The organism is Tsukamurella sp. 8F (genome assembly GCF_029167375.1).
Taxonomy (GTDB): Bacteria; Actinomycetota; Actinomycetes; order Mycobacteriales; family Mycobacteriaceae; genus Tsukamurella.
Genome location: NZ_JARFTP010000034.1, coordinates 1 through 43176, shown reverse-complemented (window position 1 = coordinate 43176; position 43176 = coordinate 1). Strand labels below are relative to the sequence as shown.

Sequence of the window (43176 nt, the reverse complement as noted above, 5' to 3'; positions counted from 1 at the left end):
CACGTTGGGCTGCAATGGCATTCACGCTGCGATGAGCGTACGTGGACATGATGACACACGTAGCACCGTAGTTGCTACGCGTGTCTACGTTGGCGCACCACCTGGACTCCCTGCGTCGTGATGGTCCTCGCGCCACGTCGATCCGTCACCGCTGGCGGGCTGTGCCACTCCCGTTCCGGAAGCCCGGGACCCCGACCGCTATTCGTCACTGTGACGGTAATGTCGGTTCTTACTTGATGTGGCACCGACTTGCCTCGGGTTTGCTACTCACCAACCGCCGTACGGGATCTGGGATGTGCGGACCACGCTGGGACCATGATCGTTAGCGAGAGGCAGCTGTTGCGACATGTACGAGTTGCGCCTGATCTGGCGCGGGACCTACGACAATCAGCCTTCGCCGCGCCTGGAACCGGCTGCCCATGCGGAGCCGACCGCGTACGTCCACACCGGATTGCCGCCGAGATGCACGTACGGCTGCGGAATACCGATGCCGCCGCGAGCGCGGTTCGCCGAGAAGTTATTGATCGTTCGGCCAGCCATCGCCGCCATCCGCGTCGAGTCGATCAGCTCGGCGGGATTCAGCTCGGGAGCGGTGAATCCGACGACACAGTCTGCGAGCGAGCAAAGATCCTCGCCGGCGGCCGCGCGCTTGTCGCGCTCGACCAGCCACAGCGAGAACTCGTTGTTCCACGGCTCGGTGTCTGGCACGTCCAGCACCAGACCGCCGGAACTGATGGAGAGCGACGAGCTGAACCTCCCTGTCCCGCCGAGACTCCACGGAATCCAGTTCACGTCCTCTTCCGGCGTGACGCTGTTGAGGCTCAGGTACTCCATCGCGGACACGGTCCGCGCCGCCGGGACCGGGACGGTCCACTCCGGCTCCCAGGCAGGACGGTCGCCGTGGTCGACGAAGCGGACGCGGCCGGAGTAGGCCGTGTGCCGCGGCCGCCGCCAGGTCTTCTCGCGGTCCAGGTGGTAGCCGCCACGGTTCATCAGGTACAGCTCCGGACTCCCGTCGAAGCTACTGAACGCAGAGGCGCCGGCGGATGTACCGCAGTACAGCAGGACGCTGACAGTTTCGTCCTCGTGCCTACGGACGACCCAGGAGAAGCGCGGATCGATGCCGCTGGTCGTGAAAGCGCACCAGCCGACAGGCAGGCTCGGCTCCTCCTCGGGTTGGTCGAGGTAGATGCGGTCCTCACGCCCCCAGGCGCCGAGGTCGTTACCCTGTACGCGGCCGATCGCTTCGATCGCGTGTCGGTCGGCGAGGTCGAGCTCGCCATCGTCGACCAGCGGCAGGCCGACGATCGGATGGTCCGTGCGCAGGCCGCATGCGATCGGTGACGGTGCGGTCCACGCGGAGTTGAATGCCGGAGCGAGGTCTTCCATTCGTTGTGCCTTCCGCTTGCCAGTGTGTTGGATGAGTCAACACTAGCATGTTGAGTCATCCAACACGCATGAGATCGGCTGGGGGCCGAACCGCGCGCCCGCAACGTAGAAGTAGACCGCACCCCGCGGCTCCGGCTCGTCGCGTAGCATTCGGCGAGGACGTTGCACCCTCCCGTGAGGCGGCTAGCGAGCACCTGAACCAACGCGCTCTTGCCGCGCCGCACACGCCGACATCAACATCGCCCCTGCTGCGTGGCAGCTACCCGCCCCTCGGCGAGTGCCCGTGCGAGCTCCCCACTTCCGGGCGCCGCGGCGTCGCGGCGACCTTTTCGGCGATGACTTCGGGCAGGCCACCTAGGCTTTGACGACGCTCGCGCCGCTAGTCGAAGTACGCCTCATTCGCAGCGATCGACGACTGCCATTCGGTTGGCACTTCGCCATCGAAGTAGATGGCCTCGACCGGACACGCTGGTTCGCACGCCCCGCAGTCGATACACACCGTCGGGTCGATGTAGACCTGTTCGCTTGAATCGAACTCGGCCTCATCGGGCGAAGGGTGAATCGCGTCTACCGGGCAGGCACTGTGGCACGATGCGTCTTTGGTTCCTATGCACGGCGCGGTTACTACGTAGGGCAACGGGTGCTCCTTTCAATATCGACGTGCTGCCGGATCAACTGGACGATGGAGGATCGGCACCCCTCGTCATTTTGCGCGCCAGCACAGTTCATGAACCGCTTCCCGGTGCGGCTCCAAGCGCACCGCCTTCGACCTCTTTGAGAAGCTGTTCGATTTCAGACGGATCCGCGGAAGCGAGGAGTTGCTCTAGTTCATCCAGCTCAGCGTCGATCTGGTGATCCTCCGCGGTGGACGCGGTTGTCTGGTCCGCGGGCGGTGCGTCCGTGGGCATCAGCAGGTCAGACATCAGAGCCTGGGCCAGGCTCGTGATCGTTATTCCCTGAAGGAGCTCGAGGACCGACACGTCTGCTTGCAGTCCGATTTCGACGCGGCGCTTCAGTTCGAGAGCCATCATCGAGTCGAAGCCGAGGCTGTTGAGATTCTCATCAATCGGTACTTGCTCGACCTCGAGGCCCAGGACTGCAGACACCATCGCCCCCAGGTGACGAACCAAGATCGGGAACCGCTCGCCGGGCTCCGCGCTTTGCAGCTCTCTAAGGGGGGCGTCGCTCGCTCCGACGAGGTCGCCCTGGCCATTTTGTCCGCTTGGTCCGAGCAGGGAGAACATGGGTGGTGGGTTCCCAGCGAAGGACGATTCCTGAGCAACCTCCCAGTCCACAGTGATTGCCACGGTGTGCGGGACAGCCTGGTTCAGCAGTCGGCCGAGGATGTGCATGCCAGATTCCGGGGTGATAAGGCCGATGCCGCGGCGCGCGTACACCTGTTCTAGATCTAGATCTTTGACCATTCCGATCGACCATGGACCCCAGCCGATGCTAAGAGCACGAAGCCCACGGCTTCGCCGGTGGTGCGCTAGAGCGTCCAGGTATGCATTGCCGGCGGCGTAGTTTGCTTGTCCTGGCGATGCGATCACCGACCCCACGGAAGAGAACAGGACGAAGAAATCGAGGTCGGCGTCGCCGAACAGCCTGTCGAGCACCTGGCCGCCACCAATCTTCGGGCGCAGGACACGATGGAAGTCGGCGGTGTTCATTCGGATAAGCAGCTCGTCCGACACAACTCCGGCAGTGTGAACGACGCCATGTACAGGAGGCATTCCGCTCCTGTAGTAGTCGTCGAGCCAGGCGCGCATCTGGGCGTCGTCAGCGACGTCCACGGCTGCTACGTGTATCCGGGCTCCCTTCGATTCAAGTTCGACGACGGCGTCGATGAGGTGACGTTGAGGATGTGACGTTTCGACCGTGCTCCAGCAGTTTCGCGGCGGAAGACCGCTGCGACTCGTCAGGGCGATGTCGCGTGCGCCGTTTTCGACCAGGAACCGCGCCACGAGCAACCCTAGGGCCCCGAGGCCACCGGTGACGAGGTAGGTTCCATTCTCTCGCATGCTTGCGGGGAAAGGTCGCTTGAGGCCGCTGACCTCCGACAGTCGCAGGATGTACCTCTCGTCCTGCCGGAATGCGATTTGATCCTCCCCGTCGGAGTGGATCACCTCTTCGAGCAGCGCGCGTCCCTGGGTCGCCGCGGTCGAGTCCGGGTCGAGGTCGCATATGCCACCCCAGAGGCTCGTGAACTCCTGGTGTCCAACGACTCTCGCTAGCCCCCACATTGCCGCCTGATCGATGTGGGGCGGTGCTTCACCAGTCCCTACTGCTTGTGCACCTCGGGTTGCCAACCAAACCTTAGGTAGCTGGCCCAGTTCGGCCGAGATTGCCTGGATCAGAAGCATGACCGATTGCGAGCCGAAATCCTGGGATGCCAGTGCGGAACCGTCGACCGAGCCGTCATCCGCCGGAGCATCGAGGCTCCACAGGTGAATGACGTTGGCTATCGGGGTGTTGTTCAGGGCGCGGACCACGGATTTGTACTGCTCGGGGTCGGCAGGGTCGATGGAGAACGAGTCCTGAACCGTTCCAAGATCGCGAGGTCCACTGTTGTTTCGTGCGACCGTGAAGACTCGGACCCCATCGCTCTGCAGCATCTGCGCTATTTCAGCGGCGACGCCGGTTCGATCGGCGAAGATGAGCCATGCCGCAGCGTCCTCCTCGCCGGCGCTCCGATCTACGTCATTACGGGATGCCTTCTGCCACTGCAGTTCCAGTAGGTCTCGGTCGATTCGCTCGGTCGACAACGCAGTCGTGGTCTGGAGAGACTGGGCGTGAAAGCCGCATAGTCTGACCAGGATCCTGCCGTCCGTGTCGCTGAGCGTGATATCGCTGACTATGTGAGCGTCGTCGGCCTCGACCACATGAGCGACGGCCACCATGGTCCTCGTCGGGGGCGCCAGGACGTCGACCCGCCGCAGCCCCACCGGCAGGAACGGTGTGGAGCGGGTTGCATCTGAGTCAGCCGGAGTAGCGGCTGTCAGCAGGACCTGGAATGCCCCGTCCACCAGTGATGGGTGGAATAGGTAGTCCCCGAGTTCGTCGGCGATCGCCGTAGGCACCTCAAGGGTGCCCATCGCGATCCCCTGCCCGTAAGCGATCTCTTGCACCGGCTGGAATGATGGGCCGTATTGAAAACCCATCTCCGACGTCTGATCGTAGAAGTCGGAGCGGCCGATTTGTATCTGGCACTCGCTGCGGACGGCCGCCAACTCGTTGTGACCCGCAGCTGCGGTCCGCAGGTTGAGCTTTGCTGTGGCGTGAATGGTCCATTCCCGCGTCCCGTTGGGGAGGGCGACGAAGCTCGCGATCTCTACGCGAGCATCACTCTCGTAGAGGATTGTCCGCAGCCGCGCGTCTGACGCGTCGCTCAGAATCAGCGCCCTGTGGAACGTAAGATCCTCGATGCTTAGGTCGCCAACGCCGAGGCCGTAGACGTCACGTCCCGCTGCCAACGACATCTCGATAAAGGCTGCGCCAGGCAACAGCGTACTGTTCTGGATCCGGTGATCGGTCAGGAACGCGGGGTGCGATGCGCTGACCTCAAGCTCCCACGTGTGGTGGGACGCGTTCATCCTTTGGCCCAGTAGTGGATGGACCTGAGCGTAGTGGCGATCCTCCCTCGCCTCGGCTGACTCGTTCCAGAACGTCTCGAGTTGCCACGGATACGTCGGCAGCTTCACGTACTTCGCCGACGGGTGATGGAGTGTGCTCCAGTCTGGCCGGTGCCCGTGATTGTGCAATGCACCGAGCGATTGCAGGAGGACTCTGTGGTCGTCTCCATTCCGACGAAGAGAGGGCACGAGCAGCCCCTCGCCGTCGGCGAGCAGCTCCCGCATCGAGCTGGCCAGGACGGGGTGCGGTCCGATCTCGACGATGTGGGTGTACCCGTCGCTGACCATCTGGCTGAATGCGGACGCGAACAACACGGTGGCTCGGACGTTTTGCCACCAGTACTCGGCGTCGGCCGCCCGACCATTGATCCGAGTTCCGGTCACCGTCGAGTACAGCGGGACTGTCGCGGACCGAGGGGTGATGTCTTGCAGTCCGTCTACGAGCTCCGCTCGGAGGGGATCCATGTAATGACTATGGAACGGGACTGCTACGTCGAGGAAGCGGTGGAAGACTCCGAAGGTCTCCAGTTGGTCGGCCATGTTTTCCAGGGCTGCGGATTCACCGGCGATCGTCACTGCGCTCGGGCCGTTGATCGCGGCCACAGAGACGAGTGGTCCAGCGTCAGCGACCGCCTGATTGAGTGTCTCCGGCGTCATACCCACCGCAAGCATCCGGCCCTGGCCTGATGTGCGCTGTTGGAGTCTGCTGCGGTGGTAGACGACTTTGACCGCATCTTCGAAGCTCAGCACGCCGGCGATGTACTGTGCCGCAACCTCTCCCGTGCTGTGGCCGATGACCGCGTCCGGAGTGATTCCGCGTGCCCGCCAGAGGTCGGTCAGGCCCACCTGGACAGCGAAGTTTGCCGGCTGCGAGACCTCGGTCTCGGACATGCGAGACTCGTCCTCCGAGGCAAGCATCTCACTCATCAGGGAGCGACCGGTGTATCTCCGTAGCTCGTCATCACATCTTTGGACTGCATCACGGAACACGGGTTCCGAGTCGAGCAACTGACGGGCCATCGCCCACCACTGGGGGCCCATGCCAGTGAACACGAACGCCAGTTTCGGAGGTGTCGATCCAACTCGGGCCCGTCCAGTGACCACGTCCGGATGCTCCTCTCCCCCAGCGAACTCCGCCAGGCGTTCGCGGACCTCGACCGCGTCGCTCGCGACCACGGACAGGCGGTGCTCATGATGTGTTCGCCGGACGTTGCACGAGAAGGCGATGTCGTCGAGGCTGCCGCCTGGCTCAAGGAGGCGGTCGGACATGGATGCTGCAACATCACGCAGCGCCGGAGCGCTCTTGGCGGACAGCGTCAGCAGCCGAGGGGTGCCCTCCCGCGGGGCGGTTTCGTCGGTAGTCTGCGGTGCGAGTGCCGGTGCGCTCTGCAAGACGGCGTGCGACACGGTACCTCCGAAACCGAACGAGTTGACGCCGGCGAACCGGGGGGCTGCCTCGTCCGGCAGCGTTTCGAGCTCCGCTGGTACACGAATACCCAGCTCGTCGAAATCGATTGCGGGGTTCGGTTCGTTCAGGTGCAGGTGTCCGGGAACCTGTCCGTTCTTCAGAACCAGTGCGGTCTTGATCAGGCCGGCTACGCCTGCGGCAGCTTCGAGATGTCCGATATTGGTCTTGACCGAGCTGACCAGGACAGGGTCACGACAAGGGTCTTGAGCAAAGACACTGCTGATGGCCGTGGCTTCGATGGGATCTCCGAGTGGAGTGCCAGTGCCGTGCGCCTCGACGTAGCTCACTTGGCGCGGCTCTACCCCGCCGCGAGCGCATGCGACGCGCATCGCTTCGGCTTGAGAGTCACCGTTGGGCACGGTGATTCCGTTGGTGCGGCCGTCTTGAGTGACCGCACTTCCGACGAGCAGTGCGTAGATGTCGTCGCAGTCGGCCTGTGCGCGGCTCAACGGTTTCAGCAAGACAACCCCCGCTCCCTCGCCCCGGGCGTAGCCGTCGGCGCTGGCGTCGAACGCCTTGCACCGCCCATCGGCGCTGAGGAAGCCGCCCTTGGACTCGGCGATCGTCATATTCGGTGCGAGGATCACGCTTGCGCCTCCGGCGAGAGCCATCGAGCATTCGCCGTTCCAGATCGACTGTGCTGCAAGGTGTACCGCGACGAGCGATCCTGAGCAGGCCGTGTCAACGGTAAGGCTGGGGCCGCGGAAGTCGAAGGAATACGAGAGTCGATTGGACAGCATCGTCGACATCATTCCCGTCGCGGAGTGCGAGTCGAGTTCGTAGCGGCTTTGCACTCCGTAGTTTTGCAGCAGGTTGTAATCCAGGGTGAACCCCGCCATGAACACCCCGGTGTCGCTACCAGCGAGTTGGTCCGCCGGCTGTCCAGCGTCTTCGAACGCCTCCCACGCCGCCCGTAGCAACAGCCTCTGCTGCGGATCGATCCAGATCGCCTCCCGCGGAGCGATTCCGAAGAAATGAGCGTCGAACTGGTCGACTCGGTCGAGGAAGCCGCCTCGGGTCGTCGACATCTTGCCGAGCTTCCCGCTGTCGGGGTCGTAGAACTTGCGCGACTCCCACCGGTTCTCGGGCACCTCCGAGGTGGCGTCGACGCCAGCGCAGAGCAGATCCCAGAACTTGCTCGGAGTTGTTGCGCCCCCTGGGAAGTGGCAGCCGATTCCTACGATCGCGAGCGGCTCGGGCCGATCCATGCGGCCCTTCTGTTCGATCATCTGGCAGCGTCCTCCCTGGATTCTGTCTTTGTCTTCGGAGCGTTGAGGCCCGCAGCGGCGCAGTGGATCTCGTTGACCGCCTGCTGGGCGACGGCCGTCCGCCGACGTTTCATTCGTGAAGACTCGATATCGCCGTGGCTCTGGGGCGGTCGGCCGGGGGGCCTAGTTTTCGCGCGATACTCGCTACCAACTGCTCCTGGGCACTCTGCAGAAACAGGTGCGGACCGGGCAGCATAGTGAGATCGAACGATGCCGACGTTTCGTCGCCCCAAGCGGCTAGGTCGGCGCGACCCACGCGTACGTCCTGGAGCCCCCCGTACATCGAGATAGGTATGGACAGTGGCGCTTGCGGTGCGTACTTATAGGTGTCGCATACCTCGAGGTCTGCGCGCAAGGCAGGCAGTAGTGCCGCCATGACTTCGTCGCTGTCGAGCAGACCTCTCGGCATCCCTTCCTTGGCGAGAACAGTTTTCAGTACCTCGTCGGGTAAGTGGAAGATCTTGATGTTCGGGTTGGGCAGCTGTGGTGCGCGGAAGGCAGAAAGGAACAGGCGAGACGGCTGGAGGACGTCATGATCCCCCAGCTGTCGCGCGAGTTCGAAGGCTACGAGCGCGCCCATGCTGTGCCCGAAGAAGGCAAAGGGGCGATCCAGCAGGGGGATGATCTCATCGCCCAAGTCGCTGACCAGCGCCCGGAGCTGACGATAGGGATTTTCGGTGAGACGAGTCTCGCGTCCGGGCAGCTGGAGCGCGCACAGCTGCACGTAGTCGGGAAGTAGGGCTGGCCAGGTGTGGAATACGCTGGCGCCGCTTCCCGCATACGGGAAGCAGAACAGACGCACTGGACGTTCGTCGTCGGCATGCTTGACGAACCAAGCGGAGCTACGGCGCTGCGCGTTTTGACGCAGGCGTTCTGCTAGTCCGACCCGCTGGTCAGGTGACAGCTCTCCCAAGCGGGACCGAATGGATGTCGCCATGTGGTTACTCTCGTTACTGGATGCTCGACTCGTCACGTCGGCGCCCACTCTCAGGCCAGTGAAGGGCTCTGCCGGCCCAACGTGATCCACGCATCGTCGATGGGATTCGTCTCGCTCATGCGCAGGTGAAGGGCGCGCAACTCAGACAACATCGAGTCCGCCTCCCAGCTTGCTACCTGGGCGACCGTCGCCGGATCGTCGGATCGACTGAGGCTGGCGACGACGGTGTCCGCCAACTGTCCCGCGATTTGTTCGAGGAGCCGGACGTTCGCGTCGAACTGTCGTTCCAGCTCGGCATCGGGCAGGCCGGCGTCCATACCCTCATGAAGGTCGACGATGAACTTCATAAGCGTGTAAGGATCTGCGAAGACCCGGGCCGCCGGCTCGTTGTCTACGGAGTGCCACTCGCGGTAGAACTTCTGCACGCGCTCATGGATCTTCCACGCCCGCATCAGGTTCACCATGGCCGGAGCGCTATCGCCGAGGCGTGGAATCTTTTCATGGAAGAAGAGCAACCCGGGCACCGCCCAGTACATGATCGTGTCCCAAATCACTTTTGCGACCATCACCTGCGCGTTGCCCATGAGCGGATACTGCTTGTCGTAGGCGACGAGCCAGATCTCACTCAGAACGAGGTACACCTGATTGTGGGCGACCACTTGCTCGGTGATGTCCTCGCCGGCAAAGTCTCGCTGGATCAGGTCGGTGATCAGGCCGTTGCTGATGCCCATGAGGTCGCCGCCGGAGGAGTAGAGCGGATCGATCGACACCCCCGCTTCGCCCGTCAGGCACCAGCGGTGGGGTGAATACACCGCCTTGCTGCTGTAGGCGTAGTCCGTCATGACGCGGAAGTCCTTGATCGCGTCCTGATGCCGGCGGATAGCCGCCGCACACTGAGGTTCGTGTGCGTCGAGCCACGCCAAAGCGCGGTCGCGGGTGTTGAAGCCCCGGGGTGGGTGCATCTGCCCGTCAGCGACGATCCCGATGCTGGTAGCTCCCGACGCGAGCGGGATGAGCCAGACCCAGTAGCCAGGGCCCATCAGGTGGTTGGTGGACAGGTATCGCGGCCCTCCCTTGCGGCCGTAGGGGCCGCGTTCCAGATTGGCCCGAGCCTGCCAGTCAGGGTCGGATGACCAGTCGTCGACAGCTATCTGATGTCCGATTCGGAACCATGCCGAACTGGCTTTATGCCCGACCGGCTTCGCAAGGCCCAGCTGCCGCTTCAGCAAAGCCGCCCGACCGGACGCGTCGATTGCCCAGCGAGCATTGACGACGGCCGCGCTTCCCGTGTGGTCGGTCATCTCGACTCGGTGGGGCTTGTCGGCCTCGCCCAGCTCCACGTGGCGGACCCTGCTGTTGTCATGGAACCGGACACCGAGATCAGCTACGGCCCGAGCGAGGTAGTTCTCCAGTCTGCCGCGATCGAGCTGATAGGTGGCTAGCGGCGCCTCCTCGACCTGACCGAACTCGACGCGCTCGGCAATATCGCTGTTGTCGCCGTGAGGAAAGAAGATCCGCAACCCGAACTTGCGGAGATGATCGTTCTCGAGGTGCGCCTGCAGCCCGAGCACGTCGCGCAGGTAATGGGCCTGCATTTCCACGCTCGATTCGCCCACCTTGTGCGCGGCTTCCGGCACCGGATGGGCCTCGCGCTCGATGACAAGGACGTCGAGGTCGGGCAAGGCGCGTTTGAGCTGTAGAGCGAGCGTCAGACCCGCAATGCCGCCTCCTAGAATCGCTACATCGACGTCGGTGGAGCGTACTTCGCTGTCGCTCACGGCTTCGGCTGCTCTGGCCATTGTGTTTCCCCTATGCGGTTGCAGTTACGGCGTTCTCGACGCTGCACTGGTCGTCGGTCATCGCTGGCGGCTCGGGCTGGCCCACCATCATCCACTTCGTGCTGGTCGGGTTCTGCTTGCGTTCGCGTCGATAGGTTGCGATGAGATCGGCGACCAGAGAATCTCGTTGCCACTCTTGGATGCGGGCAACCACGTCGTCGGCGAGCGTCCGCTCCGCGTACGTTTCGATAACCGTGCTCATCAACTGGCCGGCGAGCTGTCCGAAGAGTCGGGTGTTGTCGGCGAATCTCGCTTCGAACTCCACATCGGTCAGCGCGTCCGCCATGCCCGTGTGCAGCTTCACCATGAAATCCAGTGGCGCATAGAGGTCTACGAATCGATCCGTCAGCTGCGTGTCGTCGATTGACTCCCACTCGCGGAAGAACTGCTGCATCCTATTGCTGATTTGCGTGAGACGCTCGAGGTTGGCTGCGATGGCGGGGGTCGTGGCGGCCACTCGAAACTTATCCTGAAAGAAGAGCAGTCCGAAGACGCCCCAGTAGAACGCTGTGTCCCAGATCACCTTCGACGACATGACTCGGGCGTTACCCATCAGTCGGTACTGGCCCTGATAGATCGCCAGCCAGATCTCGGTGACGCTACGGAACAGTCGATCGTGGATCGCTGCGAGCGCGGTGACGTCCTCGCCGCGCTGCGATCTACTTATCAGGTCGACGACGAGGCCGTTGCCGATCGCGATGAGGTCCAGGCCCGGCGAGTAGAGCGGATCGAGGAAGAGCGCGGATTCGCCAGTCAGACACCACCTCTCGTCGCCGGAGAAGACCTTGTCGCAGCTGTAAGCGTAGTCCCGCATGACGTGGAAGTCCTGGATGGCGTCGCGGTGCTCGTCGATGAGAGCTGCACACTGAGGTTCCTTGACTCGCAACCACTCCAGTGCCTTGTCGAGGCGATTGAAGTCCCGGAACGGATGGGCATCGGACTCGGCGACGATGCCGACGCTGGTCGACCCGGATGCGAGTCGGATCAGCCACACCCAGTAACCCGGTCCCATCAGATGGTTGGTCGACATGGCGCGATCGCCATCGGTGATCCGATTCGACCAGTTGGTTCCCGAGCTCCAGGTGTTGACGTCAATGGGATGAGCGATACGGAACCACGCTGCGTTCGCCGAGTGCGGTACCTTCTTCTGCGCATGGTTGTGTCGCTGTAGAAGTTTGTTCCGTCCCGACGCGTCGACGATCCATCGCGCGGACAGCTCGCGTTCTCCATCGGGTCCAGACAGGCGAACCTGGTGATAGCAGTCTGCGGATGACAGATCGACACCAGTCACCATGTGGCCCGATAGCAGGTCGACGCCGGCGCGGGCGCACCGTTGCGCTAGTTCGTTCTCCAGGCGCCCACGGTCGAGCTGGTAGGTATTGAGCGGCGGGAACTGCGAACTGCCGAGTTCGACACGCCGTCCTATGTCGGTGTTGTCGTCGGTACTGAAGAACATCCGAAGGCCGAACTTTCGGATCTGCCTTGTTTCCAGGTGCTCTCGCAGCCCCATCGTCTCACGCAGGTAGTGTGCGGCGATCTCGACCGTCGATTCGCCTACCTTGTGTGTCGTCTCGGGCACCGGGTGCTCCCGCCGTTCGACGATCGCGACCCGGAGGTCCGGCATGTCTCCGAGCAGTTGCAGCGCCAGGGTCAGGCCTGCCGTGCCACCACCGAGAACGACGACGTCATGGCCCGGTCTGTCGGACTCGTCGCTACGCCGGGCCCGAAGCGCCTCCGTCAGCGCAGCACGCTGGTCATCTGACAGTTCTGTCAGTCGTTCGCTAATAGCCTTCGTCATCCAATCAGCCGCCTTTCTCATCGACACTGTCGGCGGCGGCGATTCCGTTCGGCTTACTTGCGAGGAAAGGAGTGCTCAAGAGGATTCCCGTTTGGTCTGGTCGAGTTAACGGGTCGCATGGCGTGCGCTGATGGACCAGGTCGCCGCGTCCACCGTTTGGTGCCTAAATTGTCGAGATCTGCCAGGGAGGTCTCTGTAGCCGGCGCGGCGCAGATTTCAACGAGGCACGGCCCAACGACGACCGGTGAGACCGCTTTGGGCTGCTGCTGACGCGTGTGGCTCCACGCCAGGCTTGGGGGGTCCGGCACAGAGCGGCCTCGACATCCGTGCCGTGACGTGTGGGCCGGCGGGCGAGGAGAGTGGCGGACATAACGCCGCTCCTCGGCCAGGCAGCTCGTCCCTATCGGGCGCCGACCGGGACCGCAAGCCGATCAGTGCGACTGATCTTGTTACGGCAGGTCAGCGCCCGAACCGACGTCGCCGCCCGCCGCCACTGCACGATCCATGTGTTCACGGCGACGGCGCTGTCACCGCAACCGCCGACTGCGCCGATCGTGCCCCGCTTCCCGATCGATCCGGACCTCATGAACCGTGGACCACTGGTTGACTGGGGTTGTCAAGCGGCTTACGGACGGGGGAAGAGAAGCGCAAGATGCGCGGCGTTTGGTTGATGGAGTTGGGTGCCAGCCGCGCCTGACACCCACGGTTGATCCGCGTAGACCTCGCGGCCCACTTGCCCGCAACGGTGGACTGCAATGGCTTCGGATTCGGGGGGAATCGACGGTGACGCATGTTAGGTCGCACTGACGCCAACAGGCTCAACTCGACTTCGACACTGGGGGTTTCGAGATTTCTCAAGGCAGCGTCCAAACAGAATACACCCTACAACGTTCCGACCGCGCCTGCCCGGCCGATCGTCCACACTACCGCGCCCACCTGTTCGGCCCGTTCCAGGTACTTCGCGACGATTGCGCAATTACTGCGGTTAGAAGGGCCAGCGCTCGGAAGCTCCTGAAGTGGTTTCTTCTGCACCCGAATGTGCGAGTCGATGCGTCAACACTTTCCCATCTACTGTGGCCGGAGAACGGCTCTGACAGCACGAATAGGTTGCATGTCGCCGTGCATCATTTGCGACACGCTCTTGAACCCGAGCTGGGAGTTCGCGAACAGTCGAAATTCATCCGGCTCAACAAGACAGGGCATTATTGGTTCGATACGAACGGTGTCTGGTGGACAGACGTAGCGGAGGTCGAGTCCCTCGCAGCGGCCGCGCGGCGAGCGCGGAAGAGCCGAGACAACGTTACGGCGATCGCGCACTACGAACGCCTGCTCGACTACTACGCGCACGGTTTTCTGCCTGAAGACCTTTTCGACGATCGGTTCGACGACGATCGCGCCGTTCACGAGGTCAATCAGCAGGCCGTTCAACACGAACTCCTGACGCTATACATAACTGAAGGACTCATTCACAAGGCTCTACTGTGTGCGATGCTGATTCAGGAGTATGATCCCTGCTCCGAGGAGGCGATGGCAGCTATTATCGACGTCTGCATGCGTCATGGAAACGGCCTGGCAGCCGGCGACTACTTCGCGACCTATATCGACGCGGTCGGCGGCCCGGCCTCGGCCGCGGATCACAGTAGCACCGCCGAGCGTCTGTGGGACCAGGCGAGACGCGCCGATCCCGATCGGTGACTGTTGCCTGCCAGTCGGAGTCGCCGGGCCATCCGTCAAACACCTCGCATCGAGCGAAACGCAGCAAGCGGCGTCAGATTGGGCCGCCCTTTCAGGCGAGCCTTGCTGGTGTCGCTGCTTGGTGCGTATGAGGCGCGAAGGCCTCGAATATGACGCCTGGGTCACCTTCGAGGACGCCGGCGCCGATGGCGTCGGCCGCTGGAAGCTCACCTGACGCAAGGCCAAGCGCCACGAACGGATCGACGCGCAACACCGTCTGGGGACGCGTTCCGGTGTCGAGTTCGACGTGGCAGCCTGATCGGTCGATGGTCACCGTCACCAGGGCGCCCTCGACGTCCAGTCCGAATGTGACCTTCTTGGCCGACCTGGCGTCCTCCAACAGAGCTTCCAAGGCGACGACAAGCCACTGCGGCCGGAATGTGTCGTCCGCTCGCGGTCCCGAGACCATCAGAGGAACACTCCAACGAACCAGCGGGTCAACGACCGCTCGCAGCTCCTCCCCCCACGGAGTCAGGGAGTAGACGATGCTGTTGGTCGTCGTGTTCAGTGATCGTTCGACAACTCCGCCTGCCTCCAGCTCGCGTAGCCGGTTGGCCAGCAGGTTCGTGGCGATGCCAGGGAGCGACTCCCTCAACTCGCTATAGCGAGCTGGGCGCACAAGGAGTTCTCGGACGATGAGCATCGACCATCGCCCTCCTATTAGGTCCAGGGCGCGAGCTACACCGCAAAACTGACGGTAGCCACCCATCTTCCACTCCTCTAGGCTTGACTTTCTCATGTGTGGTTGAGTATATACGAAGTTCGGTTGCAGAGTGAGGACCTGGCTCGGTTCTTGACGTCGTCGAGACACCAAGGGAGTCGGCAGCATGCAAGGTGACCGACTTCGGCCGCCGGCCATGAATCGCAGCCAGACGCTTCCCATGCCGAGCCGGTGGGCTCGCCGGGCCCACCGTAACGCCCCGCCGTTGCTCGGAGGGGGGGCGACCCTCGTCGATCCGCCAACTATGACAGCTCACACCGAGCCGAGCAGGACGTCGATCGTCGCGTCCCACAGACAGCTGGATCGTCGCCTGCCGGGAAGGACATCGCGATGCGAGCCCCGCCGGCAGGCGAGTGCAGCGGCAGCTGGTCCACTACACCCCCGTGCTTGACTTTCACGTGTACAGTTGAGTATGAACGATGAGCAACTGGGCGAGCGGTCACGCGAGGTGGGCGGGCGGTCGGTGACGGCGAACCCAGCAATCGATCGTCAAAGCAGACGGTGAGGTAGAGACTGTCGCACGGTCGTGGTCAAGCGCACAGGCCAGTCGGTTAGTCGGACAAATCATGGCTTCACGTTCTCGACATCAGATCAACTGGGGGCGAACATTTGATACCGCAAAGTTCCTACGCAGACGCTGCCCTTCGGCCATCAACCAAGCTGTGGCCCCGCACTCCGAGGCGCCGGCAATGAGGGCGCATGGACCGTCCGAGGGGCGCGTCGATCTTGGAGCCCTGCGGCTTCGCGGCCTTCTGTCTGCGAAGAGCGGTGGATCCGGGTCCCAGCTCTCGAACACCCTTCCCGGGGAGGGATCCTCGGACGCGGCGACGAGCGATCACCCGAGAGCACTTGAGCAGGCGTCCCCGTATCGTGCGTATCTTTTCGGATCATTACGTCTCTTTCGCGATGACCAACAGATCGAGGTAGGGCCCCGACGAAAAGGTGTCTCCATTCTTCTGTGGTTCCTACTCAACCCCGGGCGCCCCCGATCGGCAGACGAGTTCGTAGACGCACTGTGGCCTGAATCCGACCGAGAAAAGGCTATTGCCCAGTTTGACGTCAATATCCACAGCCTCAAACGCTCCCTCGAACCCGGCCTGGGCCCGAGGGAGGAGTCGTCCTTCATCCGACACAACGCCAAACGGGTGTACAGCTTCGAATCGGCCGAACTCTGGTGGACAGATGTCGCGGACGTCGAGCTGCTTTACCAGCGCGGATGCGCCGCCGACAGGGCCGGCGCCACCGACCGCGCCCGCTTCTACTACCGGCGCATCGCCGAATATGTCTCGCGCGGAACGCTGCTGCAAGACGAGGGCGACTGGGCTGACGTATATCGGCGGAAGTATCGGCTGATCTGCTGGTACGCCCTGGTCAGGCTCATGGAGTTCGACAGCGCCGGCGGCCTTGAAGAAGAACTCCTGGAGTCGTCCTACCAGATGCTTCGGATAGACAAGTACAATCCTCTTGCGAACCAGGCGGTCATCAACTCCTTGATGCTCAAGGGCGATCTACGATCGGCAACCAAGAGATTGGAAGAGTTTAGAGAAGGGATCCAGCGGGATCATGGAGCATCGCTGCCCGGCGAATTTGTAGAGTTGCAGGATAAGCTCATCGGCTGAGGTTTCCCGTCTACTTACACCCCGTGAAACACGCAGTGAAGTGCGTGTAGTTAGCGTTCGGACTATAGCTGTTCACCGCGCTCGGATAGTTCGAGCACGCACCTAGGAGTTCGATATGACGCTGACGATGGCTGGGTTCTTCGAGGAGTTACCGAGCCGGTTCAAGCCCGAAGAAGCCGCGGACCTCCAGCGGACAATCCAATGGCACATCACCGACGATGAGCAGGGACTTTGGGCCTTCGAGATCAAGGACGGGAAGGGACACGTCATCCCCGGAGGCGTATCCGAGCCCGACACCACATTCACTACCACCAGCGATACGTGGATCGCAATCGCGGAGGGCCGGCAAGACGCCATGAAGGCGTTCCTGACCGGAAAGATCCAGGTCGAGGGCGACATGACCCTCGCGCTGAAGGTGCCCGACCTGTTCGACACCACCGTCGAATCCGCTGAGTAGACGCTGCCCTCACGACACACGCAGTGATCGAGCGCGCCAGGAAGCAAGGCGCGTTGCCGGTCCCTGCCGAATGAGGCACGCGCCACTACCAGCATCTCTGCCCCAGCCACCTCGACGGATCCGGGGTGCCCCGAACGAACGCGCCGGTCGACCACGTTCTGAATCCTCGGTGACGAACGGCATCGGACGCGCACGGAGGAATACAGTGACCGACCCATCGCTCCATCTTCTGCTCGGCGTCGCTACCGCCTGGTTCGTAATAGCCTTTGCCGCACAGCTATTCGGATGGTTGTCCCTGAAGCGTGGCCTTCCCGTCGCCGTCGCAGCGATGGTCACCGGGGTTGCCTCGCTGGCCAGCACCGCATACCCGCCCTACGCACTGTCGGCCGAAGCAGGCCCGCGATGACCGGCCACAGCTTCCACGTGCTGCTGGGGGTGACCGTCGCGCTGTTCGTCATCGTCGCCACCGCGCAGCTCTTCGGACGGATCGCCCCGATGCTGCGGCAACCCGCGGTCGTCGGCGAGATGGCAGCCGGCGTCGTCCTCGGCCCCAGTCTCTTGGGCGCCGTCGCCCCAGACCTGTCCGCCCACCTGTTTCCCACCGACGTCAAGCAGACCCTGTTCGTGATCGCCATGCTCGGCCTGAGCTTCTACATGTTCCTCGTCGGCATCGAGCACGAGCATGAGGCAGGGTCGCGCAAAGAGGCATCCTTCCCGGTCGTCATGGCCATCGCTGGGATGGTCGTGCCGGTCACCATCGGTGCCGCCGCCGCAGCGCTGGTCGCGAACCGGTTCCGCCCCGCTGACATTGCACCCGGCGTGTTCGTCGTGTTCGTGGGCGGCGCACTGTCCGTCACAGCCTTCCCGATGCTCGCCCGCATGCTGCAGGAACGACGCATGATGGGGACGCCCTTCGGCGCAGTCGCCACCCGCGCCGCCGCGCTCGACGACGCCATGGCCTGGTGCTTGCTCGCCGTGCTCAGCGGTTTCGCCAGCGGAGGCACCCTGTCCGGCCTGCTGCACACTATCCTGCCGGCCGCGGCCTTCGCCGCGATCGCGTTCTGGCTACTACCCAAACTCTTCCGCCGACCGATGCAACGCGCCGTCGATGAGGGACACGTCGGCGACGGGTTACTCGGTGCGCTGCTGATGCTCGTCCTCGGAGCGGGCTGGTTCAGCGACTACATCGGCATCTACTCGGTCTTCGGCGGCTTCATCGCCGGTATGGCACTACCGTCCGTCCCTGGATTCTCCGCACTGATCAACGCCCGTCTGCTACAGCTTGTCCGCTGCCTGTTCCTCCCGGTGTTCTTCGCGTACTCGGGCTTGAACACGGACATCACCACCATCTCCGGCAGCGTCCTTCTCATCCTGGGGTTACTGTTGGCCGCCGCGTTCACGTCCAAGACCGCGGCAGCCGTGCTCGTGTCGCGGGCGTACGGATGGGGCTGGGGCAAAGCGACCGCAATGGGGGCGCTGATGAACGCTCGCGGACTGATGATCCTCATCTTCATCAATATCGGCCTCGGGCTCGGCATCATCGAACAGCGCATGTTCTCGATCCTGGTAGTGGTGGCCGTCATCACTACCGCCCTGGCACTGCCGATCTACCGTCGTTACTACACACCCGCACGGGAAGACGCAGAGAGACAGGCGGCGGCAGCGGCCGCCGTGGAGGAGATCGCGGCTCAGCCACCGGACCGCCCCGTGCGGGCGGGCGACATGCCGAACTAGGCGGCACCCAACTGCGGATTCTCGACGGTCACCGCGTCGCTGGGTAGCGGTCCAACAACCTCACGTGGCCCCACGGCCCCGGCAATCAGAGAGGGGAACGCGTCGTCCAGTCGCGGTGCCGCGGGTGCGCATGAAAGCCCCCACCCCCGTATGGGGTCGCGCAGCCCCGGATCGATATTCGAACGCATATACTATAGTGGCGTGGGATTCGAAATAGGGATGCAGAGCTGGTCAGAGATGGAGCGCGTGCTGTCAGGTCGACCACCCACGCGAGGGGAGGGATACGCCGACCTCCCACGGAGCTCTCCCGAAGTTCCCGCTAGCCGGTCCGCCGTCCCCGCGATAGAACACCCCGGGTCGCGCGTCCCATACGCCGAGCTGCACGCTCATTCCGCGTTCAGCTTCCTCGATGGCGCCGCCCTGCCGGAGGACATGGTCGAGCAGGCACATACGCTCGGGCTGAAGGCCTTGGCGATTACCGACCACAACGGCTTCTACGGGGCAGCACGATTCGCGCAGGCCGCGAAGACACTCGGCGTACCCACTGTGTACGGGGCCGAACTGTCACTCGCCCTCGACGAGGAGAGGACAGGCACCCCCGATCCGGCGGGCGAACATCTATTGGTGCTGGCCAAGGGCCCGGAAGGTTACCGTCGCCTCTCGCGTGCCATGGCAGACGCGCACATGGCCGCCGGCGAGAAGGGGCGACTCAGATTCGACCTGGACGTCCTCACGGAGGCGTCCGGCGGGCACTGGCACATCCTCACCGGATGCCGGAAGGGAGCAGTGCGCCGCGCACTCGAGCGCGCCGGAGAGGCAGCCGCCTTGGCGGCCGTCAGCGATCTCGTCGACCGGTTCGGCGCAGACAGCGTCAGCATCGAGCTCACCACTCACGGCGGGCCCGACGACGACGAGCGGAACAATCGACTAGCAGCGCTGGCGGCTCCGGCAGGCTTGGCCGGCGGCGTCGGCGGAGGCATCATCGCCACGACCGGCGCGCACTTCGCCCACCCACAGCAGCGTCGGCTCGCGATGACCCTGGCCGCGATCCGCGCACGACGAACTATGGACGAGATGGACGGCTGGCTTCCGTCGGCGGGTGGCGCGCACCTGCGATCGGGCGACGAGATGGCCGCGCTGCTCCCGGACTTCCCTGCGGCCGTAGGAGGAGCAGTCGAGCTGGCGGGCGAGTGTGCCTTCGACTTGAAGCTCGTCGCGCCGAGGCTACCACCGTTCGACGTGCCGAATGGCCACACCGAGACGTCGTGGTTGCGTGAACTGGTCAGTCGAGGGGCCCACGACAGATATGGCCCGCGAGCGTCGAATCCAAAGGCGTACAAGCAGATCGAGCACGAACTGCGCATGATCGAAGCTCTCGACTTCCCTGGCTATTTCCTGATCGTTCACGAGATCGTCCAGTTCTGTCACGACCGCGACATCCTCTGTCAGGGCCGAGGCAGCGCCGTCACGTCATCGGTCTGCTATGCGCTGTCCGTCACCACCATTGACCCCATCGCCGAAGGCCTGCTGTTCGAACGATTCCTGTCACCGGAACGCGATGGGCCCCCTGACATCGACATCGACATCGAGTCCGATCGACGCGAGGAGGTCATCCAACATGTGTACGAGCGGTACGGACGGCAGTACGCGGCGCAGGTGGCGAATGTGGTCACCTACCGGAGGCGCTCGTCCGTACGCGATGTTGCGCGCGCGCTGGGCTTCTCCCAGGGGCAACAGGATGCGTGGAGCAAACAGGGGAAGACTAGGGACGACGGCAACGGGGTCGACATGCCTCCGGCTGTGCGCGCACTCGCCGAGGAAATCACCGATCTGCCAAGACATCTGGGGATCCACCCGTGCGGCGTGGTGATCTGCGACCGACCGATCGCGGACGTGTGTCCCACAGAGTGGGCGCGTATGGAGAACCGGAGCGTCTTGCAATGGGATAAGGACGACTGCGCCGCGGAGGGGTTGGTCAAGTTCGATCTACTGGGCCTGGGGATGCTGAGCGCTCTGCACTATGCGGTCGATCTGTTGAGAGAGCACAAGGGACTGCACGTCGATCTCGCAAGGCTCAGACTGGACGATCCCGCGGTGTACGAGATGCTCAGCCGCGCAGACTCCGTCGGGGTTTTTCAGGTGGAGTCGCGGGCACAGATGGCGACGCTGCCACGTCTAAGACCGAAGAAATTCTATGACCTCGTGGTCGAAGTGGCTTTGATCCGGCCGGGACCGATCCAGGGCGGCTCAGTGCACCCGTACATCCGACGACGCAACGGGCGTGAGGCACCAGCTGTGGAACACGAGTCGATGAGGGCAGCTCTCGATCGCACCCTCGGTGTGCCCCTGTTCCAGGAGCAGCTGATGCAGCTCGCCGTGGATGTCGCCGGCTTCACGCCGGCGGAGGCTGACCAGTTGCGTCGCGCCATGGGCGCCAAGCGCTCCCCGGAGCGGATGGAACGACTGCGCAGCAGGTTCTACGAAGGAGCCAAACAGAGACACGGCATCGATCTCTGTATTGCCGAGCGCATCTATGAGAAGCTATGTGCCTTCGCCAACTTCGGCTTCCCCGAGAGTCACGCCCAGTCGTTCGCCTCGCTCGTTTACTACTCGTCCTGGCTCAAGCTCTATCACCCGGCCGCATTCTGCGCGGCTCTACTACGGGCACAGCCCATGGGGTTCTACTCTCCGCAGTCGCTGATCGCGGATGCTCGTCGGCACGGAGTGACGGTGCACCGACCCGATATCAACCAGAGCCTGGCATGGGCGACTCTCGAGAGAGACGGGCTGGAGGTGCGCCTCGGCTTGTCAGCCGTACGCGGCATCGGAGACGATCTCGCGGAACGCATCACCAAGGAACGGGACGCCAGCGGCGCTTTCACCGATCTGCTGGATCTCACGGGCAGGGTCGAGCTGACTACCAGGCAGGCGGAAGCACTTGCTACAGCGGGAGCTCTGGCATGTTTCGGCGGAAGCTTGCGGCAGGCGCTCTGGGCGGCCGGAGCTGCGGCGAGAGAGCGGCCCGATCGCCTCGCCGGCATGGCGACGGCCGGCACGCCCCCCACTCTGCCCGGAATGAGCGACGCGGAACTCGCCGCGGCAGACATGTGGGCCACGGGGGTCACTGTCGACGTGTATCCCACGCAGTTCCTCCGGCACAGCCTCAACGCACTCGGGGTCGTACGCGCCGTCCATCTGCCGAACATGCCTGACGGTGACCGCGTTCTCGTGGGCGGCGCCGTTACTCACCGCCAACGCCCCGGCACCGCAGGCGGGGTCACCTTCATCAACTTGGAAGACGAGACCGGCATGGTGAACGTGCTCTGCAGCCCGGGACTGTGGACGCGCTACCGGAAGATCGCACAGACGGCACCTGCTCTGCTCGTCCGGGGCCGACTCCAAAATGCCGACGGTGCCGTCACGATCGTCGCAGATCGTCTCCAACGGATGGTCGTCACCAGTCCTGGTTCACGCGATTGGCGTTGACCTCAACATAACCGGCGGGCAGGGGGCGATTGCGCTGACGATAGTTGCGGTGCTCGACGCGTCAGCCATGGACCGATCAGCGGACACCCTCGTGATGGCTGATCGGGCTGGCGACTGACCGGCCGCTGCCACGGCGGCCAGCACCCCTGATGTGCTCCGTCACGACTGCCGTGTGATCAGAGTCGACGTTCGTCCGTGAAGGCAGCGTGCAGCGCTTCGATGTCGCCCGTGAGTTCTCCCGCGGCGACTGCCTGCTCCACAGTCAGGCCTCCGGCGACCAGTCCGACGACGACATCGGGTCCCGCAGTGAGGACTGTTGTCGGAGGCTGGTCGGGATCGATGGCCGCCGTGGGGCCGGATTCGTCGATGCGAAGGACGATCAGCAGTCCCTCGACATTGAAGCCGACTTCGGTTGTAGCGGTACAGGTTACGTCGTGCAGCAGAGCCGGAAGGGCGAGAACGAGCCAGCGGGGCTGGAAGGAGTCGGCGCCGCGCCCAGACATCAGGAGGGGCGCCGCCCATCGGCCCAGCGCTTCCATCGGCGTGTGCAGTTCGGCCCCCCACGGCGTTAGCGCATATAGGATTCCGCGATCACCGAGACGCCGCTCGACGACCCCGCCCGCCTCCAGGGCGCGGAGTCGTTCCGTTAGGAGATTGGTGGCGATTCCGGCAAGTGAGGTCGTCAGTTCGTTGAATCGCAGAGGCCCCGGCAGCAACTCACGGACGATGAGGAGGTTCCATCGATCCCCTACGAGGTCCCACGCGCGAGCGAGGCCGCAGTATTGACCGTACGACCGTGCCGCAGGTTCCTTGAGGTTAGCCATCGCGATTGATTATACCAACTGCACCGAGGATGTGGCGAGCACTCGGGGGACAGTCACAGCCTTCTGCGGACCGCCGCGCGGAGCCGGGCCGGACCGTGGCGAGATCGCTCGAGCGATTGCTAAGCCGTCAGGGTCAGCACTGCGACGGAGCACTCGGGACGTCGACGGCCGGAGCGACCCACGTTGAGGCAGGATATCGGTCGCTCCACTCACGGGGCCATCTCATGTCACCCGAATCCAAACCGACAAGATTTAGGGTGCACGCGGGAACGCCTCGGATACCCTCGGGGCGTGGCCGGCAACACGAGGACCCCTGGGGCGAGCATCAAACCCGCGCTGGTCCAAGCGGGGTTTGATGTGTTGCGCCGCGAAGGTCCTTCCGGCCTGACCGTCCGAGCCGTCGCGGACCAAGCAGACGTCGCGCCGATGGGCGTGTACAAGCATTTCGGAAGCAAGGACGGATTGCTGCAGTCGATGGTGGACGCGGGATACGCTCGGCTCGACCAGGCCTGGCGCTCCGTCGGGGACGGCGAGCCCGCTGCGCGGCTGCGGGAAACCGCGCGCGCCTACCGGCGGTTCGCGCTCGATAATCCTGCCCTGTACCGGCTGATGTTCACAGGGGTCGTCGCGCCGGAGTCCACCGAGGCCGCCGAGACTTTGCGCGGAGTTATCCGACACGGCCATGCAGCAGGATCGATCAGTCCGAGCGACGCCGGTGAGACCGCCATGCACGTCTGGTGCTGCCTCCACGGCGCGATCAGTCTCGAACTGGACGCGCCGCCACAGCCCCCAACCGAAGCAGATGCCTCGTTCCGCCGCTTGCTCGAACTCATCGAAGCAGGCCTGACTCACCGAGGAACATGAAGGCACCGGGCAGGCAGCTGCGGAGCGCGCTGGCACGCCCAGACAGGATGCTCCACGCATCATCGCCGACGTGAGTTGTGTGTACAGGCGGACCGTATCCCGGGGCGGGCGCCCCGACGTGGGACGGAACTCGGCGCCAGCGCAAACGAGATATCGCCCAACGGGTGCCCAGGCTCCTCCAGGCCGGTGTCAGTCATCTATCGTGCACGGGCAGCCCGAGCCGCATCGCTTGTAGGTGTGAGCCCTATGGGAAGAGCCGGGTCGATCAGGAACGCACTTATCGTGCGTGACCGTCTGACCTTCCGCCGTCGACAACCTGTTCCACTACGCGTGTCGCTCGCCGAAGACCGAGCGAAAGACCTCGATGTCGCCCTCCAGCTGCCCAAGTTCAAGCGCCTGCCCGATCGTAAGTCCACCGGCGGCCAGACCCACGACAGTGTCCTCGTCGGCGACGAACACCGTGGAAGGCCTCTCTTCGGGATCAGTGATCATCGTCGGCCCGTCCTGGTCAACACGGAGTACCATCAGAGCGTCGCCGACCTCGAAACCGCACTCAGCCGGAGGGGTTGCAACGCGCCCTCGAAGCAGCGCGGGAATCGCGAGAGTAAGCCACCGAGGCTCGAATGAATCATCGGCAGCAGGCCCCGGCATCAACAGGGGTGCGCTCCACCTACCCAGGGCCTCCATCGCCTCTCGCAGGCCCATGCCCGCCGGCGTGAGGGCGTAGATGACCTTTCCGCCATCGACGGTTCGGCGCACGATTCCATTAGTTTCCAGTGTCCGCAGACGTTCAGCGAGGAGGTTGGTTGCGATTCCCGTCAACGAGTTCTTGAGTTGGGTATAGCGCCGCGGACCCGGTAGCAATTCGCGGACGATCAGAAGAGTCCACCGTTCGCCCACCAGATCCAATGCAAAGGCCAACGGGCACAATTGTCCGTACGAACGCGAGATCCGGGCACCACGGTTGACGGTTTCCATTACACTTGAGTATATCAAATCTTCAAGTGTTGTTCAACTGCCGACGGTGAATTCGTACTTGCGCGAACCGTGTGGATTCTTTCTAGGCGTGCGCAATCCACCACCAACCCTTAGGGAAGCAGACGATCGCTACCGAGCCGCACTAGTGTCGTCGCGCTACTCGTTCACCGTCCGCGGATTCCAGGGCGATAGGCATACCGTCAACAGGGATGGGCATGCCGCCGTAGTCCCACCGCGCTCTATAGTGTTCCGTGGGAAGGGAGAACTCATACCGGAGCAGCAGCCGGTGCATAACCGTCTTGACTTCCAGATTGGCGAATATCTGTCCGATGCAATTGTGCGCTCCTCCCCCGAACGGCGCGAACGCGTACCTATGTTTTTTGTGTTCAGACCGCGGCTCGGAAAACCGATCCGGGTCGAACTTCGCAGGGTCGGTCCACAACTCCGGGAGGCGATGGTTCATTGCGGGCCAAGTGACAACATTAGTGCCAGCCGGCAAGTGATAACCGAGTAGCTCGGTATCTCGAACCGTCCGACGCATATTGAAGGGCAAGGGCGTCACCAGTCGCAACGACTCTTTCATCACGAGATCGAGGGATTTGAGCCGGTCGATGGCCTCGATGTCCAAGGTCCCGTCACCCACCGCCGCTGATTCTGCGCGGCAACGTCGCTGCCACTCTGGATGTGCGGCGAGGTGATAGACCATCGTGGTTATCGCCGACGTCGAAGTGTCGTGAGCGGCCATCATCAGTTGGATCATGTGGTTGACGATGTCAGTGTCGGTGAAGCTGTCGCCGTTCTCATCCGTCGCCCGCGAAAGGACACTCAGCATGTCAGTACCGTCGATCTTTCGCCGTCCGCCGATCTGGGCATAGAAGTAGTCTTCCAATACCTTGCGAGCACGTAACCCGCGCCACCACCTGAATGGAGGAATGGGACGACGTATCAAGGCGCTTCCAGCTCTAGTTAGAGTCGTGAATGCCCTATTAATCTGGATGAGCTCGGCAGCGTTGTCGCGGGGATCGAGGCCCATGAACACCAGCGACGCGATGTCCAGGGTAAGTTGCTTCGCCGCCGGTTGCAGGAGTAGGCGAACGCCGTTACTGGGATAGCTCGCCACCGTCTCACTGGCAACGCGATCGAAGTGGGCCACGTATCCGGCTAGTCGGTCGGGGGTGAAGGCGGCCTGCATTATCCGCCTGTGGTACCGGTGCTCCTCGAAATCCAGCAGGGTCAGGCCCCGGTTGAAGAACGGCCCCAGCAGCGGATACCATCCCTCTTGGGAGTAATCCTCGTGGCGGTTCGTGAATATGGTTTGGGTTGCATCCGGGCCGACAGCCATGACGGCCGGCAGGATCGGCAGGTCGATGAAGAAGACCGGCCCGCGCTTGCGATAGACGCGGAGCAGAAAGTCCGGGCCTCCTCTGAACAGCTCGATCACATGGCCGAGGATCGGCAGGCCGCGATCACCGATGACGGGTTTGAGATCACTGCCTGCCGGTGGCGGCGCCAGTTCTCTTGCTCGCCAGTCGACGTCGAGTAGAGCTCCTTCAATCGCTCGAACTCCCGGTAGCGTGCTAAGCGTCGGGGTGATCATACGTTTGGTCCGTCCGAGCAGGTAGCTCGCGTTCGTGCTGGTCGTGGCCATCGGTGCTCCTCTACGCCGGCGCAGTCCCGACTCTGGTTTAAGTGACTTCCGGCGAAGTTACATCCGCGGTAAGGCATCTGGGGTCCCACTCGCGATCACAGCGGAGGCGCGCGCACCGGCATTGCTGCATACACGGCCCCACGTCGCCGGGGAACGATGTCGTCTATGACGTACGCCGCCTTATATGGTCCCTCTTTCGATCGAGGTAAGTGTGGGGAAGTCGACCAGCACAGCATGGAGTCGAAGCGAGCAGTACCGGCACCGACTTCTTCAAAGGATGTAGACGATGACAATTACCGCAATCCGAGGGGGATCACCCGAGGCTTCCGAGGATGTCGGGTTCCGCGACTCGGCCACCTCCGTCATGTGGCGGCTCTGGTCGGCAGCTGGTGTCATTCCGTCGGCTCCTGATGAGGGCGACGATATGTCGGCGACCCGGTTGAAGCACATCGTTTATACCGTTCATGAGTGCTGTGAGACGACGATTCTAAACCCTCGGTTCGAGAGTCTTGTTCCCAAGTTGGAGGCATACGACGACGAGCTTCAGGGCTTCGCATACGAGGGGGCGGGGGTGGGGCTCGCCGCGCTCGATTGCATGTTCCCCCGCAGCGATCGCACCCGGGCCTTGGCGACCGGTCCCGGCGCCCATCACGTCTTCGGTATCTATCTCGGCGCCGGAATGTGCTTGGCCCGTATCCGGAAGAACCCCGAGTCCTTCCGTCAGAAACTCGGTGACCCGCTGATGAGCTGGACCGTGCTGGACGGCTACGGCTTCTATCGAGGCTTCTTCCACTACGACCGATTCGTGACCCAGAAGCACGTTCCCCCTCACCTGCAGGGATACGGTCGCCGCGTGTATGACCAGGGTTTGGGACGAGCGATCTGGTTCTCAGCAGATGCCGACGTCGAGCTCGTCGCAACGACGATCGAGGCTTTCCTGCCGCAGCGCCAGGCCGACCTCTGGAGCGGCGTCGGATTCGCGTGCGGCTACTCGGGAGGCATCGAGCGCGAGGCGCTCGAACCCCTGCCCGACCTGGCTGGTGTTCACCGCGCACATCTCGCGGTGGGGGCCGCGATTGCAGCTAAGGCTCGCTACCTTGGGGGCAATCCTGCGCCACACAACGATTTGGCGTGCGATCTGCTGTGCGGATCAACGGCCAAGGAGGCTTCGGACGTCGTGGATGACGCGGTCGTAAATCTGCCCCCCGGGGTGGATGTGCCGGCCCACGCGCTGTGGCGCCAGCGGGTTCTGCAAGAGTTCCTGTAGCCATGCTTAGCGCCATTCTCAAGCCGGTACTGGGTTTGTCGGTGGAAGACTTTCCGCGGGTCGCGAAGGAGCACTTCGGGGCGCTCCCCGAGATGGATCAAGTCTGGCCGTACTTCGAAGAGCCGTCACACGCGATCCTGGACAACTTCTGGTCCACGCTCGACCGACCGAGTTTGGACCACGTCATGCCTATGCTCGAAGCCAACTCGGCGAAAATTCGTGGAGTTGCCTACGAAGGCGCTGCGATGGCGTTGATGTTCTTGGACACCCTTCTTCCATATCGCCGTAGGGTCAAGGCCCTACTGGCAGGGCCGTGCGGCGTCTACAGACCGATGGTGTATGTCGGCGCGGGAATGATTCTTCCGCGGCTGCCGATGGATCCTTTGCGCGTCGTCGACCGCTTCAAAGACGACCCTGAACGATGGTGCATGCTCGACGGATATGGGTTCCTCGACGGGTTCTTCAACGCACGAGCGTGCCTGGACAGGCAATCGCGACCGGACGGCCTGGCCGGCGAAGCCGCCCGCAACTTCGACAGTGGAGTCGGACGCAGTCTGTACTTCACCAGCGCAGCCAATCCGGACAGGATCGCTTCCGTCCTTCGACGTTTCCCCGAGAGCAGGCGGAGAGATCTGTGGGGTGGAGTTGGCTTGGCGTGCGGCTACACCGGGGGGGCCATGAACACGGACGGTTACCGGAGACTGCTGGCTACCTCCGGCGACTACGCGGTCGAAGTCGCAGTGGGTCTCGCCGCGGCTGCTGCCCTGCGCGAGCAGACGAGTCACCCTGCCGACCACACCGATGGAGCGTGCCAGGTGTTCTGGGGAATGGACGCCGGGAGCGTCGCGCACTTCCTCGCCGAAGTCACGCGGATCCAACCCCAGGCGGCCGGGCCCCGCTACGAGGAATGGCGCCGTTGCGCGAAGTCGATCTGGTCCGATCGCCACGAGTTGGCCAATGGCATGGAAGGGGTACACGGATGAGCGTTATCGGTACAGCAAGGCGTCGAGTGTTCGGCATCGCGGAACCGCGGAAGGTGTTCCGCAGGCCAGGGTTCTCTCCGGACGCGTGGAGCCAGTTTGGCCCGGTGATCGAGGCTCTGGCGGCGGGTTACAACGCAAGCCTGGAGGATGCATCGCTGCCCGCGCTGGTGCCCAAGCTGGAGGCCATGGACCCCGTGTTGCACGGATTCGCTTACGAGGGCGCCGCGATGGGGCTGGCGGTCCTGGACATCCTCGCGCCTGGCAAACGGCGAATAGCCGAGTTCGTGAACGGTCCTGGTTCGCATCACCCCGCGACGATCTATGTCGGCGCCGGGATGGCGCTGGCGCGCCTTCGTCGACGCCCCGAGAGATACGTGGGGCGGATCGACCACGTTCTCGGTTGGGCCGTCGTCGACGGCGTCGGCTTCCATGAAGGCTTCTTCTTTCGCCAGAGATCGATAATCCAGCAACAGCTGCCCGGATACCTGTCGCATACCGGCAGAGAGCTGTTCGACCAGGGTCTGGGCCGCTCTCTCTGGTTCTCATCGGCAGCCAACGTCTCGGCGGTGGAAGACACGATCAAGGCTTTCCCGTCCGAGCGGCATCCGGGTCTGTGGCAGGGAGCAGCCATCGCATGCAGCTTTGCCGGAGGAACCAACCGGGCTGGCATGGAACAGATGCGCCGCGCCGCGGAGCCGCACCACGACCGTCTGGCCTGGGCCGGCGCGACGGCCGCCTGGACACGGGACACCGGTCGAAACCCCACCCCGCACACGCAGCAGGCGTGCGAACTCTTCGCCAAGGCCAGCACCGCGGAGGCGTTCGCCATCCTCGAGCGGACGCGACGCGAGCTCAAGGGAGTGCCGTCCGCTGATTACCGCACGTGGCGTGAAGCGTGCGTTTCTGAGATCCAGTCCGGAGCTGCACGCCAAAGCACGTAGCAGTTGGACCATCTTTCGCTCAACGACCCCCTTTGGAGGAGGGAACTTCATATGGCTGCGACTGCTGAAACGGGAAGTTCGGTGCTGTCGACAACGTACGGCAAAGTCGTCGTTGGGTTGCTGTGCGCGATAGCGTTCCTGGACTTTATGGACAACGTGATCGTCAACGTGGCCCTGCCCTCGATGCAAAACGATCTCGGGTTCTCCGAGCAGAGCCTGCAATGGGTTCCGAACGCATACGTCCTGACCTACGGCGGTTTCATGCTGCTGGGCGGTCGCCTCGCCGACCTTACCGGCCGCCGGCGGGTCCTGGTGGTCGGCACGGCCGTCTTCGCGCTCGCCTCGCTCGCGGGAGGTCTGGCGACGGGTGGGGCGATGCTCGTCGCGGCCCGCCTGGTCCAGGGCGCAGGCGCCGCGCTGATGGTGCCGGCAGCGCTGTCAATCGTGACCACGACGTTCAAGGAGGGCGCCGACCGAAACCGTGCGCTGAGCATATGGGGCGCGACGGTGGGGATCGCCGCCGGCGCCGGAGTCCTGCTGGGGGGTGTGCTCACCGACGCGTTCGGGTGGCGTTCGGTCCTACTGGTCAACCCGGCGATCTGCGCGCTGCTTATCGTGGCGATGTTTCGGGTGCTGCCCGATGACCGCCACTTGGCAGGCGGGCGAGGTTTCGACGCACTCGGCGCAGTTCTCGCCACCGCCGGGGTGCTGCTACTTGTTTACGGCATCGTCGAAGCGCCCGAGGCCGGCTGGGGTTCGGCTAGCACAATCCTGAGACTGGTGGGCGGGGCCGCGCTTCTCATCGCCTTCGTGGTGGACGAGCGCATGCATCGAAACCCTCTGATGCCGCTGTCGATCTTCAAGATTCGCGGACTCGCCGTTGCTGACGGCACCCAACTTCTCGCCATGGCGGGACTGACTTCGATGTTCTTCTTCCTCACCCTGTACATGCAGCATGTTCTAGGATACTCGTCATTGAAAACCGGGCTCCTATACCTGCCTCTCACGTTCGGTATAGGGGCAGGAGCCGGTATCGCTACCAAACTCATTCCGATGATTGGCACCCGGCCTCTCATGGTTACCGCTCCTGCTGTCGCGGCGGTGGGTATATTCATCCTGGCTCGGGTGCCCGCCGACGGCACCTTCGTACGCGATCTCTTGCCAGGCATGATGGTGCTGTCAGTCGGCCTGGGGGCCGTCATGGTCGCTGCAACCAATGCAGCCAACGCTGGTGTTCCGGCGGACAAAGCCGGTCTTGCTGCGTCGTTGCTGAACTCATCCACGCAGCTCGGCGCGGCGATAGGGCTCGCCGTGCTGGCGACTGTCGCCACCTCGCGCACCAACGATTTGCTCGCAAGAGGCACCGACCCCATGGCAGCACTGACCGGGGGGTTTGGTCGCGGAATGTTTGTCGCTGGTATAGCCCTGGTGGTCGCTGCACTGCTGGGGTCGCGTACCACCAACACTCGTAGCACCGACGCGCCCATGTGAACGACGCGCCGAGCAACTGATTCAGGAATGGAGAACCAGGTATGTCTTTGAAGGAGACACTATTCAGCCCGACCGGATTGCCGTTCGTGCGGGGATCAACCAAAGCTGAGTTCTGCGAGACGTTTCCGTGCGACATAGAGGTAGGGGACGGTCCCAGGACCGAACCGCACCGCGCAATGGACATCGAGGCGCCACCGTACCTGGTCTTCAGATGGCTCTGCCAGATCCGTGTGGGACCCTACAGTTATGACCTGTTGAACAATCTCGGACGACAGAGTCCTCGAACCTTGACCCCCGGGCTAGAACGACTCGCAGTGGGGCAACGGTTCATGACCCTGTTCACGCTGGCCAGTTTCGTTTACGACGAGCACGTCACGATCAGATTGAGCCGATGGATTCCGCGGCTTCTTCTCGGAGATCTGGCCATAAGCTACGTCGTCCGACCGCGAGGCGAACACGGATCCCGTTTGATCGTCAAGCTGACCCTTCCTCGTGCGAAGCGGCTCGGGTTGGTGTTCCAGTACGCGACGGGATGGCTCGACCTGCTGATGGTGAGTAAGCAGATGAACAACATACGAAGGCTATCTGAGAGTCATTGGGCGGCAGTGCAACTCGCGATGCGCCACGATGCAGACGCTTCGCCGTCAAACGAGAAAGTCGCTTAGCGGCAAAATTACTGAGGATGGACGCTGGACCGCCGGCGCAGAGCTACGCGCGTTGGCCGCGCGAGGTCGGGGTGACATATCGGCATGGATATGCTCCGACGATGACACCTTCCGATTCGCGTCCGAGGTTCCGGCGGCGCGCCCCGCGCGGTGCCGGTGACCCCGAGGCGCTGTTCGGTGATCTCCCGCGGACGCCGCGGGGCGTCGGCGCGTTGTAGTCCCACCAGGCTGATCAGCTCCGAACGTACGCGGCCGAGGCGGGCGGGCTGACGGTCATCCGCACGGCACGATCGCGCCACTAGACGGAGCAAGCATGCGGGACGCGAGCCATGGCCCAGGTGCCGTCTACCGCGGAGCGACCACGACGGGCCTCTGTTTTATGGTCATGCGTGTGGTCCGTGTGGCGCAGCGGTCGGCACGGTGCTCCGCCAACGACTGACGCGAGGACGCCGGCGACATCACAAGGGCGCTAAGTGCGATGGTCCGGTTGGATGCCCCACTATGCACCCGTGCGAATTGGCGTCCGCGAAGGCGTGGCACGCCCTGGCCCCGGCGGGTGCACGGTCCGCCGACCGATCGGGTTGGTGTGGCGCGTGGCCGACGCCACGACATCATGGCGGGGGTCAGATGCTCGATCTCCGCATGCGCTGCGGCGAGTGCTTTGGCGAGGCTGCGGATCTGCGCCCGTAGCTGTGCGTTCTCGGTGTCCTTTGCCCCGGATTGTGCGTCGCAGGGCGTGGATCACGCTGTTGTCGGCAGTAGACGGTGCAGGCACCTCGGCAACAGGCTGTGGCAGAGTGCGGCATTGGTCCCCAGCGCGTTCAGCGCTCCGTACCCCGGAGGCATACTTGACCGGCGATCGCAGCTAAAGGGGATTTTCAGCGCCGATCATGCCAAGCCCGGCCAGGGCCCGCGTCGGGGCCCTGGCCGGGCTTAGTTTCATGGGGCGGTCCACGCGAGTCCAGAAGGTGGCATTCTTCCGGCCGGCCGCAGTCTCATCTACATGGGAGCGTCGTTACTCCGTGTGTTGTAGGTTCCCAGGCCGATGAGGGCTGCCACGAAGATCGCGATGCTGCTGGCGAACAACGCGCGGGTGAACCCCGAAGTCAGGGCCTCGGGCTGACTTACGCCGCCGGCGAGCAGGTGGGTCGTGTGTGACGTGGCGACTGTGGTCAGCACCGCCAGTCCGAGGGCCCCGCCAAGCTGTTGCGAAGAGTTCAGCAACGACGCAGCAAGACCGGCTTTGTCTGCCGGCACGCCGGCGTTGGCCGCGTTGGTGACCGTCACCATGACGGTTCCAAGTCCCAAGGACATCACCATCATTCCCGGCAGGATGTCGGAGACGAAGCTCGCGTGGACCGGGAGCCGGGACAGCAGGAAGACCCCGATCGATGCGAGGAAGCAGCCGCCCACAATCAGCGGCCGTGTGCCGGTCTTCGGGATCAGCTTGGTCGAGAGGCCGGCTCCGATCCCGACCCCCACCGTGACGGGAAGATAGACCAGGCCTGTCTTGAGGGCGGAGTAGCCGAGCACGTTCTGCATGTAGAGCGTCAAGAAGAAGAACATCGACATGAACCCGGCTATGGCGATCAACTGTGTGACGTCAGCTGCCGCCAGACCACGAACCCTGAAGATGGACAGCGGCATCAACGGATTACGGCGCATCCGTTCGTTCACTACGAACGCGATCAAGAGCACGAGCCCTCCACCAAGCCGAAGAATCGTACTAATCGACTTCCAGCCAGAATCCGGCGCTTCGACGATCCCGTAAACAAGGAGCACCACACCGCAAGTGGCCAGTACTGCGCCCACGGCATCAAAGCCTCCGCCCCCGGATGCCTGCCGCCGATCGTCCGGCAGCACACGAAATAGCGCCGCGAGAAGGAACACGCAGATGATGGGGTTGACCAGGAGCACCGATCGCCAGGTGAACCACTCAGTGAGCATCCCGCCGAACAGCACTCCAGCTGTCGAGGCGAGGCCGATCATCGCACCCCAGACCCCCAGGGCCCGGTTTCTGTCTGCCCCTTCCTTGAACGTCGTCGTCAAGGTGGATAGAGCGGCGGGCATCATCAGAGCCGCGCCGGCACCCTGGACGAGCCGGGCGGCGACCAGAACAGCCCCGGTGGTGGCAAGCCCTCCGACCAGAGACGCAAGAGCAAACACGGCTGTGCCGACGATCAGCACGCGCCGACGCCCTGTGAGGTCTGCTAGACGGCCACCTAGCAACATAAAGCCGCCGTACGTCAACAGATAACCACTGGCCACCCACTGCAAGCTCTGCTCGGAGAACCCGAGATGGCTTTGCATCGAGGGCAGCGCCACGTTGACGATGACGCTGTCCATGAAGTCCAAGAACCCCACAGCACACAGCAACGCTACGACGATCCTGCCGTAAGTCGTCGCCAACGATGTTCCTGGTTCCGCGGACACTGCCGATTCCGCGGACTCTTCTGAGCGAGTCATTACGGGTGTCTCCTTTAGATCAGAGGTTAGGTACTCGTCTAGATCAGAGGTTAGGTACTCGTCGTTCTTGAGCCGGATGACTTCCCTGGGTGCGTGTAGCTGGTTCCATGGCCAGCGCGGGTAACTACTCCTTCGGGGGCATGAAAGCGAGCTGGTCGAACGTCAGCAGGTTCTCGGCGATCTTGCCGTCTCGGAAGGTGAAGTGCTCGGCCACTGTAGAGGTTGACGTCGCCGTGGTGGCGGGGATGTAGAAGGCCGCAGCCTCGTGATCGTTGGCGTAGAACGCCACATCGGTCACGCCGGTCATCGTGGACTGGAACTGCGTCAAGATGGCGCGATACTGATCTTTGCCGACCAAGTCTCCCCCCGGAGCCTTACACACGATGTCATCGGCAACGTACTCGAGTGCCTCATCGATCTTCCCCGTCGTCCAGTTCTGATGGTAGGCGCGGAGGGTGTCCAGAGTCGATTGCTGCTGCGTCATGCTGGTGCATCCTTTTCGTCGAAATGAAGGGTCGAGCAGGTGTCATTGCCGCAAACGCGACCAGCCGTGAGCACCCTTGCCATCTTGCTGCTCCAGCTGCACGCGGGGGGACGCCGCGTCCGAGCCTGGGAGCTGATCGCCCTGCTAGGCAGCAACCCTGCCGGACGGTTCGAGATAAGTCAAGCAAAGACGACAAGATCAAGTCTAGACGCCGTTAGCACCCATGGAGGGGCTGGCTGACCGCCGTTCCGAGGTCGGCGACGCTCGACCCGGCAGCGACCCAGATGACCGTGCGATCATGAAGAGCACCTTCGCTACGATGCAGCGATGTGGGCGCGACCCAACGAACAGCGGCTACGTCCGCGCGGGCGCACGTGAGACGGAGCCTCGCCGACGGACCTCCCTCGCCTTTCCGGCGGGGTAAGTCCCTCGTAACTCCCCCTAAACACGATCACCGTTGAGCGACGCCAATCGAACGACCACTTCGCGAGTGAGGACACCGTGACCACTACTCTTTCCCGCGTGCGCCTTGCGCTCCTAGGGGTTTCTGAAAAGCAGATCGTTGCCTTTAAACAGGGTGACACACCGCGATGGCGCCATCTGGAAGACGCATTACGCGCCGCCGTCGGCGGATATCACGCGGTCCTTGAAGGCGGCGGAATCGACGCCATGGTGAACAGGGTGCTGGAACGCTTCCCGAAGGGCATGAACGGATACGCCCATGAAGGCATCGCAATGGGTCTGACCGGCATGGACTGCTGGCTGCCCGGCAAGTCGCGGTTCCGGGAGTTCCTCGCCGGAGCGGGAGACGCGCACATATATATGTCACACATCGGCGCCGGCGAGGCACTGGCTCGGATGGGGCGCCTACCCGAGCCATTCCTGAACCGACTCGACAACCCCGTCGAACGCTGGCTCGTCATGGACGGATACGGGTTCCACCACGGCTTCTTCCAGCGCGAGAAATACGTGACAAAACAACTGCTGGCCCCCTATCTGTCCCCTTACGCTCGCCGAGTATTCGACCAGGGACTTGGCCGGAGTATCTGGTTCACGGCGGGCGCCGACGTCGATCGAGTGGCAGCCGACGTCGCCGCGTTCAGCCCGGCGCGCCAAGCAGACCTATGGCTCGGAATCGGCACCGGCTGCTGCTACGCCGGCGGCATGGAGCCCTGGGAGATCGCCCGCCTTCGAGAGGTCGCTGCGCCGCATGTCCCGTACGTCGCAGCAGGGGCGGCGTTCGCAGCCAAAGGCCGCCACCGGGCCGGCAACCCCGTGCCCGACACCGAAATGGCATGCGAAGTACTGTGCGAGGCAAGCAGTTCCGACGCCGGCGCCGTCGTTGACGACGTGCTCGCTAATATTCCGGCGCACTACTCGCGGCCCGCGTTTCAAATTGTCCAGGAGGCAGTCATCGAGGCGTTCACGCCCGTCGGGGCCCTCAGCTAGGAACGCGCAGGTCCGCGGAGACCGCCCCTCCGGAACACCGATCGCTAGTCGCGGTTCGAACGGAAGACGACAAATGCTCAAAGCGACCACAGCTCAGGCCTCAACCCGCGACTCCGGCGGTGAAACTCTGGCACAAACCGCCTTGAACCCGATTGACGAGTTTTTCCTCCATCTGGACTCCCCCCCAAGCCCATGTGGAATCCAGCTGGAGTTGGCTGTTTCCGGCCGCCTCGATGATGCCAAACTCCAAGCGGCGCTTGGCTCTGCGATCGACACCCACCCCATGATGCGTGCCCGGCTGGCGGAACACGGGGTGGCGCATCGCAACTACCACTGGGAGGTCGGGGCGAGCCTGACCGAGCTACCCCTCAGGATCGTGGAATGCCGAAACGCTTCCGACCTGGACGCCGCGCGCGAGCATCTCTTGGACCACGCGCCGCGACTCGATCGATTCGGCCCCTTCGAACTGCTGCTCGCTCATCTGCCCAGCGGGGATCGCCTGGTTCTTAACCTCCACCATGCCGCCGCCGATGCCACCGCAGGAACGAGGTTCCTGGTGTCATTGCTGCGCGCGTACTCTCATCGGCGGGACCAGGTGCCGAACGTCGACCCGCTCCAGGCACGTTCCCTGGACCGCCCACTCGGCGACAAGTCGCGCGCAGGCCAACGCAGGCGCTCCCGTGAGCTGCGGCGGATCAGCCGGAGCCGCATAAGTACACCAGTCTGGATTGCGCCGAAGAGCACCTCGTCCGCCGATGGATACGGCTTCTGTTTGCTCCACTACGATGCGTCCACGACTCGACGGGTATTTGAAGCCAGACCGGCAGGCACAACGGTCAACGATCTCCTGCTCGGCGCGTTCGCAGTCGCTATCCAGCGATGGAACGACGCACATGGTGCGCCGCGGGGCCGCATCGGTCTGATGATGCCGATTGACATCCGGCCGGCGCAGTGGCGCCGCGAGATTGTGGGCAATTTCGCGGTACCCACCTCTGTGTCGCTGGAGGGGCCCGCCCTGAAAGACCTCCCGAGCGCGGTGAGAGCGGCTGCGGCTCGCACCGCTCAGATCAAGAAGGATTCGGGGGGCGAGCTCATGTTCAACCTCCTCGCTGGGATGAGTCGGCTCCCAATCGGGATCAAGCAGTGGATGATTCGCAGAAAGCCACTCATCGGGAACCGAATCCTCGACACCGCCGTCGTGACCAACCTAGGCGCGACCACGGCGTTCGACGACCTCGACGCTGATGCCGGCGTCGGCGTAACCGGATTCTGGTTCTCTGCCCCGACCAACATGCCTATGGGCACTTCCCTGGGCGCCGTGACACTGGGCGGTGAGCTGTTCCTCTCCCTGTGTTACCGGCATCGGCAGTTCGACGAGTCGTCGGCGGGCGAATTCGCCGAGCTGCTCGAACGCACCCTGATCGATAGCTGGCACCGATAGCCGCGTCACGGTCGTGCCCTGCTCAGAGGGGCCGGCCGAGCCCCTCGACGATGCAGGAAGACAACACCGCTCGCCCGTCGCACGTCAGCATGGCGGCGGTCCAGGGGTCAACGGCGGTTTCGGCCAGCTTATGGCCACCCAGGCGTCCTGGCGCCGCGAGAAGGCTGGCGCCGCACCGTCCGCCGGCACGGGAGGCTTGGGGTACCTTCGACGTCGCAGATCGGGCGTTTGAGCTACGCTGTGGCGGTTTAGTGGTTCAGTGGGCCAGCCGATATTCGTCACAGTGACGGTCCGTACATTTCGACCCCGCAACCGGGCCCTGTCGCGGTGCGATGATCTGCGGCCCGGTGTCGTCGGGGTGGTTGATCGTGCGGGCTCGCAGTCGGCGGCGTCGGCTTCGCAGGCAGGTGGTTGCGCACGCTGGGCGCCGACGTGAGTCGTTCGACGAGCGCCTTCGTCGGTGACGGGCTCGACGAGGGTCGAGGCGTGGGACCATCGCGGGTGTGTCCGCTCCGCATGCCGAGTACCTCGCCGCCAGGCCGTTCAGTTGCGTCGAGGTTCTAGCTCGGCCATGTCCGGTCCCGGCCGTGTCGGGCGTCTACGGGTGGTGGTTCGATGTGCTCCCGTCTGAGGTGATGGACTCCTCCCGGTGCGAGACGCAGGACGGCCTGACGCTCCTGTATGCAGGCATCAGCCCGCGAGCACCGTCGACCCGCACGAACCCGCAAACCATCCGAGACCGGATCAAGAACCACTTCGACGGGACGGCGTCCACGTCGACCCTGCGCCTAAGTCTCGGCTGCCTCCTCGCGGCCGAGCTGGACATCGGGTTGCAGCTGCGGCGACCTCGAACAGCAGCAACGTCGGCGCCGGCGAAAAAGCCACGACGCGACTTCGGCGCCGGCGAACAAGTGCTGAGCGCATGGATGGCCGAGCACGCCTTCGTCTCGTGGATCGAAGATCCTGAACCGTGGGTACGCGAGGGCGAGTTGATCAAAGGCCTGGATCTGCCGTTGAACCTGCAAGGCAACAGGTCGAACCCCTTCTATCCGGAGCTCAAACGGGCACGCGCGGAGCTCACGGCACGAGCGCCGCTGCCACGATAGTGGCTCCATGCCAGCATGATCCGTTCCTCGAGCCCCACCGGCAGAGATTGCCACGGCGGAGCCGGCGGGCCTGCGAGGTCACGAATGAGAGCTGTCAGCCGATCGTCGTCCACACCAATTAGACGCACAGGGCGGGCGCCCGGTTCCGCGCAGATCCGCGGGTTCATGAGATCCCCGACGTAGCTACTCCCTCTTCCGGCCGTCCAGGAGGCCGAGCATGGCGAGCCAACCGATACTGCAGGTGACGACACCCCCGGCCGCGATCACCTGCGAGCCGCCTGCAGCGGTGAACTCCAGCCAGCCGATGCACATCAGGACACCTCCGGTGCCTCCGGTCATGATCTTCCACCTCTCTCGTGTCGGGCTGTGGCGAGTGGGCCAAGACTCTTCCTGACCTGGGTAAACGTCACCACGGGCGTGCAGTCTAGGCGGGAGAAATGCGTACGCAACTACATCCGCGGCGGACTTCGACCTGGGGCCGACACCAGATGTAGAGTCGATAATATGTTCGATAATTGGCGGATGGAGGACGAGTATGCGCAACGGGTCGTGCGCGTGTTCTCGCCGCCACGGCCCGTGCTGGTGGACGTGGCCTCGACGTTGCCGCCGTCGATCGGTCGGAGTCTGACCGATCGGCAGCGACTGCCGTGCTACCTACGCGGGTGGGGCCTGCGGCTCGAGACCTGGATGCCCGGCCGTCAGATCGCGTGGGTCCAGCAGTCGACGTCGACGTGGTGGGCGGTCGTCGACGTCGACGCGTGGGCGGGCAACAGGCTGTCCCGACTCACCATGCACCTCTGGACCAGGCCGGAGGCGCTGGTCCTCGACACTCCGGACGCGCGCCGCACTCGGCGGATGCACGAGATCGGTACCGCACCGTGGAACAGAGCTGATGGGACCGACCTCTGATGACACCAGCACCCCAGCTCCGACGGACGCCGGGGCCAGCGATTGAACTCTGGGACTGAGGATCGTAGGGTGGGGGTGGATCACGTCTCCCTGCCAGTGACCGCGATCCACCCCCACAGCTAGTGCTCGAGCGTGATGCTGAGCGATCCGGCAGACCAGCGGATCGTCAAGCAAAATCTACGCACAGTGCCCTCACCTCCTTCCTGTAGAGCTTGGTACTTCAGTGGACGCTTTCGAGCGTGCCCGCCCAAGCAGGGGTCTCGCAAGGTCTGCCACTCCCCTGCGGAGGTAGGAGAAACACCCCCTGGAACAGCTGAGTAAGACGGCCTCTATTGGCGGTGCTACGGGGTGTACGATAGCGGTGGCACCGGGTCATCAACGGCGGGGACTAAATAGGTACCCCCTAGTAGCGCTGAGCACCCCGGGCATCACGGGTATTCCTGATGTCTCCGCTAATAGTGGCTGCGACATCGGTCTGGGCCAACGGAACGAGGGGGCAGCGGTGGCATTGAACCGTCCGCGACAGGAGTCGATCGACCTGCTTGAGAAGGCGCTCGTCCGCTCTCAACGGAAATCATCAGTGAGGCTACCGATCGAGTTCGTGCGAGATCGCGATAGCGTCGAGGCCGAGCCGCCGCTGGCTTTGTTGCTGCGTGGCGGCGGCGAGGTCCGTATCAAAGTACTGCTGACAGTGCTGATGCAGGCGACGAAGCCTCCGCACGCGAAGAAGGTCCGCGCGAAAGAGCTCGCGGCGATGCTTGCCCTCCGCGATCCGGACGGCGCCGGTGCCAAAAGGGTGTTAAAGGCGCTGCGGGATCTCGAGAGGCTGAACGGCCGCGCGGACAACTCCCCCGTAAAGCTTGTGGAAGCCACGCGTGAGCCTGGCCGGACGCCGAGTGTGCAAGTTCTGAATCCAGACGGATCGGGCCAGGAGTGGGACGACACGAAGTTGCCGTCGCCCTACATCACACTTCCGATCGACCTATGGAAGCACGGCTGGCTGATCGCGCTCTCTGGGCGGGCAATCGCCCTTCTGATCATCCTGAAGGAGATCACCAGTGGAAGGAAGCCAGCCGGCACCGGATGGGTCGACGGGATCCGCAAGCGCCAATACGGCCTATCGGACGATACCTGGACTAAAGCCACACGCGAGCTGGTCGATGCAGGCCTGGTGACTGTCCACGATCATGTCTACGCGTTCCACGGCGAGCCGCGGCGCAGGAACGTCTACACGCTTCATCTCGAAAGACTTGCCTCCGGCGGACCCGGGCAGCAACCCGAGGATGGAATGTCAGGCGGCGACTGAGGTTCCCTCGCGATCGAGTACAGCGCGCCTGGAAGGACTGCGCCGGAACGAGTCTCTCGTCAGGGCACGCACCGCGGCGGGCGCCATCGCGAGGATGCGCCGCCGCCTGCACCGAGGTACGCGGCGGTGTGGGTGTCGCCGCGTGTCCATCTCAGGTGGAAGTGTGGTGTGCCAGGTGCCTCGTGTGATGCCCTGCTGGTATGAGAGCTCCACGGAGGATGGGCCGGATCGCGCGGGCCACTGGCGCGTGTGCCTGCTTCGTCGCGGCGTCGTGCGGCGTCGCGGGTGCTGCCCCGGACGCGGCATGGGCTTTGGCTGGGTCGACTGCGTCGACGGCACAAGTCCAGACGTTTCCGAAGGGCGGGGCGTGCCGGTATCGCACCGGTTTCTCCGGAGGTGTGCTGCCTGATCCGCGGTGTACTCCCGGCGCGGTGGACCTTGGTGTTGTGCAGTCGAATACGCAGAGCACGGTCTGCACGAGTCGTTGGTCGGCTCGACTAGGTCTTCCTAGCGGTGTCTCTTTCCGGGAGGTGACAGCGCTGGGCCGGGCCTACGGGGTACCGAAGGAGACGAAGGGCTTGGTTCTGGATCGTCTTGTTCCTACGGATCTCGGTGGTGCACCTAATGATTCGCGGAATCTTTGGTTGGTACCTCGGAAGGTCTCGGACGCCAAGGCGAAGGTGACGGCTGCCCTGCGGCAGGCGGTGTGTGATGGCACGGTTGGCCTCGAAGGTGCTCAGGAGGCTGTGGCGAGCGATTGGACGGCCGCCGCTAGCACTACTCCGGAGGTGAACTGATGCGCAGGCGGCGGGGAGCGCATGCGGGGCGTGCGGCCGCGGCAGTGGTAGTCGCGATGACCGCCCTGACGGGTGTGGCGGGCGGCCGTGCTGGGGCGTTCGTGAGCACTCCGTATCTAGAACCGGGTGTGACGATCTTTTCGGGGAACGAGTACTGCACAGCGGGTTTCGTTGTCGCCGGCGCGCATGGAGTGGGGATCTTGACGGCCGGGCACTGTCATCGTCAGGACACCGTACGTGCACAGACCCTTTCCGGCTCCGGTGAGGTGGTGCGACCGCAGGTGGGGACCTTCGACAGGTGGCGGTTCACTCCCGACCTCGATCTGGCGGTCGTGGGGGTGGACCAGTCGTCCCTTCCAGTCCGACCTGAGATCAGCGGCGCTATCCCAGTGACAGGGACGGTGAGTGCACAGGATCTGACGGCGGAGCGACCTCGAATGTGTTTGCAGGGTCAGACTTCCGGTCTGGTGTGTGGCGCCTACGTGTGGTCCGATGGTCGACGTGCAAAGTTTGATGTGACACCGAGGTCGGGGGACTCGGGTGGACCGGTGTTCGTCGAGTCGGCGTACGGGGCTTCTGCGCGGGCCGTCGGCGAGTTGCTTGGCACGACCCCGGACGGGCATGCGTTGGTCGAGCTGATCGCTCCACGGCTGGATGCGTGGGGGCTGCGTCTGCAGCCTGTCGGCTGAGCGAGAGTACAGGCGATTTTCCGTTGCACTACAGCACTTTCGGATCCGCCGCCGCGTTGTCTGTGATCGACTGGTCCACTGTGTAATGTCGCTTTCAGCGTCGTAGCGCACCCATTCGAGGCCTCCCCCTTCTCGATCGTGCGCTACGACGCGTTCTCGTGGTTGCGTATGCCCCTCCCCTGGTTCTAGGCGGCCTCAGCCGCCGCGTCGGCGAGGGCCCGGCGCGCTGCGCGGTGGTCACCGCGGCCGCCGTAGGTGCGGGGGTAGGCAGGGGCGGACGCCCAGGCGGGCGTCGACGGGGTGTCGATGAGCAGCTGCCCGGGTCGCGGCCGGCGTTGGTCGCGGCCGCCGCTGCGGGAGCGCGGTGTGTGCATGGCTTCGAGCTCGGCGAGCCACCACGCCCATAGGGCACGTTCGAGGGCGTACTGGGCGGCTCTGGCGTCGAGGATCCCCGCGGTGCCGGCGACGGCAGCGTATGCATCCCGGGCTGCCGGGTCGGCGCGGGCGATGCCGGCCGAGGTGACGTCCACGAGGCCGGCGGCGTGCAGAGCGGTCAGGGTGGTGTCCAGCTCCGATGCGGGCAGGCCGGGGTAGTGCAGGTCGTCGCGGGGTGTGGGATCGGCGGGCAGGGTCGCGTATATCCATGCTGCTCGGGTCCCCAGTCCGTCCGGGTGGTCGCTCACGAATGCGTCGTGTGCGGCGAGGTCGAGGATCGTGTCGAGCTCGGTCAGGAGGAGGGTCCTGCGGCGGGCGCCGTCGCTGGCGTCGGCCGGCGGGTCGGGGGTGG

The 43176-nt window shown here is 63.8% G+C and carries 30 protein-coding genes and 1 pseudogene; 17 read left to right on the top strand and 14 right to left on the bottom strand.

Annotated elements, in window-relative coordinates:
- Positions 1 to 387: 387 nt before the first annotated feature.
- The 6 genes from P0W64_RS19325 to P0W64_RS19300 form a co-directional block, all read right to left on the bottom strand.
- Positions 388 to 1389 carry a hypothetical protein gene (locus tag P0W64_RS19325; RefSeq protein WP_275481800.1) on the bottom strand — a complete coding sequence of 334 codons (1002 nt, stop codon included), beginning with the start codon at positions 1387 to 1389 and terminating at the stop codon, positions 388 to 390.
- Positions 1390 to 1768: 379 nt separating this feature from the next.
- Positions 1769 to 2026 carry a 4Fe-4S binding protein gene (locus P0W64_RS19320; protein WP_275481799.1) on the bottom strand — a complete coding sequence of 86 codons (258 nt, stop codon included), beginning with the start codon at positions 2024 to 2026 and terminating at the stop codon, positions 1769 to 1771.
- Positions 2027 to 2114: 88 nt separating this feature from the next.
- Positions 2115 to 7718, bottom strand: coding sequence for a type I polyketide synthase (locus P0W64_RS19315; protein ID WP_275481798.1), 5604 nt, complete (start codon positions 7716 to 7718; stop codon positions 2115 to 2117).
- Positions 7719 to 7827: 109 nt separating this feature from the next.
- The gene (locus P0W64_RS19310; RefSeq protein ID WP_275481797.1) at positions 7828 to 8694 is read right to left on the bottom strand and encodes an alpha/beta fold hydrolase; all 867 of its coding nucleotides are present in this window, start codon (positions 8692 to 8694) and stop codon (positions 7828 to 7830) included.
- Positions 8695 to 8744: 50 nt separating this feature from the next.
- A complete protein-coding gene (locus P0W64_RS19305) occupies positions 8745 to 10493 on the bottom strand; it encodes an NAD(P)/FAD-dependent oxidoreductase (protein ID WP_275481796.1) in 1749 nt (582 codons plus the stop codon).
- Positions 10494 to 10503: 10 nt separating this feature from the next.
- Entirely contained in the window at positions 10504 to 12330 is a 1827-nt protein-coding gene (locus P0W64_RS19300; protein ID WP_275481795.1) for a tryptophan 7-halogenase, read from the bottom strand.
- A gap of 849 nt (positions 12331 to 13179) precedes the next feature.
- On the opposite strand from P0W64_RS19300, the gene P0W64_RS19295 reads away from it, so the two are divergent.
- A complete protein-coding gene (locus P0W64_RS19295; protein ID WP_343232885.1) occupies positions 13180 to 14025 on the top strand; it encodes a winged helix-turn-helix domain-containing protein in 846 nt (281 codons plus the stop codon).
- Positions 14026 to 14116: 91 nt separating this feature from the next.
- Here P0W64_RS19295 and P0W64_RS19290 read toward each other — a convergent pair whose 3' ends face one another.
- Positions 14117 to 14803, bottom strand: coding sequence for a helix-turn-helix domain-containing protein (locus P0W64_RS19290; protein WP_275481794.1), 687 nt, complete (start codon positions 14801 to 14803; stop codon positions 14117 to 14119).
- 671 nt (positions 14804 to 15474) lie between these two features.
- On the opposite strand from P0W64_RS19290, the gene P0W64_RS19285 reads away from it, so the two are divergent.
- The 4 genes from P0W64_RS19285 to P0W64_RS19270 all read left to right on the top strand — a co-directional run bounded on the left by P0W64_RS19285 (position 15475) and on the right by P0W64_RS19270 (position 22081).
- Positions 15475 to 16404 (top strand): hypothetical protein, encoded by a 930-nt coding sequence (locus tag P0W64_RS19285; protein WP_275481793.1) that lies wholly within the window; start codon positions 15475 to 15477, stop codon positions 16402 to 16404.
- A gap of 115 nt (positions 16405 to 16519) precedes the next feature.
- Positions 16520 to 16861 (top strand): SCP2 sterol-binding domain-containing protein, encoded by a 342-nt coding sequence (locus tag P0W64_RS19280; protein ID WP_275481792.1) that lies wholly within the window; start codon positions 16520 to 16522, stop codon positions 16859 to 16861.
- 402 nt (positions 16862 to 17263) lie between these two features.
- Positions 17264 to 18595: a cation:proton antiporter gene (locus tag P0W64_RS19275; RefSeq protein WP_275481790.1), complete on the top strand. Its 1332-nt coding sequence runs from the start codon at positions 17264 to 17266 to the stop codon at positions 18593 to 18595.
- 201 nt (positions 18596 to 18796) lie between these two features.
- Positions 18797 to 22081 (top strand): error-prone DNA polymerase, encoded by a 3285-nt coding sequence (locus tag P0W64_RS19270; protein ID WP_275481789.1) that lies wholly within the window; start codon positions 18797 to 18799, stop codon positions 22079 to 22081.
- A 176-nt stretch (positions 22082 to 22257) separates the two neighbouring features.
- Here the strand turns inward: P0W64_RS19270 and P0W64_RS19265 are convergent, their stop codons facing one another.
- The gene (locus tag P0W64_RS19265; RefSeq protein WP_275481788.1) at positions 22258 to 22905 is read right to left on the bottom strand and encodes a helix-turn-helix domain-containing protein; all 648 of its coding nucleotides are present in this window, start codon (positions 22903 to 22905) and stop codon (positions 22258 to 22260) included.
- A 291-nt stretch (positions 22906 to 23196) separates the two neighbouring features.
- Between P0W64_RS19265 and P0W64_RS19260 the strand changes: the two genes are divergently transcribed.
- The gene (locus P0W64_RS19260) at positions 23197 to 23769 is read left to right on the top strand and encodes a TetR/AcrR family transcriptional regulator (RefSeq protein WP_275481787.1); all 573 of its coding nucleotides are present in this window, start codon (positions 23197 to 23199) and stop codon (positions 23767 to 23769) included.
- 324 nt (positions 23770 to 24093) lie between these two features.
- Here the strand turns inward: P0W64_RS19260 and P0W64_RS19255 are convergent, their stop codons facing one another.
- Positions 24094 to 24747, bottom strand: a complete 654-nt coding sequence (locus P0W64_RS19255; RefSeq protein WP_275481786.1) for a helix-turn-helix domain-containing protein — start codon at positions 24745 to 24747, stop codon at positions 24094 to 24096.
- A gap of 142 nt (positions 24748 to 24889) precedes the next feature.
- Entirely contained in the window at positions 24890 to 26395 is a 1506-nt protein-coding gene (locus P0W64_RS19250; protein ID WP_275481785.1) for a cytochrome P450, read from the bottom strand.
- 424 nt (positions 26396 to 26819) lie between these two features.
- On the opposite strand from P0W64_RS19250, the gene P0W64_RS19245 reads away from it, so the two are divergent.
- The 5 genes from P0W64_RS19245 to P0W64_RS19225 all read left to right on the top strand — a co-directional run bounded on the left by P0W64_RS19245 (position 26820) and on the right by P0W64_RS19225 (position 31742).
- The gene (locus tag P0W64_RS19245; RefSeq protein ID WP_275481784.1) at positions 26820 to 27662 is read left to right on the top strand and encodes a DUF1702 family protein; all 843 of its coding nucleotides are present in this window, start codon (positions 26820 to 26822) and stop codon (positions 27660 to 27662) included.
- A gap of 2 nt (positions 27663 to 27664) precedes the next feature.
- Positions 27665 to 28645 (top strand): DUF1702 family protein, encoded by a 981-nt coding sequence (locus P0W64_RS19240; protein WP_275481783.1) that lies wholly within the window; start codon positions 27665 to 27667, stop codon positions 28643 to 28645.
- A complete protein-coding gene (locus P0W64_RS19235; protein ID WP_275481782.1) occupies positions 28642 to 29586 on the top strand; it encodes a DUF1702 family protein in 945 nt (314 codons plus the stop codon). Before P0W64_RS19240 ends, P0W64_RS19235 begins: the two co-directional genes overlap by 4 nt.
- A gap of 51 nt (positions 29587 to 29637) precedes the next feature.
- Positions 29638 to 31077 (top strand): MFS transporter, encoded by a 1440-nt coding sequence (locus P0W64_RS19230; RefSeq protein WP_275481781.1) that lies wholly within the window; start codon positions 29638 to 29640, stop codon positions 31075 to 31077.
- A gap of 329 nt (positions 31078 to 31406) precedes the next feature.
- Positions 31407 to 31742: a hypothetical protein gene (locus P0W64_RS19225; protein WP_275481780.1), complete on the top strand. Its 336-nt coding sequence runs from the start codon at positions 31407 to 31409 to the stop codon at positions 31740 to 31742.
- A gap of 999 nt (positions 31743 to 32741) precedes the next feature.
- Here the strand turns inward: P0W64_RS19225 and P0W64_RS19220 are convergent.
- Both P0W64_RS19220 and P0W64_RS19215 read right to left on the bottom strand, forming a co-directional pair.
- Positions 32742 to 34208, bottom strand: a complete 1467-nt coding sequence (locus P0W64_RS19220) for an MFS transporter (RefSeq protein ID WP_275481779.1) — start codon at positions 34206 to 34208, stop codon at positions 32742 to 32744.
- A gap of 124 nt (positions 34209 to 34332) precedes the next feature.
- Positions 34333 to 34692 carry a nuclear transport factor 2 family protein gene (locus P0W64_RS19215; protein ID WP_275481778.1) on the bottom strand — a complete coding sequence of 120 codons (360 nt, stop codon included), beginning with the start codon at positions 34690 to 34692 and terminating at the stop codon, positions 34333 to 34335.
- A 522-nt stretch (positions 34693 to 35214) separates the two neighbouring features.
- Here P0W64_RS19215 and P0W64_RS19210 point away from each other — a divergent pair.
- The 3 genes from P0W64_RS19210 (at position 35215) to P0W64_RS19200 (ending at position 38688) form a co-directional block, all read left to right on the top strand.
- A complete protein-coding gene (locus P0W64_RS19210; protein ID WP_275481777.1) occupies positions 35215 to 36141 on the top strand; it encodes a DUF1702 family protein in 927 nt (308 codons plus the stop codon).
- Between the two features lie 73 nt (positions 36142 to 36214).
- Positions 36215 to 37582 (top strand): condensation domain-containing protein, encoded by a 1368-nt coding sequence (locus tag P0W64_RS19205; RefSeq protein WP_275481776.1) that lies wholly within the window; start codon positions 36215 to 36217, stop codon positions 37580 to 37582.
- Between the two features lie 503 nt (positions 37583 to 38085).
- Entirely contained in the window at positions 38086 to 38688 is a 603-nt protein-coding gene (locus P0W64_RS19200; protein ID WP_275481775.1) for a GIY-YIG nuclease family protein, read from the top strand.
- A gap of 183 nt (positions 38689 to 38871) precedes the next feature.
- On the opposite strand, the gene P0W64_RS19195 is transcribed toward P0W64_RS19200, so the two are convergent.
- Positions 38872 to 39027 (bottom strand): hypothetical protein, encoded by a 156-nt coding sequence (locus P0W64_RS19195; protein WP_275481774.1) that lies wholly within the window; start codon positions 39025 to 39027, stop codon positions 38872 to 38874.
- Between the two features lie 165 nt (positions 39028 to 39192).
- Between P0W64_RS19195 and P0W64_RS19190 the strand changes: the two genes are divergently transcribed.
- The 3 genes from P0W64_RS19190 to P0W64_RS19180 all read left to right on the top strand — a co-directional run bounded on the left by P0W64_RS19190 (position 39193) and on the right by P0W64_RS19180 (position 42389).
- Complete coding sequence (locus P0W64_RS19190; protein WP_275481773.1) at positions 39193 to 39597, top strand: hypothetical protein; 405 nt, start codon at positions 39193 to 39195, stop codon at positions 39595 to 39597.
- Positions 39598 to 40099: 502 nt separating this feature from the next.
- On the top strand, positions 40100 to 40903 hold the full coding sequence (locus P0W64_RS19185) for a hypothetical protein (protein ID WP_275481772.1): 804 nt from the start codon (positions 40100 to 40102) through the stop codon (positions 40901 to 40903).
- A 1345-nt stretch (positions 40904 to 42248) separates the two neighbouring features.
- Complete coding sequence (locus tag P0W64_RS19180; protein WP_275481771.1) at positions 42249 to 42389, top strand: hypothetical protein; 141 nt, start codon at positions 42249 to 42251, stop codon at positions 42387 to 42389.
- 185 nt (positions 42390 to 42574) lie between these two features.
- Here the strand turns inward: P0W64_RS19180 and P0W64_RS19175 are convergent.
- Positions 42575 to 43176 (bottom strand): annotated as a pseudogene (locus P0W64_RS19175) (hypothetical protein); the annotation flags it as partial.

Coding starts and splice junctions, on each gene's coding strand:
- P0W64_RS19225 (WP_275481780.1), top strand. CDS start 31,407: ATGACCCTGTTCACGCTGGCCAGTTTCGTTTACGACGAGCACGTCACG.
- P0W64_RS19190 (WP_275481773.1), top strand. CDS start 39,193: ATGTTCGATAATTGGCGGATGGAGGACGAGTATGCGCAACGGGTCGTG.
- P0W64_RS19255 (WP_275481786.1), bottom strand. CDS start 24,747: ATGGAAACCGTCAACCGTGGTGCCCGGATCTCGCGTTCGTACGGACAA.
- P0W64_RS19305 (WP_275481796.1), bottom strand. CDS start 10,493: ATGGCCAGAGCAGCCGAAGCCGTGAGCGACAGCGAAGTACGCTCCACC.
- P0W64_RS19265 (WP_275481788.1), bottom strand. CDS start 22,905: ATGGCTAACCTCAAGGAACCTGCGGCACGGTCGTACGGTCAATACTGC.
- P0W64_RS19235 (WP_275481782.1), top strand. CDS start 28,642: ATGAGCGTTATCGGTACAGCAAGGCGTCGAGTGTTCGGCATCGCGGAA.
- P0W64_RS19250 (WP_275481785.1), bottom strand. CDS start 26,395: ATGGCCACGACCAGCACGAACGCGAGCTACCTGCTCGGACGGACCAAA.
- P0W64_RS19315 (WP_275481798.1), bottom strand. CDS start 7,718: ATGATCGAACAGAAGGGCCGCATGGATCGGCCCGAGCCGCTCGCGATC.
- P0W64_RS19300 (WP_275481795.1), bottom strand. CDS start 12,330: ATGACGAAGGCTATTAGCGAACGACTGACAGAACTGTCAGATGACCAG.
- P0W64_RS19240 (WP_275481783.1), top strand. CDS start 27,665: ATGCTTAGCGCCATTCTCAAGCCGGTACTGGGTTTGTCGGTGGAAGAC.
- P0W64_RS19205 (WP_275481776.1), top strand. CDS start 36,215: ATGCTCAAAGCGACCACAGCTCAGGCCTCAACCCGCGACTCCGGCGGT.
- P0W64_RS19325 (WP_275481800.1), bottom strand. CDS start 1,389: ATGGAAGACCTCGCTCCGGCATTCAACTCCGCGTGGACCGCACCGTCA.
- P0W64_RS19280 (WP_275481792.1), top strand. CDS start 16,520: ATGACGCTGACGATGGCTGGGTTCTTCGAGGAGTTACCGAGCCGGTTC.
- P0W64_RS19215 (WP_275481778.1), bottom strand. CDS start 34,692: ATGACGCAGCAGCAATCGACTCTGGACACCCTCCGCGCCTACCATCAG.
- P0W64_RS19220 (WP_275481779.1), bottom strand. CDS start 34,208: ATGACTCGCTCAGAAGAGTCCGCGGAATCGGCAGTGTCCGCGGAACCA.
- P0W64_RS19245 (WP_275481784.1), top strand. CDS start 26,820: ATGTCGGCGACCCGGTTGAAGCACATCGTTTATACCGTTCATGAGTGC.
- P0W64_RS19310 (WP_275481797.1), bottom strand. CDS start 8,694: ATGGCGACATCCATTCGGTCCCGCTTGGGAGAGCTGTCACCTGACCAG.
- P0W64_RS19275 (WP_275481790.1), top strand. CDS start 17,264: ATGACCGGCCACAGCTTCCACGTGCTGCTGGGGGTGACCGTCGCGCTG.
- P0W64_RS19285 (WP_275481793.1), top strand. CDS start 15,475: ATGAGGGCGCATGGACCGTCCGAGGGGCGCGTCGATCTTGGAGCCCTG.
- P0W64_RS19195 (WP_275481774.1), bottom strand. CDS start 39,027: ATGACCGGAGGCACCGGAGGTGTCCTGATGTGCATCGGCTGGCTGGAG.
- P0W64_RS19290 (WP_275481794.1), bottom strand. CDS start 14,803: ATGAGAAAGTCAAGCCTAGAGGAGTGGAAGATGGGTGGCTACCGTCAG.
- P0W64_RS19230 (WP_275481781.1), top strand. CDS start 29,638: ATGGCTGCGACTGCTGAAACGGGAAGTTCGGTGCTGTCGACAACGTAC.